General features: G+C 69.7%; 53 protein-coding genes (2 of these 53 only partly in view). 12 read left to right on the top strand and 41 right to left on the bottom strand.

All coding sequences use genetic code 11. The features are described 5' to 3' along the window. From ABYF38_RS08745 to ABYF38_RS08730, 4 genes are all read left to right on the top strand, one after another. On the top strand, positions 1-236 hold the final stretch of the coding sequence (locus tag ABYF38_RS08745; protein WP_371152001.1) for an ACP S-malonyltransferase. 688 nt of this gene lie to the left of the window's left edge; 236 of the gene's 924 nt are visible here — the last part of the coding sequence; its start codon lies beyond the left edge, outside the window; its stop codon occupies positions 234-236. Next, positions 233-1,243: a beta-ketoacyl-ACP synthase 3 gene (locus ABYF38_RS08740; RefSeq protein WP_371152000.1), complete on the top strand. Its 1,011-nt coding sequence runs from the start codon at positions 233-235 to the stop codon at positions 1,241-1,243. Before ABYF38_RS08745 ends, ABYF38_RS08740 begins: the two co-directional genes overlap by 4 nt. 27 nt (positions 1,244-1,270) lie before the next feature. Continuing rightward, on the top strand, positions 1,271-1,519 hold the full coding sequence (locus ABYF38_RS08735) for an acyl carrier protein (RefSeq protein ID WP_371151999.1): 249 nt from the start codon (positions 1,271-1,273) through the stop codon (positions 1,517-1,519). A 124-nt stretch (positions 1,520-1,643) separates the two neighbouring features. Next, positions 1,644-2,858 carry a beta-ketoacyl-[acyl-carrier-protein] synthase family protein gene (locus ABYF38_RS08730; RefSeq protein WP_371151998.1) on the top strand — a complete coding sequence of 405 codons (1,215 nt, stop codon included), beginning with the start codon at positions 1,644-1,646 and terminating at the stop codon, positions 2,856-2,858. Between the two features lie 105 nt (positions 2,859-2,963). Here the strand turns inward: ABYF38_RS08730 and ABYF38_RS08725 are convergent, their stop codons facing one another. The 13 genes from ABYF38_RS08725 to rpsB all read right to left on the bottom strand — a co-directional run bounded on the left by ABYF38_RS08725 (position 2,964) and on the right by rpsB (position 15,685). Beyond that, positions 2,964-3,464, bottom strand: a complete 501-nt coding sequence (locus ABYF38_RS08725; protein ID WP_371151997.1) for a DUF3145 family protein — start codon at positions 3,462-3,464, stop codon at positions 2,964-2,966. Between the two features lie 130 nt (positions 3,465-3,594). Beyond that, positions 3,595-4,092, bottom strand: coding sequence for a peptide deformylase (gene def, locus ABYF38_RS08720; RefSeq protein ID WP_371151996.1), 498 nt, complete (start codon positions 4,090-4,092; stop codon positions 3,595-3,597). Further along, positions 4,092-5,918 (bottom strand): proline--tRNA ligase, encoded by a 1,827-nt coding sequence (locus tag ABYF38_RS08715; protein ID WP_371151995.1) that lies wholly within the window; start codon positions 5,916-5,918, stop codon positions 4,092-4,094. Before ABYF38_RS08715 ends, def begins: the two co-directional genes overlap by 1 nt. Positions 5,919-5,993: 75 nt before the next feature. Further along, a complete protein-coding gene (gene ispG / locus ABYF38_RS08710; RefSeq protein WP_371151994.1) occupies positions 5,994-7,169 on the bottom strand; it encodes a flavodoxin-dependent (E)-4-hydroxy-3-methylbut-2-enyl-diphosphate synthase in 1,176 nt (391 codons plus the stop codon). Between the two features lie 135 nt (positions 7,170-7,304). Then, a complete protein-coding gene (locus ABYF38_RS08705; RefSeq protein WP_371153023.1) occupies positions 7,305-8,588 on the bottom strand; it encodes a M50 family metallopeptidase in 1,284 nt (427 codons plus the stop codon). Positions 8,589-8,629: 41 nt separating this feature from the next. Then, entirely contained in the window at positions 8,630-9,874 is a 1,245-nt protein-coding gene (gene dxr, locus ABYF38_RS08700; protein WP_371151993.1) for a 1-deoxy-D-xylulose-5-phosphate reductoisomerase, read from the bottom strand. Further along, complete coding sequence (locus tag ABYF38_RS08695) at positions 9,867-10,421, bottom strand: DivIVA domain-containing protein (RefSeq protein WP_371151992.1); 555 nt, start codon at positions 10,419-10,421, stop codon at positions 9,867-9,869. Before ABYF38_RS08695 ends, dxr begins: the two co-directional genes overlap by 8 nt. After that, positions 10,418-11,659, bottom strand: coding sequence for a 23S rRNA (adenine(2503)-C(2))-methyltransferase RlmN (rlmN, locus tag ABYF38_RS08690; RefSeq protein WP_371151991.1), 1,242 nt, complete (start codon positions 11,657-11,659; stop codon positions 10,418-10,420). The genes ABYF38_RS08695 and rlmN overlap by 4 nt, the downstream gene beginning before the upstream one ends. Then, entirely contained in the window at positions 11,656-12,582 is a 927-nt protein-coding gene (locus ABYF38_RS08685; protein WP_371151990.1) for a phosphatidate cytidylyltransferase, read from the bottom strand. Before ABYF38_RS08685 ends, rlmN begins: the two co-directional genes overlap by 4 nt. Positions 12,583-12,586: 4 nt before the next feature. Further along, positions 12,587-13,144 carry a ribosome recycling factor gene (gene frr / locus ABYF38_RS08680; RefSeq protein ID WP_371151989.1) on the bottom strand — a complete coding sequence of 186 codons (558 nt, stop codon included), beginning with the start codon at positions 13,142-13,144 and terminating at the stop codon, positions 12,587-12,589. After that, positions 13,141-13,890, bottom strand: a complete 750-nt coding sequence (gene pyrH / locus ABYF38_RS08675) for a UMP kinase (protein ID WP_371151988.1) — start codon at positions 13,888-13,890, stop codon at positions 13,141-13,143. The genes frr and pyrH overlap by 4 nt, the downstream gene beginning before the upstream one ends. Positions 13,891-13,982: 92 nt before the next feature. Continuing rightward, on the bottom strand, positions 13,983-14,822 hold the full coding sequence (gene tsf, locus ABYF38_RS08670; RefSeq protein WP_371151987.1) for a translation elongation factor Ts: 840 nt from the start codon (positions 14,820-14,822) through the stop codon (positions 13,983-13,985). Between the two features lie 17 nt (positions 14,823-14,839). Next, the gene (gene rpsB / locus ABYF38_RS08665) at positions 14,840-15,685 is read right to left on the bottom strand and encodes a 30S ribosomal protein S2 (protein ID WP_371151986.1); all 846 of its coding nucleotides are present in this window, start codon (positions 15,683-15,685) and stop codon (positions 14,840-14,842) included. A 1,132-nt stretch (positions 15,686-16,817) separates the two neighbouring features. On the opposite strand from rpsB, the gene ABYF38_RS08660 reads away from it, so the two are divergent. The 3 genes from ABYF38_RS08660 to ABYF38_RS08650 all read left to right on the top strand — a co-directional run bounded on the left by ABYF38_RS08660 (position 16,818) and on the right by ABYF38_RS08650 (position 19,274). After that, positions 16,818-17,837, top strand: a complete 1,020-nt coding sequence (locus ABYF38_RS08660) for a hypothetical protein (protein WP_371151985.1) — start codon at positions 16,818-16,820, stop codon at positions 17,835-17,837. Between the two features lie 186 nt (positions 17,838-18,023). Then, entirely contained in the window at positions 18,024-18,554 is a 531-nt protein-coding gene (locus tag ABYF38_RS08655) for an Imm61 family immunity protein (RefSeq protein WP_371151984.1), read from the top strand. Between the two features lie 141 nt (positions 18,555-18,695). Then, positions 18,696-19,274 carry a M23 family metallopeptidase gene (locus ABYF38_RS08650; protein ID WP_371151983.1) on the top strand — a complete coding sequence of 193 codons (579 nt, stop codon included), beginning with the start codon at positions 18,696-18,698 and terminating at the stop codon, positions 19,272-19,274. A 123-nt stretch (positions 19,275-19,397) separates the two neighbouring features. Here the strand turns inward: ABYF38_RS08650 and ABYF38_RS08645 are convergent, their stop codons facing one another. The 5 genes from ABYF38_RS08645 to ABYF38_RS08625 form a co-directional block, all read right to left on the bottom strand. After that, a complete protein-coding gene (locus ABYF38_RS08645; protein ID WP_371151982.1) occupies positions 19,398-19,781 on the bottom strand; it encodes a VOC family protein in 384 nt (127 codons plus the stop codon). 122 nt (positions 19,782-19,903) lie between these two features. Next, on the bottom strand, positions 19,904-20,824 hold the full coding sequence (locus ABYF38_RS08640) for a tyrosine recombinase XerC (protein WP_371151981.1): 921 nt from the start codon (positions 20,822-20,824) through the stop codon (positions 19,904-19,906). Between the two features lie 129 nt (positions 20,825-20,953). Continuing rightward, entirely contained in the window at positions 20,954-22,192 is a 1,239-nt protein-coding gene (dprA, locus tag ABYF38_RS08635; RefSeq protein WP_371151980.1) for a DNA-processing protein DprA, read from the bottom strand. After that, positions 22,173-23,765 carry a YifB family Mg chelatase-like AAA ATPase gene (locus ABYF38_RS08630; RefSeq protein ID WP_371151979.1) on the bottom strand — a complete coding sequence of 531 codons (1,593 nt, stop codon included), beginning with the start codon at positions 23,763-23,765 and terminating at the stop codon, positions 22,173-22,175. The genes dprA and ABYF38_RS08630 overlap by 20 nt, the downstream gene beginning before the upstream one ends. Continuing rightward, on the bottom strand, positions 23,765-24,151 hold the full coding sequence (locus ABYF38_RS08625; RefSeq protein ID WP_371151978.1) for a YraN family protein: 387 nt from the start codon (positions 24,149-24,151) through the stop codon (positions 23,765-23,767). The genes ABYF38_RS08630 and ABYF38_RS08625 overlap by 1 nt, the downstream gene beginning before the upstream one ends. A 194-nt stretch (positions 24,152-24,345) precedes the next feature. On the opposite strand from ABYF38_RS08625, the gene ABYF38_RS08620 reads away from it, so the two are divergent. Next, a complete protein-coding gene (locus tag ABYF38_RS08620) occupies positions 24,346-24,993 on the top strand; it encodes a DNA-3-methyladenine glycosylase I (protein ID WP_371151977.1) in 648 nt (215 codons plus the stop codon). Here ABYF38_RS08620 and ABYF38_RS08615 read toward each other — a convergent pair. The 9 genes from ABYF38_RS08615 to ABYF38_RS08575 form a co-directional block, all read right to left on the bottom strand. After that, positions 24,983-25,297: a DUF2469 domain-containing protein gene (locus tag ABYF38_RS08615; RefSeq protein ID WP_371151976.1), complete on the bottom strand. Its 315-nt coding sequence runs from the start codon at positions 25,295-25,297 to the stop codon at positions 24,983-24,985. The two genes, ABYF38_RS08620 and ABYF38_RS08615, sit on opposite strands and share 11 nt — an antisense overlap. A 39-nt stretch (positions 25,298-25,336) precedes the next feature. Then, the gene (locus ABYF38_RS08610) at positions 25,337-26,086 is read right to left on the bottom strand and encodes a ribonuclease HII (RefSeq protein ID WP_371153022.1); all 750 of its coding nucleotides are present in this window, start codon (positions 26,084-26,086) and stop codon (positions 25,337-25,339) included. A 44-nt stretch (positions 26,087-26,130) separates the two neighbouring features. Then, on the bottom strand, positions 26,131-26,898 hold the full coding sequence (gene lepB, locus ABYF38_RS08605) for a signal peptidase I (protein ID WP_371151975.1): 768 nt from the start codon (positions 26,896-26,898) through the stop codon (positions 26,131-26,133). A 67-nt stretch (positions 26,899-26,965) separates the two neighbouring features. Continuing rightward, a complete protein-coding gene (gene rplS / locus ABYF38_RS08600) occupies positions 26,966-27,316 on the bottom strand; it encodes a 50S ribosomal protein L19 (protein ID WP_371151974.1) in 351 nt (116 codons plus the stop codon). A gap of 296 nt (positions 27,317-27,612) precedes the next feature. Beyond that, positions 27,613-29,058 (bottom strand): tRNA (guanosine(37)-N1)-methyltransferase TrmD, encoded by a 1,446-nt coding sequence (gene trmD / locus ABYF38_RS08595; protein ID WP_371151973.1) that lies wholly within the window; start codon positions 29,056-29,058, stop codon positions 27,613-27,615. Position 29,059: 1 nt separating this feature from the next. Then, on the bottom strand, positions 29,060-29,578 hold the full coding sequence (gene rimM / locus ABYF38_RS08590) for a ribosome maturation factor RimM (RefSeq protein ID WP_371151972.1): 519 nt from the start codon (positions 29,576-29,578) through the stop codon (positions 29,060-29,062). A gap of 81 nt (positions 29,579-29,659) precedes the next feature. Further along, entirely contained in the window at positions 29,660-29,899 is a 240-nt protein-coding gene (locus ABYF38_RS08585; protein WP_371151971.1) for an RNA-binding protein, read from the bottom strand. A gap of 1 nt (position 29,900) precedes the next feature. Further along, on the bottom strand, positions 29,901-30,392 hold the full coding sequence (rpsP, locus tag ABYF38_RS08580; protein WP_371151970.1) for a 30S ribosomal protein S16: 492 nt from the start codon (positions 30,390-30,392) through the stop codon (positions 29,901-29,903). 294 nt (positions 30,393-30,686) lie between these two features. Beyond that, entirely contained in the window at positions 30,687-33,032 is a 2,346-nt protein-coding gene (locus ABYF38_RS08575; RefSeq protein WP_371151969.1) for an alpha-amylase family glycosyl hydrolase, read from the bottom strand. 139 nt (positions 33,033-33,171) lie between these two features. Here ABYF38_RS08575 and ABYF38_RS08570 point away from each other — a divergent pair, with 139 nt between their 5' ends. Then, complete coding sequence (locus tag ABYF38_RS08570; RefSeq protein ID WP_371151968.1) at positions 33,172-34,653, top strand: glycoside hydrolase family 32 protein; 1,482 nt, start codon at positions 33,172-33,174, stop codon at positions 34,651-34,653. A gap of 264 nt (positions 34,654-34,917) precedes the next feature. Continuing rightward, entirely contained in the window at positions 34,918-36,921 is a 2,004-nt protein-coding gene (locus tag ABYF38_RS08565; RefSeq protein ID WP_371151967.1) for a PTS beta-glucoside transporter subunit IIBCA, read from the top strand. Positions 36,922-36,992: 71 nt separating this feature from the next. On the opposite strand, the gene ABYF38_RS08560 is transcribed toward ABYF38_RS08565, so the two are convergent. Further along, a complete protein-coding gene (locus ABYF38_RS08560) occupies positions 36,993-38,015 on the bottom strand; it encodes a LacI family DNA-binding transcriptional regulator (protein ID WP_371151966.1) in 1,023 nt (340 codons plus the stop codon). 307 nt (positions 38,016-38,322) lie between these two features. On the opposite strand from ABYF38_RS08560, the gene hemH reads away from it, so the two are divergent. Beyond that, the gene (hemH, locus tag ABYF38_RS08555) at positions 38,323-39,471 is read left to right on the top strand and encodes a ferrochelatase (RefSeq protein WP_371151965.1); all 1,149 of its coding nucleotides are present in this window, start codon (positions 38,323-38,325) and stop codon (positions 39,469-39,471) included. A gap of 88 nt (positions 39,472-39,559) precedes the next feature. Here the strand turns inward: hemH and ffh are convergent, their stop codons facing one another. The 5 genes from ffh to ileS all read right to left on the bottom strand — a co-directional run bounded on the left by ffh (position 39,560) and on the right by ileS (position 49,581). After that, the gene (gene ffh / locus ABYF38_RS08550; RefSeq protein WP_371151964.1) at positions 39,560-41,161 is read right to left on the bottom strand and encodes a signal recognition particle protein; all 1,602 of its coding nucleotides are present in this window, start codon (positions 41,159-41,161) and stop codon (positions 39,560-39,562) included. A gap of 129 nt (positions 41,162-41,290) precedes the next feature. Continuing rightward, positions 41,291-42,460, bottom strand: coding sequence for a signal recognition particle-docking protein FtsY (gene ftsY / locus ABYF38_RS08545; protein WP_371151963.1), 1,170 nt, complete (start codon positions 42,458-42,460; stop codon positions 41,291-41,293). Positions 42,461-44,084: 1,624 nt separating this feature from the next. Further along, entirely contained in the window at positions 44,085-44,528 is a 444-nt protein-coding gene (gene ndk / locus ABYF38_RS08540) for a nucleoside-diphosphate kinase (RefSeq protein WP_371151962.1), read from the bottom strand. A gap of 48 nt (positions 44,529-44,576) precedes the next feature. Continuing rightward, positions 44,577-46,298, bottom strand: a complete 1,722-nt coding sequence (locus tag ABYF38_RS08535) for a bifunctional folylpolyglutamate synthase/dihydrofolate synthase (RefSeq protein ID WP_371151961.1) — start codon at positions 46,296-46,298, stop codon at positions 44,577-44,579. A gap of 16 nt (positions 46,299-46,314) precedes the next feature. After that, positions 46,315-49,581, bottom strand: coding sequence for an isoleucine--tRNA ligase (ileS, locus tag ABYF38_RS08530; RefSeq protein WP_371151960.1), 3,267 nt, complete (start codon positions 49,579-49,581; stop codon positions 46,315-46,317). 305 nt (positions 49,582-49,886) lie between these two features. Between ileS and proC the strand changes: the two genes are divergently transcribed. Further along, positions 49,887-50,714 (top strand): pyrroline-5-carboxylate reductase, encoded by an 828-nt coding sequence (proC, locus tag ABYF38_RS08525; protein WP_371151959.1) that lies wholly within the window; start codon positions 49,887-49,889, stop codon positions 50,712-50,714. Between the two features lie 135 nt (positions 50,715-50,849). On the opposite strand, the gene ABYF38_RS08520 is transcribed toward proC, so the two are convergent. The 8 genes from ABYF38_RS08520 to murC form a co-directional block, all read right to left on the bottom strand. Next, positions 50,850-51,767: an RluA family pseudouridine synthase gene (locus ABYF38_RS08520; protein WP_371151958.1), complete on the bottom strand. Its 918-nt coding sequence runs from the start codon at positions 51,765-51,767 to the stop codon at positions 50,850-50,852. Then, a complete protein-coding gene (locus tag ABYF38_RS08515; RefSeq protein WP_371151957.1) occupies positions 51,764-52,414 on the bottom strand; it encodes a signal peptidase II in 651 nt (216 codons plus the stop codon). The genes ABYF38_RS08520 and ABYF38_RS08515 overlap by 4 nt, the downstream gene beginning before the upstream one ends. A gap of 67 nt (positions 52,415-52,481) precedes the next feature. Next, positions 52,482-53,099, bottom strand: a complete 618-nt coding sequence (locus tag ABYF38_RS08510) for a DivIVA domain-containing protein (protein WP_371151956.1) — start codon at positions 53,097-53,099, stop codon at positions 52,482-52,484. A gap of 133 nt (positions 53,100-53,232) precedes the next feature. Next, positions 53,233-53,628, bottom strand: coding sequence for a cell division protein SepF (sepF, locus tag ABYF38_RS08505; RefSeq protein ID WP_371151955.1), 396 nt, complete (start codon positions 53,626-53,628; stop codon positions 53,233-53,235). Positions 53,629-53,660: 32 nt separating this feature from the next. After that, positions 53,661-54,533: a polyphenol oxidase family protein gene (locus tag ABYF38_RS08500; protein WP_371151954.1), complete on the bottom strand. Its 873-nt coding sequence runs from the start codon at positions 54,531-54,533 to the stop codon at positions 53,661-53,663. Beyond that, entirely contained in the window at positions 54,534-55,844 is a 1,311-nt protein-coding gene (gene ftsZ, locus ABYF38_RS08495) for a cell division protein FtsZ (RefSeq protein WP_371151953.1), read from the bottom strand. A gap of 250 nt (positions 55,845-56,094) precedes the next feature. Further along, positions 56,095-56,934 carry a cell division protein FtsQ/DivIB gene (locus ABYF38_RS08490; RefSeq protein ID WP_371151952.1) on the bottom strand — a complete coding sequence of 280 codons (840 nt, stop codon included), beginning with the start codon at positions 56,932-56,934 and terminating at the stop codon, positions 56,095-56,097. 3 nt (positions 56,935-56,937) lie between these two features. Further along, positions 56,938-57,206: the 3' end of a UDP-N-acetylmuramate--L-alanine ligase gene (murC, locus tag ABYF38_RS08485; protein WP_371151951.1), read on the bottom strand. The gene runs 2,248 nt beyond the window's last position; the window shows 269 of its 2,517 coding nt (coding positions 2,249-2,517); the start codon falls outside the window, past its right edge; it ends in the stop codon at positions 56,938-56,940.

The raw sequence follows: 57,206 nt of genomic DNA, 5'->3' as shown, positions 1-57,206 counted from the left end.
GCGCCACGCTGAGCTGCGGCGCGGACGTGGCTGAGGGCATCGCCCACCAGATCACCTCCACCGTGGACTGGACCGCCTGCTGCCAGCAGATGAGCGCCGCCCAGCCCGAGCTGCTGGTAGAGCTGGCCCCCGCCGGCGTGCTCACCCGCATCGCCAAGCGCGCCGTGCCCGGCGTTCGCGCAGTCGCCGTCAACTCCCCCGCAGACGCCGCCGCCCTCATCGAGGAGAAGAAGTGAAGACCTTTACCGCAAGCGCCGGCTCTCGCATCGCCGGCATCGGCGGGGTGCGCGGCTCGCGCGTGGTCCCCAACGCAGACATCATCGAGCCCATCAACTCCAGCGACGAGTGGATCCAGCAGCGCACCGGCATGGTGACCCGCAAGCGGGCCACCCCGGAGGAGAGCCTGCTGTGGCTGTCCGTGCAGGCCGCCAAGGAGGCGCTGGCCGCCGCCGGCGTCGACGCCAAGGACGTGGACGGGGTCATCCTGGCCACCATCACCCACTTCGAGCAGACCCCCGCCCTGGCCCCGGCCATCGCCGCCGAGCTGGGCTGCGGGCCGGTGCCCGCGTGGGACATCAGCGCGGCCTGCGCCGGCTACTGCTACGGCATCGCCCAGGCCGACGCCCTGGTGCGCGCCGGCACCAACAAGTGCGTGCTGGTGATCGGGGCCGAGCGCCTGTCCGACTTCATCGACCCCACCGACCGCTCCATCTCCTTCCTGCTGGGGGACGGCGCGGGCGCCGCCGTGGTGGTCCCGTCCGACACCGCAGGCATCGCCTCCTCCGTGTGGGGCTCGGAGGGCGACAAGGCCGCCCTGGTAGGCCAGACCAGCAACTGGCTGGACTACGCCGCCAACCCGGACCTGAAGTGCCCTACCCTGGTACAAGAGGGCCCCAGCGTCTTCAAGTGGGCGGCGTTCACGATCTCCGAGGTCGCCAAGCGGGCCATCGAGGCCGCCGGGCTGCGCCCCGAGGACATCGACGTCTTCATCCCGCACCAGGCCAACATGCGCATCATCGAAAAGCAGGCGCAGCGCATCGGCCTGCGAGAAGATTGCATCGTGGCGGACGACATCGTCACGACCGGAAATACCTCCTCCGCCTCCGTACCGCTGGCCACGCAGGCCCTGTACCGGGACGGCAGGATCAAGGGCGGAGAGATCGCCCTGCAAATCGGCTTCGGCGCCGGGCTCGCCTACGCGGCCCAGGTGGTGGAGCTGCCCCGGATTACCCCCGCCGCATAAGCGGCACCCAACAAGAAAGGCGTAGCAATGGCTGCAACCGAGAACGAGATCCTGGCTGGCCTGGCTGAGATCGTCAACGAGGAGACCGGCGTGGATGTCGCCGAGGTGACGCTGGAGAAGTCCTTCTCCGACGACCTGGACGTCGACTCCCTGTCCATGATGACCATCGTCGCCACCGCCGAGGAGCGCTTCGAGGTGCGTATCCCCGACGAGGACGCCACCTCCCTGGTGACCGTCGGCGACGCCGTCAACTACATCCTCAAGGCTCAGGCCTGATTCATTCGGCAGGCCGGTGCTGCGGCGTCGTCCATCACCAAGGGCGGCCCGCGCACCGGCCCCTCAATCTCTCAACTTCCCCTCAAATCGGCGGCACCAATCCGCCCGACCACTTGGAGCGCTCATGACTGTTGTAGTGACCGGCCTGGGAACCACTAACCCGTTGGGTGGCGACGTCGCCTCCACGTGGCAGGCTCTGCTGGAGGGACGCTCGGGCGTGAAGACGCTCGACAACGACTGGGTTGAGCTCTACGAGCTGCCGGTCAACTTCGCCGGCGCCGTCGCGGTGGACCCGGCCGAGGTGCTCTCCCCCAAGGAACTAAACCGCACCGACCTCGTTGCCCGCTACGCCCTCATCTCCGCCAAGGAAGCCTGGTCCGACGCCGGCAGCCCCGAGGTGGACGGCGAACGCCTGGGCGTGGTGATCGGCACCGGCATCGGCGGCGTCCACACCATCCTGTCCGGCTGGGACGCCATCCGCGACCACGGCGCCCGCCGCGTCAAGCCGCTGACCGTGCCCCTGCTGATGGGTAACTCCCCGGCCGCCACCATCTCCGTGGCCTTCGGCGCCAAGGCCGGCGCGCACGCCCCGGTCTCCGCCTGCGCCTCCGGTGCCGAGGCCATCGCCTACGGTGCCCAGATGATCGAGGAGGGCCGCGCCGACGTGGTGATCTGCGGCGGCTCCGAGGCCGCCATCCACCCGCTGCCGCTGGCCGCGTTCGCGCGCATGCGTGCCCTGTCCACCCGCACCGACGACCCGGCCAGCGCCTCGCGCCCCTACGACAAGTCCCGCGACGGCTTCGTGCTGGCCGAGGGCGCCGGTGTGGTGGTGCTGGAGTCCGCAGAGCACGCCGCCAAGCGTGGCGCCCGCGTCCACGCCGTCCTGGCCGGCTGGGGCATGACCGCCGACGCCTTCGACATCGCCCCGCCGGACCCGACCGGTGCCGGCCAGGAGACCGCCATGCGCCTGGCCCTGGGCAAGGCCGGGCTGACCGGCAAGGACGTGGCGCACGTCAACGCCCACGCCACCTCCACCCCGGCGGGCGACATCGTGGAGGCCCACGCGATCGCCCGCGTGGCCCCTAACGCCGCCGTTTCCGCCACCAAGTCCGTCTCCGGCCACCTGCTGGGCGGCGCGGGCGCGTTCGAGACCATCCTGACCGTGCTGGCACTGCGCGAGGGCCTGGCCCCGGCCACCATCAACGTGGAGGACCCGGAGGACGACCTGCGCATTGACCTGGTGCGGGGCGAGCACCGCAAGCTCGGGGACGGCGCCGCGTTGAACAACTCCTTCGGCTTCGGCGGCCACAACGTGGCCCTGGCATTCACTGCAGCCTGAGTCCAAGAAAACACCCGGTGGGGGTGGCGGCAAGCGCGTTACTTGCCGCCACCCCCACCGCTTGTGTTCTCCAATCGCCGTGTTCTCTAGGGGCCGGTCAGCTCGTCATCCGGCCCGGTGAGCCCACTTCACTGGGGCGTCTTCTCCGGCGTAACGATAGGGCTCCAGTTCGACATCCCAGGCCGTGCCCAGGGCGAGGGACAGGGCCCGCTGGACCTCCTGGGGGCTTGCTGCCCCTAGCGCGAGGCGCAGGCGGTTTTCTGGCACCACGGTGTTGCCGTACAGGTCTGTTTGGGCGTGGAAGATTCCCAGCTCTGGGGTGTGAGACCAGCGCCCTCCCACGGAGGCGCCCGTGCAGTCCTCGGTGACCTCGTAGCGGGTTTGGTCCCAGCCGCGCAGCGCGGTGGCGAGGGCGGCCCCGGCGCCGACGCGTCCGACCCAACCGAACTCCCCTCGCACCAGCCCACTGCCGCCTAGGGGCTGGGCGGTCCAGTCCACCCGGACGGAGTACCCGAGCACGTCGGTGAGCGCCCACTGCGCGTGAGAGCACAGGGCGCGCGGGATGGAGTGCACAAAGAACACACCGCATGTGGTCTGCTCGGTCACGATCAGAGCCTTCCTTTTCGGGTACGTCTTCCCCAAGCCGGACCCGTCAGGATGAATGTCGGTGTGTCCCAAATGAAAACACGGGGCCGAGGGGTTGTCTACCCCTCGGCCCCGCCTGACGCTCCTTTGGCTACCAGCCCATGGAGCGGATTGCCTTCATGGCCTTGCGGCGCTCGTTTCCCTTGAGGCGGTCGATGTAGAGCTTGCCGTCCAGGTGGTCGCACTCGTGTTGGAGGCAGCGGGCCATGAGTTCCTCGCCCTCTACCACGACCTCCTTGCCGTCCAGGTCGACGCCGCGCACGCGCGCGTACCAGGCCCGCTCGGTCGGGAAGTGCAGCCCGGGCACGGACAGGCAGCCCTCGTCGCCGTCCTGGTAGTGCTCCTCCATGGAGGCCTCCTCCAGGACCGGGTTGAGCACGTAGCCGATGTCGCCGTAGATGTTCCAGGAGAAGGCGCGCAGGCCCACGCCGATCTGGTTGGCGGCCAGGCCGGCGCGTCCGTCCATGTCCACGGTCTCCAGCAGGTCCTCAACCAGGGACCTGACGCGGGGGTCCTTGACGTCCCGGATCCGCTCACACTCGGTGCGCAGGATCGGGTCTCCGATCACGCGAATCTCCCGGATGGCCATCAGCGGGTCGCCTCCGGCACGCCTGCCTCGGCGCGGGCGGCCTCCACGGCCGCCTTCAGCTCCGCCACGGCGTCGGCCACGGCCACGGCGCGGGCCTCGCCCGTGCGCCGGTTGCGCAGCTCCACCTGGCCGTCGGCCAGGCCGCGCCCGACTACGAGCACGAAGGGCACACCGATCAGCTCGGAGTCGGCGAACTTCACGCCGGCGCTGACCTTGACGCGGTCGTCGTAGAGCACCTCGACGCCCGCGTCGCTGGCCTCGGTCGCGATCTTGGCGGCGGTGGAGAAGATCTCCTCGCCCTTGCCGGTGGCGAGCACTAGGGCCTCGTAGGGGGCGACGTGGATGGGCCAGGCCAGGCCGGACTCGTCGTGGTAGTTCTCCGCCAGGGCGGCCAGGGCGCGGGTGACGCCGATGCCGTAGGAGCCCATGGTGACCACGGTGGCCTTGCCGTTCTGGTCCAGCACGGTCAGGTCCAGGGCCTTGGCGTACTTGCGGCCCAGCTGGAAGATGTGTCCGATCTCGATGCCGCGGGCCAGCTCGAGGGGGCCGGAGCCGTCGGGGGCCATGTCCCCCTCCAGCACCTCGGCGGCCTCGATCACGCCGTCGGCGGTGAAGTCGCGCCCGGCGACCAGGCCGACCACGTGGGTGTCCACCTTGTTGGCGCCGGTGACCCAGCGGGTGCCGTCCACCACGCGCGGGTCCAGCAGGTAGCGCACGGAGCCGGCGGGGTTGCCGTCGGCGTCCACCACGCGGGCCGCAGAGTTGGGGCCCAGCACCTGGGGGCCGATGTAGCCGACCACCAGCTCGGGGTGCTTGGCCAGGTCTGATTCGCTGGCCTGCTCCACCGCGCTGGGGCTCAGGGCCGCCTCCACGCGGGCCAGGTCGATGCCGCGGTCACCGGGGATGCCGACCACGATGACCTCGCGCTCGCCGGCCGGGGAGATCACGGTCAGGGCGATGTTCTTCAGGGTGTCGCTGGCGCTCCAGCCGCCCTCCACGGGCTCGTGCTCGTTGAGGTAGTCCACCAGGTCGCCGATGGAAGCGGCTCCCGGCGTGGGTACCTCGCGGGCCTCGGGCGCGCCGGCCCAGTCCTGGGCGGGCGGGACCACGGTGGTGACGGCCTCCACGTTGGCGGCGTAGCCGCCCGGGGAGCGCACGTAGGTGTCCTCGCCGATCTCGCAGGGGTGCAGGAACTCCTCGGAGCGGGAGCCGCCCATCGCGCCACTCATGGCGGAGACGATCACGTACTCCAGACCCAGGCGGGTGAAGATGGCCTTGTAGGCCTCGCGCTGGGCGTCGTAGGAGGCGTCCAGGCCGGCGTCGTCGATGTCGAAGGAGTAGGCGTCCTTCATGACGAACTCGCGGCCGCGCAGCAGGCCGGCGCGCGGGCGGGCCTCGTCACGGTACTTGGTCTGGATCTGGTAGAGGGTGACCGGCAGGTCCTTGTAGGAGGAGTAGAGGTCCTTGACCAGGAGGGTGAACATCTCCTCGTGGGTGGGGGCCAGCAGGTAGTCGTTCTCGCGGCGGTCCTTGAGGCGGAACAGGTTGGGGCCGTACTCGCTCCAGCGCCCGGTGACCTCGTAGGGCTCGCGCGGCAGCAGGGCCGGGAAGTGCACCTCCTGGGCGCCGGCGCGGCGCATTTCCTGGCGCACGATCTCCTCGATCTTGCCCAGCACGCGCAGGCCCAGCGGGAGCCAGGTGTAGATGCCCGGCGCGGAGCGGCGAATGTAGCCGGCGCGGACCAGCAGCTTGTGGCTGGCCACCTCGGCGTGGGCGGGGTCCTCGCGCAGCGTGCGCAGGAACAGGGAGCTCATCAGGTCGAGCACGGCAAAACCTCTTCGTAGACGATTTGCCCATTTTACTCCGGCGCCACCGCCCGCAGCCGCCCCGGCTGCCTTCCGCTAGCGCGTGAAGGGCGTGACCTCTACCTCGCCCTCGCCGGCCTCCAGCCCCATCTCTTCCGCGATGCGGTTGGCGTGCCGGATCAGGGTTTCGACGATCTGATCCTCCGGCACGGTCTCGATGACCTCTCCGCGCACGAAGATCTGGCCCTTGCCGTTGCCGCTGGCCACGCCCAGGTCGGCCTCGCGGGCCTCGCCCGGCCCGTTGACCACGCAGCCCATGACGGCCACGCGCAGGGGCACGGACATGCCCTTGAGGCCCTCGGTGACCTCCTCTGCCAGCGTGTAGACGTCCACCTGGGCCCGCCCGCAGGAGGGGCAGGAGACGATCTCCAGGGTGCGCGGGCGCAGGTTGAGGGACTCCAGGATCTGGGCGCCCACCTTGACCTCCTCCACGGGCGGGGCGGAGAGGGAGACGCGGATGGTGTCGCCGATTCCCTGGCTGAGCAGGGCGCCGAAGGCGACGGAGGACTTGATGGTGCCCTGGAAGGCCGGTCCGGCCTCGGTAACGCCCAGGTGGAGGGGCCAGTTGCCGGCCTCGGAGAGGAGCTGGTAGGCGCGCACCATGACCACGGGGTCGTTGTGCTTGACGGAGATCTTGAAGTCGTGGAAGCCGTGCTCCTCGAACAGGGAGGCCTCCCACACGGCGGACTCCACCAGCGCCTCGGGGGTGGCCTTGCCGTACTTGGCCAGCAGGCGCTTGTCGAGCGAGCCGGCGTTGACGCCGATGCGGATGGACACGCCGTGGTCGCTGGCGGCCTTGGCGATTTCCTTGACCTGGTCGTCGAACTTGCGGATGTTGCCCGGGTTGACGCGCACCGCACCGCAGCCGGCCTCGATGGCTTGGAAGACGTACTTGGGCTGGAAGTGGATGTCTGCGATGACGGGGATGTTGGACTTGGCCGCGATCACCTTGAGGGCATCGGCGTCCTTGTCGGTGGGGCAGGCCACGCGCACGATGTCGCAGCCGGCGGCAGTGAGTTCTGCGATCTGCTGCAGGGTGGCGCCGATGTCGTGGGTCTTGGTGGTGGTCATCGACTGCACGGAGATGGGCGCTCCCCCACCCACCGCCACCTTGCCGACCATGAGCTGCCGGGTGGGCTTGCGCGGGCTAAGCACCGGGGCGGCTTCCTTGACGGATGGGATACCAAGACTGATTGCACTCACGCCGAGCATTATCCCTTGTTGCCGCCCGTGGTGCTGACCATGGATGGACGACGTTGCCGCCCGCTGCCCCTTTCCGCCGGCCGCACCTTTGATTTGGCGCGTCATTTCAGGGCAGATGGTGGGCGGACGCGGCGGCCTGACCGGTCAGAAGGCGGGCGCGACGACGTCGGCCACCACCAACAAGATCATCAAGCCGACCAGTGCGTAAACCACGACGGTGGTCAGCGGCAGCAGCCTGGCGGTGTCGGTGGGGCCGGCGTATCCGCGCCCGGTGACGCGCCTGAAGGTCTTGCGCGCTCCCTCCCAGAGGGCACCGAGGATGTGGCCGCCGTCCAGCGGCAGGATCGGCAGCAGGTTAAAGACGAACAGGCTCAGGTTCAGGGAGGCCAGCAGGGTGAGGAAGCCGGCCACGCGGGCGGAGGCGTCCACGCCCGCGCCCTCGGCGCTGGCGACCTCGCCGGCGGCCCTGCCGATCCCAACCAGGCCCATCACGCCGCCCGGGTCGCGCTCGGTCAGGCCCAGGGTGGCGCCGGCGGCGTTGGCGATGAACGCCGGCAGGCGCACGATGAGCCCCGCGGTGGCCACGGTGGCCTCGCCGGTGGCGCGCAGGGCGTCGCCCACGGATTGCGGCTCGTAGACCACGGCGGGGCTGACCCCCACGAAGGCGCGTTCTTTCCCGTCGATGCTCACCAGGGCGGGGGTGACGGCCAGCGTGAGCAGCTGCCCGCCCCGCTCCACCTGCACGTTCGCGCTCTGGCCGGCCGGGGAGGCGGCGATGGCGGCCTGCACGCTGGCCCAGTCGGTGACGCTCTGGCCATTCCAGGAGATCACCTTGTCCCCCGCCTGCAGGCCGGCCAGCGCGGCCGGGCCCGCCAGCTCGCCGGACTGGCATTGGGGCGCGGGGCTCTGCCTGGAGGGGGCGCCCTCACCGGGGGCGTAGGAGGCCGGCAGGCAGGCCATGACGTTGCCCAGCTGGGCGGAGTTGTGGGTGGGCATGCCGATGCCCACGAACACCACGATCATCAACACGGCCGCGAGGGCCAGGTTCATGAGCGGCCCGCCCAGCATGACGGCGATCTTGCGCGGGACGCTGAGGTTGTAGAAGGCGCGGTGCTCCTCCCCCGGGGCGATCTCTGCCAGGGACTCGCGGCGAGCCTCGGCCACCGCCGATTCGCCGCCGTCGCGCGCGGGCTTGTCCGGGGTGCGCGCCGGCGGGTACATGCCCACCAGCCGCACGAATCCGCCCAGGGGAATGGCCTTGACCCCGTACTCGGTTCCCCCGATCTGGCGCGAGAACAGGGTGTGCCCGAAGCCCACGAAGTACTGCGGCACCTTGACGCCAAACAGCTTGGCCGGAATCAGGTGACCGAACTCGTGTAGCGCCACCGAGACCAACAGGCCAACGATCAGCAGCACAATTCCCAGCACGTACAAGGCGCTTCCTTCCCACCTCGCCCGCGGGTGCGGGCCTATGCGAGGCTAGTGGAATTTCGCTGCAACCGCTCGCGGGCCGCCGCGCGGGCGTGGCGCTCTACCTCCGTGACGTCCGCCAGGTCGCGCGGCTCACCGGGGTGTTCCCAGGCCTCCAGCACGGCCTGCACCGTGTCCACGATCTCCAGGTAGCCGCACCGCCCGGACAGGAAGGCGTCCACCGCCTCCTCGTTGGCGGCGTTGAACACGGCCGGGTGGGTGGATGAGGCCGCCACCGCCTGGCGCGCCAGGCGCACCGCTGGGAAAGTGACCTCGTCCAGGGGCTCGAAGGTCCAGCTGACCGGGGCGTCCCAAGCACAGGGGGCGGCGGCGCCGGCCCAGCGCTGCGGGGCGGACAGGCCCAGCGCGATGGGCAGGCACATGTCCGGCGGGGAGGCCTGGGCGATCGTGGAGCCGTCCACGAACTCTACGGCCGAGTGGACGACGCTCTGCGGGTGCACCACCGCCGTGATCCGCTCCGGGGCCACGTCGAAGAGCACGTGCGCCTCGATCAGCTCCAGCGCCTTGTTCATCAGGGTGGAGGAGTTGATGGTGACCACCGGCCCCATGTCCCAGGTGGGATGGTTGAGGGCCTGCTGGGCGCTCACGTTAGCCAGCTCGGCGCGGCTCCTGCCGCGAAACGGCCCGCCGCTGGCGGTCAGGATCAGCCTGGCCACCTCGCTACTGCCGTCCACGCTCTGCGCCACCAGGCCGCGCCTGTGCTTGCCTGCGGCCAGGGCCTGCCACATCGCCGAGTGCTCGGAGTCCACCGGGCGGATCTGCCCGGGGCGCCTGGAAGCCCGGCGCACCAGGGCGGCCCCGGCCACCAGGGACTCCTTGTTCGCCAGCGCCAGGTCCGCGCCCGCCTCCAGGGCAGCCAGGGTGGGGCCCAGCCCGATCGAGCCGGACATGCCGTTGAGCACCACCCCGTCCGGGCGGCAGGCGGCAACGTCGGCGGCCGCGTGCGGGCCAACCAGGATCTCGCGCTCAACGCGGGGCAGGCCGGCGGCGTCCTCCGCCGCCTCGATGGCCGCGCGCACCTGCGCCGCACTGCCGGTGGCCACGCCCACAACGCGCGCGCCGGTTGCCGCCGCCTGGCTCGCCAGCAGGCCCAGGTTGTTCCCGCCGGCCGCCAGGGCCTCCACACCAACGTGCGGGGCGCAGCGCGAGAGCACGTCCAGCGCCTGGGTGCCGATCGAACCGGTCGATCCCAGGATGACTACGGGGCCTACCTGCTCACTCAACGCAGAGAAGCACCTCGACGGCGGCGGCCAGGAACGCGTCCACCGGCGCCTCCGCGTAGGCGGCCTCGCCCCGCGCGGAGGTGAAGGCCGCAAAGCGCAGCTCGGAGGAGGTGATCGAGCGGCCCTCGTTAAAGTAGGCGGTGAGCCGGTCGCACAGGGCGTCCACCTCGCTGGCCTTGTAGCCGCGCCCCTTGGCCGGGTGGGCGAAACGCTCGCCCGCCGGGCGCAGCAGGCGCGGGTAGAGGCGCTTGGCGCGCTCGGCCACGTTGTCCAGCCAGGACTGGCGCCCGTGCACCGCGATGTACTCGGCGCGCTCGCGCTGCACGAACGCGCTCTCGATGCGGTCCAGTGCCTCGTCCACCTCGCCCATGTTGTAGCCACCCCGCGTGATCGGGAAGGTGGCGTTTCGAACCGTGCGGGCGGTGAAGGCCCCATCGCCCTCGCTGCCCGCCTCGTATGCCTGCCGGGCACGAGCAAAGAACTCGTCAACCTGGAGCCGGCCGTAGCCGCTGGAAAGCTTGCCCACAGTGGCAAACAGATCGCTCACAAGCGTTCCCTTTCTTGCTGCAACACCTCGGTGGCCAGCTGGCCACACGCACCATCAATGTCGCTGCCGCGCGTATCTCTAATCGTGGTGGCAATGCCCGCGCTGCGCAACGTCTCCACGAATGTTTCCATCACATCGGGCTCGCTGGCGGTCCAGATGGAGCCCGGGGTCGGGTTCAGGGGAATCGGGTTCACGTGCGCCCATCCCCTGCCGCGCGAGAGCAGCTCGTCCGCCAGCAGCTGCGCGCGCCACTGGTGATCGTTCATGTCCTTGATCAGCGCGTACTCGATGGACACGCGCCGCCCCGTGGCCTCGAAGTAGTCGTAGGCCGCGTCCAGCAGCTCCGGCACCTTCCAGCGCGAGTTGATCGGGATCAGGTCGTTGCGCAGGTCGTCGTCCGGGGCGTGCAGGGAGACCGCCAGGCGCACGGGGATGCCCTCCCCCGCCAGTTTGCGGATAGCCGGGACCAGTCCCACCGTGGAGACCGTGATGGAGCGGGCGCTCATCCCGAATCCCTCCGGGACCGGGGCGGTCAGGCGCCGCACCGCCCCGAGCACGGCCTTGTAGTTCGCCAGCGGCTCCCCCATGCCCATGAACACGATGTTGGACAGCCGGGCCGGGCCGGTGGTGAGGTCCCCGTCCCGAGAGGCGGCGGCCGCGATGCGCACCTGCTCCACGATCTCCGCGGTCGAGAGATTGCGGGTCAAACCCATCTGGCCGGTGGCGCAGAACGGGCAGGCCATGCCGCAGCCGGCCTGGGAGGACACGCACAGGGTGGTGCGGTCCCTATAGCCCATCAGCACGCTCTCCACGCGCACCCCGTCGTGCAGGCTCCACAGGTGCTTGAGCGTGGCTCCCTTGTCTGCGGTCAGCACGCGCACCGGCGAGACCAACTGGGGCAGCAGCTCCCCCACCAGCGCCTCGCGCGAGGCGGCCGGCAGGTCAGTCATGTCGGAGGCGGCGGCGGTGAGGTGGCCAAAGTAGTGCCGCGAGATCTGGTCGGCCCGGAACGCGGGCAGTCCCGCCTCCTTCAGCGCACTCTTGCGCTCGGCCAGGCTCAGGTCCGCCAGGTGGCTGGGTGCCTTGCCACGCCTGGGGACGGAGAAGCTCAGCTGCGGGCGCGCACCCGGGTGAGTCGCGCCCTCCGGCGGCTGGTCGGTGGGACGGACCTGCCTCTGCGTGCCTGTGCGGCGGGCGGCGTCCCTAGCGCGGGCGCTGGCGGCAACGTCGGCCATCATCCCCCCAATCCCATCGGTAGTAGCAAGTAAGTAACAGGCGCGGTCAAAAGCAACGAATCCAAGCGGTCCATTATTCCGCCATGACCGGGCAGCGTCGAGGCCATGTCCTTAAGTCCGACGTCCCGCTTGATGAGCGATTCAGCCAGGTCGCCCGTCGTGGCGGCCACCACCCCCAGGATGCCGAGCGCCACCCCCTGCCACCACTGGCCCCCCAGGGCCAGCACGGAAGGCAGGGCCAGGGCGATGGCGAAGGCGAAGGAACCCAGCAGGCCCTCCGTGGACTTCTTGGGGCTGATCGAGGGGGCGAAGGCGTGGCGCCCGAACAGGACACCTACCGCGTAGCCGCCCACGTCGTTGGCCACCGTGATCCCCACGAACACGAGCACGTACCAGATGCCCTGCGGTGGGGAGATGAGCAGGGCCACGAAGCCCGCCATCAGCGGCAGGTAGGCGGCCGCGAAGACCGCCACGGTGGCGTCACGGATCGCGCGCGCGGTGGCGTCGTAGAGCAGGCGCCAGGCCACGCTCACTCCCACCGTGCCCACGAAGGCGGCGAACATCGCCTCCGGCCCCAGGTAGTAGGCCGCCCCCACCGTGGCAAAGGTGCCCAGCCACAGCGGCGGCAGCGGCAGCATCACGCCAACGCGGGCCACGGCCCCGGCCAGCTCCCACAGGCCCAGGCAAATCGCCGAGCTCATCAGCACCAGGAACGCCACCTTGTGGATCCACAGCGTCACGGCGATCAGCGCCACCAGCACCAGGCCCACGCCGATGGCGGCCGGCAGGTTGCGCCCGGCCTTGCGGGTAGCGGGCAGCGGCGGTCGGTTCTGGGTGGGTGGCGGGGCAACCACCCGGTAGAAGCGGTCACGCCACCGGCCTGGCGCGCGCGACGCCAGGCCGGTGGTAGCGGATTGCTTATTCAACGGGTCAGACCGTCAGCAGCTCGGATTCCTTGACCGCCAGGGCCTCGTCGATCTGCTCGATGTGGGCCTTGGTGACCACCTCCAGCTCCTTCTCCGCGCGGGCGCACTCGTCCTCGCCGGCCTCGCCGTCCTTGGCGATGCGGTCCAGCTCCTCCTTGGCCTTGCGGCGGATACCGCGCACGGAGACGCGCGCCTCCTCAGCCTTGGCCTTGGCGAGCTTGACGTACTCGCGGCGGCGCTCCTCGGTCAGGGCCGGCAGCACCACGCGGATCACCTGACCGTCGTCGGTCGGGTTCACGCCCAGGTCGGAGTCGCGGATCGCCTTGACGATCTCGTTCGTCGCGGAGCGGTCGAAGGGAGAGATGAGGACCGTGCGGGCCTCGGGGATGTTGATGGTGGCCAGCTGCTGCAGCGGCGTCGGGGCGCCGTAGTAGTCAACCTCGATGGAGGTAAACATGGCCGCGTTGGCGCGCCCGGTGCGGATGGCCGCGAACTCGGAGCGGGCCACCCCCACTGCCTTGTCCATCTTCTCCTCGGCCTCAAGCATGGCTTCTTCGATCACTGAGCTGCTCCCTTCGCGGTCACTAGAGTTCCAATTGTCTCACCCAAAAGCGCACGGGTGACGTTACCCGGCTCGTTCATCCCGAAAACGCGCATGGACAGGTTGTTCTCCATGCACAGGGAGAAGGCCGCAGCGTCCACGACCTTCAGCCCCTGGGTCAGGGCGTCGCTGTAGCTGAGGTAGTCCAGCTTCTTCGCCTCCGGGTCCACGCGCGGATCGGCCGTGTAGACGCCGTCCACGCCGTTCTTGCCCACCAACAGCTCGGAGCAGCGGGTCTCCAGCGCGCGCTGGGCGCTCACCGTGTCGGTGGAGAAGTAGGGCATGCCCGCGCCTGCACCGAAGATGACCACGCGCCCCTTTTCCATGTGGCGAATGGCGCGCAGCGGGATGTAGGCCTCGGCCACCTGTCCCATCGTGATCGCCGTCTGCACGCGGGTGACCACGCCCGCCTTCTCCAGGAAGTCCTGCAGCGCCAGCGCGTTCATCACGGTACCCAGCATGCCCATGTAGTCGGCGCGGGAGCGCTCCAGGCCCCGCTCCGCCAGCTGGGCGCCACGGAAGAAGTTCCCGCCGCCCACCACGATGGCCACCTGAACGCCCTGACGCACCGCCTCCGCGATCTGCTGGGCCACGTCTGAGACCACATCCGGGTCCAGGCCGATCTTGCCGCCTCCGAACATCTCACCGGAGAGCTTGAGCAGAACCCGACGTACCTTCTTGTCTTCTTGCGCAGCTACTTCAGTCATGGCCTACCTTTCGTCCTACCTACTTTAAGGCCCTGGGGCCGAACATGGCGGTGGCCCCGCCCAAGAAACTGGACGGGGCCACCGAAGGGGAATCAGACACCCACGCGGAAGCGGGCGAAACCGGTCAGCGTGCCGCCGGTCTCCTCCACGACCTTACCCACGGACACCTTCGGGTCCTTGGCGTAGGGCTGGTCCAGCAGCACGATCTCCTTGAAGAAGCCGTTCAGCTTGCCCTCCACGATCTTGGGCAGAGCCGCCTCCGGCTTGCCCTCGGCGCGGGTGGCCTCCTCCAGCACGGAACGCTCGTGCGCAACCTCGTCGGCCGGCACCTCGTCACGGGTGAGGTACTTCGGGGTGTAGGCGGCGATGTGCATCGCCACGTCGCGCGCCACGGTGTTGGCGGCGCCGGTGGAGGCCACCAGCACACCAACCTGCGGGGGCAGGTCCTTGGCGGTCTTGTGCAGGTACAGGGCCACGTCCTCGCCGGCCAGGCGGGCGACGCGACGAACCTGGATCTTCTCACCGATGACGGAGGCGAGCTCGTCCAGCTCGTCCTTCACGGTGCGCTCACCCAGCGGGGCGGCCAGCAGGGCGTCCAGCTCGGCGGCCTCGGCGGCCACGGCGGCGGCCAGCACGGACTCGGCGAAGGAGATGAACTTCTCGTTCTTGGCAACGAAGTCGGTCTCGGAGTTGATCTCGACCAGGTAGCCAACCTTGCCGCCCTCGGCCTCCACCACGTCGGCCACGATCAGGCCGGCGGAGGTGGCGCGGTCCTCGCGCTTGGTCAGGCCCTTCAGGCCCTTAACGCGGATGATCTCGATGGCCTTCTCGGCGTCGCCGTTGGCCTCGTCCAGGGCCTTCTTGACGTCCATCATGCCGGCGCCGGTCTTCTCGCGCAGCGCCTTGATGTCAGCAGCGGTGTAGTTCGCCATTGTTAATGGGTCCTTTCTCAGGCCTGCTCGGCGGCAGGGGCCTCGGTGGCGGCCTCGGGGGCCTCGGTGGCGGCCTCGACAGCCTCGGCGGCCGGGGCGGCAGCGTCGTCCGCACCCAGCAGCTCGCGCTCCCACTCAGCCAGCGGCTCGGCAGCGTCGCCGCCCTTGGCGCCGGAGCGGGCAACCAGGCCCTCAGCGGCGGCGTCGGCGATCACGCGGGTGAGGATGCCGACGGCGCGGATGGCGTCGTCGTTACCGGGGATGCGGTAGTCAACCTCGTCCGGGTCGCAGTTGGTGTCCAGGATGGCCACCACGGGGATGTTGAGCTTGCGAGCCTCAGAGATGGCCAGGTGCTCCTTCTTGGTGTCAACGACCCACAGAGCGGAGGGAACCTTGGCCATGTCACGGATGCCGCCCAGGGTGCGGGACAGCTTCTCGAACTCGCGCTGCATGAGCAGGAGCTCCTTCTTGGTGCGGCCAGAACCGGCCACGTCCTCGAAGTCAACCTGCTCCAGCTCCTTCAGGCGCTGCAGACGCTTGGAGACGGTGGAGAAGTTGGTCAGCATGCCACCCAGCCAGCGCTCGTTGACGTAGGGCATGCCCACGCGCTGAGCCTGCTCGGCAACGGCCTCCTGGGCCTGCTTCTTGGTGCCGACGAACAGGATGGTGCCGCCGTGGGCGACGGTCTGCTTCACAAACTCGTAAGCGGAGTCGATGTCCGCGATGGTCTGCTGCAGGTCGATGATGTAGATGCCGTTGCGCTCGGTGAGGATGAAGCGCTTCATCTTCGGGTTCCAACGGCGGGTCTGGTGACCAAAGTGGACACCGGACTCCAGGAGCTGACGCATGGTCACGACGGCCATTGCACGTCCTTTCGCGGCCACCTTAAGGCAGGAGGCCATTCGGGGGCCCTAGGGCCCGTTAGTGGTTGAGCGGTGCGGAATTGCACCTTCCTGGCGCCTGCGAGCAGCGGCCACCCCGAGGGGACCACACCTCTGCTCCCGGCGTTTTGCCGGTTACCCCGGCGTTCTGCCGGCGTGCGGGCGCGCGAAGTCACCCCGAGGGGTGCAGGCAGAGTCTACAGGTGGGCGTTGCGACGCCTCAATTCCCGCCGCGCCCAGAATCCGCCGGGCCGCTGCGAGATGGCTCACAGGGGTGGCGCGGGGCGCGGGGCGCGGGAGGTTGGGCTGCCCCGGGCGCGCTTGTGCACGGGCCGGCGGCGCGTCGGGCTGTGGATTTCCCTGCGGGGGCGTCCGTGCGCCACGCTCCTGCCTCGAAGCGGGGCCTGCGCGCCAAATCCTGATACTACTTCCTTTATCCGGACAGCCCTCTACACGCCGATGACGGTCGGCCCATCCAGGTAAAACCTCAGTCAAAGTCGTCGAGGTTCAGGTGGGGTCGACGAGTTAGGCAAGGGATCGTCAGTTTTCAAGACCAGCGGGGCGCCCCCCCGTAGTTATGAGCACACCGCCTTCCCCAGCGCTATCATCGCTAGACGCCACGCCACCACTCACCTGTCAATGGCATAGAAGCTCCTATCCCCAGAGCGCTTGCAGACATAGAAACTACTCCGGCAACGGACTATCTTTGCCAGAGTTCCCTAATGACCATGTAGCTCGCTGTGAGCTGACCATCGGAGGCATTTGGTGAGTGTGCGGCCTTCTGATTGGAGTGCTCTGGGGTTGGGTGGTGATCCGACTCCGGGGGATCCGGTGGTGGTGCGCAGCGGGGCGGAGCGGTATCGGGGTATGGCTGATGCGATCAAGCGTTGCGCCGACAACCTGCGGGCGCTGGAAGCTGGGGCAAGCTCGCGGGCCGAGAGTGTCACCGCGCTGCTGGAGCAGCGTGACACCCTGCTAGACGGGATTGGTAGAGCAGAGGGGCGTTATCGCGCGGCTGGGGAGGCGTTGGAGACTTATTCGGCTGCGTTGGACCGGGTGCAGACCGACACGCTGAGTGCTTTGTATGCGGCCAGGCAGGCCAAGTGGGAGCGCGATGAGGCCCGCAATAAAGCGCTACTACCAAGACCGGGCCGACGACTACGCGGGCGCCGACGACGACAGCGGCTATGGGCATGACCAGCAGGTGCGCTACACGCGGCTAGCTAATAGTGCTGGACAGGAGGCGGCGGCCGCACAGGAGCGGATTGATAATCAGGTCCGGGTGGTCCAGGCCGCTGTTGCGGACCGGGATCGAGCCGCGCAGAACGCTATTGACGCCATCCAGCGGGCAACCACCACCGATGGGCTCAATGATGGCTGGTGGGAGAACTGGGGCGCTAAGGTCCTGGGCTGGATCGCCGCCATCGCTGAGTGGGTCGCCGCCATCGCCGGCATCTTGGCTCTGGTGTTGTGCTGGGTTCCGGTACTGGGGCAAGCGCTAGCGGTTATTGCTGGGATCGCTGGGATCGTGGCTGCACTAGCGAACATCGGCCTGGCCTTGGGTGGCGAGAAGACTTGGGGCGAAGCCCTCCTCTCCGTGGGCTTCGCCGCCCTGGGCTGCATCGGTCTAGGCGGACTACGCGGCGCAGTCTCCTCACTCAAGGCCCTGAAGAACTTTGGTGGGGCACTCAAAGCTGCTGGTGGACTGAAGGGCGCGTTCTTAACCTTCGCCAAAAGCGCCATCCCGCCCGGTGCGCGCGATGCGTTGCTGAAGTTCGGGCAGCGCTTACGCATCGCCGCCAACAGGAAGAACCTCTACGTCAGGGGCAAGACCCTCCAACCAGGAACCAAGGGCCGAGACCTCCTAGCATCAAAATCCCCCTACGGACGCCGGTTCGGCAGACGGATCAAGAATCCGGAAGAATGGAATCAACTGTACCGAACAGGCCCCGGAGAGTTCGACTTCAGGTGGACCAATCCGACAGAAGTTGCTGGAAGCAAACAACGACTTACCCCTAAGCAATACATTGAGCGCTACGGAGACATCATAGACCGGGTTGGGAAACCCGACGGAAAATGGTTCGCCGCAGTGAAGGACGGCAGAGTCTTCAGTTTCGAGGCTAGAGGAATCTAGCCTACCCTCCCTGGAAGCAGAGTATAGACAATTCGGACTTGCAAACCTCCCAAGCGGCTTTACCATCGAGGTATCCACAGTGGCACCCAGCCTGGGATACCCAGGCGGAGCGACACAACTCCGCTTCCTGAGGGGGAAAGCAGTATTCACCATGGAACAACTAGTCGACATGAAAGCTATTACGATATGGCCGATTTCAAAGTAAGCAGTACCCTTCACTCATTCATTGAGCAGCTATCTCCCGACGCCGCCATTGCAGAGTTGCCAGATGGCTACAAATTCCGCTACCTAGACCCCACCACCCTCCAATTAATATTTCAAAACGGCGAGTACTGCATTGGTTCATACGAGCGACTAGACCAGCCAGACTTCTACTTTTTTACAACCGACCTAAACCTCGCCGAAAAGTATGTTGCCACATTCATCGGGGCGGACTACCGAAGTAAGAACAATTTGGCAGAGTTTGACTGGATCCGCTGGGGCCAGACCCCAAAACCCGGATACACCATTCAACGCATCGGCGACTCTCTTTACGTCCTGGAGCACGCAAAGCACGGACGGATACCCGCACGATTGAAGTCGTACAGCGAACTCGGCCGGCCAACCAGGTTTTCACACTTCGCCGGAGAACCACTAGAAGATATTATCGCCTCCTATCTTGACCCTCAGGGGCGCCCTCTGTTTGAAGGTGAGTTCCTGGAATACGGCGACAGATAGGTTGCCTCATCTCCGGGAAATTTAAGTAGCGGGCGCGCTTGTTCGAGGGCCGGCGGCGCGTCGTACTGTGGAATTCCCTGCCGGGCGGTCCGTGCGCGACACGCCTGCCTCGAAGCGGGGCCTGCGCGCGAGGGTGGGGGCATGCCCGCCACTACGTCCCACCATTCGGCCTCGCCCCGCGCCCGCCGAGCCGACCGGTCCCGCCGCCTCCTCGCCCTGCTGGCGACCTGCGTGCTGCTGCTGGTGGCCGACGTCCCTGCCGCCCGCTCCGAAGCAGTGCCGCCACAGTTCGAGGCGGCCGGAGCGCGGGCAGCGGTGTCATACCGTCGACCAGTCCCGGGCGCGGTGCTGCGAGCCTTCGAGGTCGGGCCAGATCCGTGGTCGCCGGGGCACCGGGGCGTGGACTTGGCGGCGAGTGCCGGGCAAGAGGTAGCGGCCGCCGGGGCTGGAGTGGTCGCGTTCGCCGGGAAGGTGGCCGGCAAGCCGGTGGTTTCGATCGACCACGCCGACGGGGTGCGTACCACCTACGAGCCCGTGGAGGCCGGCGTGGTGGCGGGGCAGGTGGTGGCGACCGGCCAATTCATTGGGGTGCTGGCCGCCGGGCATCGCGCGGAGATAGACGGCGGGGACGGCCTGCACTGGGGCGCGCGCATCGGACAGCGCTACATAGACCCGATGCGGCTGCTGCGCCCGCCCATCGTGCTAAAGCCCGTCTGGTGATTCGACTGGGCCGGGAAGTTCGCGGCGGCGGGGTTTTCCCGCCGCCTCGGTGGAGCTGGAGGCGCGCACCACGCGGGCCGCACGCCGGCAGGCTTTCCCGGCTCCCGGCGAGGGCGAGAGAGGTCAGACCGTGATCTCGATTTGGTTTCCTTCAACCGCGACCACGCAGCTCTCGTAGTAGCCGTCTCCCGTGGTCCGGGGACCGCTCACGACCTCGTAGCCGTCCGCCTTCAGCCAGGCTGTGAGTTCGTCTACTCGGGCAGCACTGCCCACGGAAAAGGCGATGTGGGCGTAACCGGTTCGGGTCAATGCCTTCTCCGCGTCAACCATGTCTGGCCTGGTCATTACCTCCACCCTCGCCCCATCAGCAAAGCTGAGGAAATAGGAACGAAAGCCAGTGTTCCTGTTGTGGTAGAGCTCGTTGGAGCTGCCATCCAGGTAGGTGACAAAGAAGTCCCGGGCGGCCTCCAGGTCATTCACGTAAAGCGCAACGTGTTCTATTCTCACTTCTCCCCCGCTCGGATCGCCCCGTCCAAACTGCCGCACCCACTTCCTCCAGTGTCCTGGGCGCTCAGTCCATTCTGCGGTCCGGGCGGGCCGCGTGCCCGCGTTTGGGTCGCGGCAGAATCTCAGGCGCGCGGGTGGGCCTGGTTGTAGGCGGCGCGCAGACGCTCCGCGGTGACGTGGGTGTAGCGCTGCGTGGTCTGCAGGGAGGAGTGCCCCAGGATCTCCTGCACGCTGCGCAGGTCCGCTCCCCCGGCCAGCAGCCCGGTGGCGGCCGAGTGGCGCAGGCCGTGCGGACTGATGGCCGCCACCCCGGCGGCGCGGGTGAGCTTGTCTAGGACGCGCCGCACCGTCCTGGGGTCCAACCTGCCCCCGCGCGCACCCAGGAACAGCGCGTCGCGGGCGTCGGCGGAGCTGGGGGCCGCGCTGCGTTTGGCGAGGTGGGCGGCGAGCGCGTCTGCTGCGGGAGCCCCAAAGGGAACCACCCGCTCCTTGCCGCCCTTTCCCATGACGCGAACCGTGCGCTCGTGGAGGGAGAGCGAGGCGAGGTTGAGGGCGCAGAGCTCGGCGACACGCACGCCGGCGCCGTAGAGCAGTTCGCACACGGCCCAGTCGCGCGTGGCGATCGCCTCTCCCCCGGCGGCCAGTTCCTTGGCCGTGTCCAGGAGCGCCTGGGCGGCGCAGTCCGTGAGCACCGTGGGGACGGTGTTGGCGGCCTTGCGGCCACGCAGGCGGGCGGCCGGGTCGGTGGGGGCCAGGCCGGCCCGCACCCGCCACGCGCTGAAGGTGCGCACGGCCGCCACGCGGCGGGCAAGGGTGGCGCGGGAGAGCCCGGCCGCGTCCAGCTCGGCGAGCCATAGCCGCAGCCCGGGCAGGTCTAGGTGGAGCGCTTCGTCCGGCTGGACTCCCAGGCTCTGGTAGAGGGAGCACACGTCGGCCTGGTAAGCCCGCACGGTGTGCGGGGAAAGGGAGCGCGTGGCGGACAGGTGAGCAATAAAGCGGCGCAGTTCCTCGCCGCTGCTCACCGCCTCGCTGCCTGCCGTCATGGCGCCCATCCTATGCAGCAGCAGCCCAGTCCTTGCAGCAGCAGCCCAGTCCTTGCAGTAGCAGCCCAGTCCTTGCAGCAGGCGCCGGCCTATGAGGTGGGCACCAGACCTAGGTAGCAGCCGCCGAGCCTAGGCCCGCGCCCAGCGCGGCGGGTAACCCTCGGCACGCCTGACCTTGCCGAGCATCTCCAGCAACGCCAGGGTTGTCTCCACCTCCGGCGGCCCCAGCCCTGCCCGCCTGGCGATCTGCTCCAGCGTGGAGCTGGCACGCGTCGGCAGCGCGTCGAGCACCGCCCGCCCGGAGGAATCCAGCCCGTCTAGGAGCTGGTCGTTGGGGCTGCCTGCTTCCTCCTCCAGCGCCCACCCGGCATGGGGCAACAACTCCAGTATCTCGGCCGCACTCGTCACCAGCGTGGCCCCGGACCGGATCAGCCGGTGACAGCCCGCCGAAAGCTGCGAGGTCACGTTGCCCGGCACGGCGCCGACGCTGCGCCCGATCTCCGCCGCGTGGGAGGCGGTGTTGGCGGCGCCGGACCGGGCGGCGGCCTCCACCACGACGGTGGCTCCCGCGCAGGCGATGAGGCGGTTGCGCTGCAAGAACCTCACCCGGGAGGGAACCGAGCCCGGCGGCAGTTCGCTCACCACCGCACCGTGGCGAACTATTCGTTCCAGGAGGGCGGTGTTTCCCGCCGGGTAGAGCCGGTCTGGTCCCCCGGCCAGGAAGGCGACTGTGTTGCCGTCAACCGCGAGCGCGCCGGCGTGGGCGCAGGCGTCGATGCCGTAGGCGCCACCGGAGACCACCGCCAGGTCGGGGCGCGTGGTGCACAGTTCTTCCGCCAGTCGCGTTGCCACGCGCTCCCCGTAGGCGGTCGCGGCGCGGGTGCCCACCAGCGCGACGCTAGCGGGGGCGGAGAGTAGTTCGGCCCGGCCGCGCACCCACAGGCCCAGGGGCGCGGCGTGCCCCAGGTCTGCCATGGCCGGCGGGTAGAGCGGGTGTCCCCGGTAGATGAACTGGGCGCCCAGTACGTCTCCTGCGCGCAGATCCCGCCTGACCCAAGCTGCCGGGTCCTGGCCTTCCAGGCGGGTGGTCCATCGTCTGATGGCTCTCTCCCACTGCGCGACGCTGCCCTGCCCGGTCATGGCGAGGGCGTCTTGACCGTTCAGCCCTGCCTGCACCAGTTCAAGGGCCTGGCCGTACGAGGTGGCTTCGATGAGCACGGAGGCGGCGGTGTCTGCTGGCTCGGTGAGCCGCCCCCACACCAACGCCGGTTCCAGCTGGTCGGTGATCCCGGTCTTCCCCGTCTCGCTCCCGGCAGCGCCCTCGCCGCCCCCGGCGCGGGCGCTGCCCTCACGCTGCGACCATTCCATCGTGTCCCCCCATCCTCATGTTGAAGGCGGCAGCCAGGTGGGCCTCCCCCACGCTCGGGCTACCGTCCAGATCTGCGGCTGTCCACGCCACCCGCAGCACCCGATCCACCGCGCGCAGCGAGGCGCCGCTTGACTCCATCCACGCGCGCAACAGGCGGCGGGAGATCGGGCTGAGACCGCCCGCCTCCGACCGCAGGAACGAGCCCGGGATCTGGGAGTTTTGCCGCCAGGGGTGGTCCTTCCACCTGTGCGCGGCCCTGCGCCGGGCCTCGCTGACGCGCGCGGCCACCTGGGCGCTGGGTTCCCCGGCACCGCTGCGCAGGTCCGTGGCGCTGACCGGTTGGACTACGACCTGCATGTCCACCCGGTCCAGCAGTGGTCCGGAGAGCCGGGCGGCGTAGCGTCTGCGTTCCATCGGCTTGCACTGGCAGGTCTGGGTTTCGGATAGGGCGTTTCCGCACGGGCAGGGATTGGCGGCCAGGACCAGTTGGAAGCGCGCCGGGTAGGTGGCGGTCCCGGCGGAGCGGTGCAGGGTGATCTGCCCCGATTCCATCGGCTGGCGCAGGCTGTCCAGCACCCGGGCCGCAAACTCCGGGGCCTCGTCCAGGAAAAGCACCCCGGCGTGGGCGAGGCTGGCTGCACCCGGGCGGGGCATTCCGGAGCCTCCGCCTAGGATCGCCGGCATGGTGGCGCTGTGGTGGGGTGCCTGGTACGGCGGCGTTGTCATGAGGCTGGGCCGGATCAGGGTCCCGGCCAGCGAGTGCAGGGCCGTGACCTCCAGCGCGTCCTTGCGTTCTAGTGGTGGCATGATGCCTGGTAAGCGTTCGGCCAGCATCGTTTTGCCCGCCCCCGGGCTGCCCAGCAGGAACAGGTGGTGCCCGCCGGCTGCGGCGATCTCCAGGGCGCGGCGGGCGTGCGCCTGTCCCACCACGTCGCTGAGATCGGGCTCGCTGCCCCCGACGCCTTGGGGGGATGCCTGCGCGCCCGCCTGCCCACCGGTGGCCCGGTGGTCCCCCGCGTTCCCCTCTGCTGCCGCCGGTCTGCTTGGTCTATTGCCCGGGTGTCCGCCGTAGTGGGTGACGACGTCGGCCAGGTGTTCTACCGCCACCACCTCTACGTCGGGGATCAACTGCGCTTCCTGGGCGTTCGCCGCGGGCACCATCACCTGCCGATAGCCGTGACTGGCGGCCACGCTAACCGCCGGCAGGATGCCTCGAACCGGCAGGAGCCTGCCGTCTAGGCCCAGCTCGCCCAGGTGCACCACGTTGCGGGCCCGCTCCGCTCTCAGTAGCCCCTGGGAGCCGAGCATGGCCACGGCCAACGCCAGGTCGAAAGCGGTGCCGGCCTTCGGCACCCCGGCCGGGGACAGGTTGACGGTGGTGCGCATTTCCTTCCAGCCGACCCGAATGGATGAGATCGCCGCCCGCACCCGCTCCTTGGCCTCCCTCAGTGCGGCATCGGGTAGGCCCACCAGGGTCACGGCGGGAAGTCCCGGCGCCGATTGGGCCTCCACGTCGACCACGTGACCGCCCAGTCCCACCAGGCAGATGGACCGTGTAAACGCGAGCGCCATCAGAGGTCAACTCCCTGGATGTGGTTGACGCGCGCAGGCCCCGTGGGGGCCACCAGTACCTCGACCACGTCGAAGCGCACCAGTGAGTATCGCCAGCCGTACATCGAGAGCCAGGAGCGTCCTAGCGTGCGCATGCGGCGCAGCTTGGAGGGGGTGACCGCCTCGGCGGGCCGTCCGCAGGCATCCGTGGTGCGCGTCTTGACCTCCACGAAAACCACTGCGTCCTCGCGCAGGTCGTGGGCGATGATGTCCAGTTCGCCGCGTTTGCCGTCTCGCCAGTTGCGTCCGAGCAGCCGGAAGCCCTCGGAAACCAGCATCTTGCATGCAATTTCCTCGCCGCGGCGGCCTAGGGCCTGGCGGTGGGAGCCGTCGTTCTCGCTGTTCATGCGCCCCAGGCTCGCCTGGGCGTGGGGTGGTCCGCCAACGCCGGTGCGCACGGTGAGCCCAGCGGGGTTATCCACACCTTGGCCGCCCGCGTGCTGTCCCCAAGTAGCCGGCTGCGGGGCGACAAGCGCACTGCGCGCATCGTCCTTGCCTAGCCGTGTCGTTAGGCGCAAGCTGGAGCGGAGGGAGGAACACGATGAGATACAGCAACCAGGAACCAGGAGTGGAAGGCCCACCGGAACAGGAGCCGAGCGTGATCATCGGGGCAGACGGCCTGGCCCGGCCAGCCTGGGCCGCCCGGGATCCGCTGCTGCGCGACTACTACGACACCGAGTGGGGCGATCCGGTTCGGGATGAGCGCGGCGTCTTTGAGCGCCTGAGCCTAGAGCTCTTTCAGGCCGGCTTGTCCTGGCGCACGATCCTGGCCAAGCGCGCCGCCTTTAGGAGCGCCTTTGCGAACTTCGAGCCGGAGGCCGTGGCGGCTTTTACGGACGACGACGTCGCCCGCCTGCTTCAGAACGCGGCCATTGTGCGCAACCGCGCCAAGATTGAGGCGGTGATCCACAACGCGCGGGCCACCGTGGCACTGCGCGAGACCGGGAGCGACCTATCCGACCTGGTGTGGGCTTTTACGGGAGAGTCATTCCCTGACCTGGTGCGCAGCGAACTGGTGCCCAGCCAGTCGCCCGGTTCGCGCGCCTTGGCGCAGGCCCTGCGGGAGGCGGGCTTCAAACGGGTTGGCCCGATCATGTGCTTCGCGTTGATGGAGGCCATCGGGATCGTGGACACCCACCTGGTGGGGACGCACAAGCATAAGCGCGTCGGGGCAAGGGTCAGAGGGTGACGTCGGGGACCTCGAAGTCGGCCGGCGCCAGGCGCTCCACGTTGACGTCCTTGAAGGTGACCACCTGGACGGAGTCGACGAAGCGGGAGGTGCGGTAGGTGTCCCACACCCAGGCGTCGCGCAGCGAGAGCTCGAAGTAGACCTCGCCGCCGGCGCTGTGGGCCTTCACCTCGACCTCCTTGGCCAGGTAGAAGCGCCGCTCGGTTTCAACCACGTAGTTGAACATCGGCAGGACGTCGCGGTACTCCTTGTAGAGGGCCAGCTCCAGGCGGTCTTCGTACTCTTCCAGGTCTTCCATGCTCACAGGCCCAATTGTGCCCTACGCCCGTGCAAAGCTGGCGGTTCAGTCCGTTCCCGGCAGGTTCCAGCTGCGGCGATGCTGCTCACTCAACCCGTGCGCCGCGATGCCCCGGTAGTGCACTGCGGCACCGTATCCCTTGTTGGAGGCCCACCCATACCCGGGGTCTGCCAGGCCCGCCATGTAGGCGTCGCGCCGCACCTTGGCCAGCACCGAGGCGGCCGCGATGACGCTGACGCGCGCGTCGCCCTTCACCAGCGTTTGGACCGGACCGTCGTAGGCCAACGCCGCACTGCCCGGCCCGTACATGCCGCGCTCCCCCGGGCCCAGCCCACCGGGCGCCGTTGCGTGCGCGCCACCGATCTGGGGCGTCGGCACCGCCGCATCGAAGCTGAACAGGTCCGCCTGCGGCTCGCTGAGCCAGTCGTGGCTGCCGTCCAGCAGCACGAAGCTGGGCGCGTAGCCCTGGGCGCTGACGGCGTGGAGGGCGCGCCGGCCCGCCAGGCGCAGCGCTGCCACGATGCCGATCTGGTCGATCTCGGCGGCGCTTGCCGCACCGACTGCGCTGGCCGCCACCCACCGGGCGGCCGGGTCCACCAGCGCCTCGCGGCGCTTGGCGGTGAGCAACTTGGAGTCGGTCAGGCCCGCCGGGGGCTGGCCGGTCTCCGGCCCCACCACGCAGACTCCCACGCACACGGGCCCCGCGATCGCGCCACGGCCGACTTCGTCCATGCCTGCCACCAGCCCGAAGCTCTCCACTAGGGGCAGCTCGATGTCCCGGCTACACGGCGGGATGCACTGCGCCGCGCGCCTCACTGGCCGCTCCTGCGCCGCACGGCTCACTGGCCCGTGTCGAGCTGGGCCGGCGGCGGCACGTGGTCAAAGTTGCCCGGGTTGGAGTGCCAGGCCATGCGGCTGATCGGCAGGAAGGTGGCGTAGACGATTCCCTCCACGTCGGTCAGCGGCACCGCGCCCTGCGTGGGGCTGTCCATGTGGGCGCGCGAATCGCCGGAGCGCGGCCGGTTGTCTCCCATGACCCACATGTGTCCGGGGGGCACCACCACGGAGAACTCGATGTCGGAGGGGGCGATGCCTGCGTCCAGGTAGGGTTCGTCAATCTCGACGCCGTTGACCTGGAGCTTGCCGTTGACGCTGCAGCAGGAGACGTGGTCCCCTCCCAGCGCGATTACCCGCTTGGCGAGGTGTTCGTCGCTCTCCGGGATCAGGCCCACGCCGGCGAAGAACCTGGTGAGCCAGTCGCGGGGGGCGGTGGTTCCACCCAGCCAGTTCTGGGAGTCCTTGAAGATCACGATGTCGCCGCGCCGCACGTCCTCGGGGTCGATGTTGAAGCGGCGCGCCATCACGCGGTCCCCGGGCTCGATGGTGGAGATCATGGAGCCGGTGGGGATCTGGAAGGTCTGAGAGATGAAGGTCTTCATGGTGACGGCAACCACCAGGGTCACCACGATGAGGAACACGGCCTCGCGTGCCACCACGTAGAGAGTCCTGGCAGCCTTGGCCGTCTTTACGTCCAGTGGCGCGGACTTCTTGGACCTCGCGGCGTGCCGAGCCTCGGCACGCACAGCGGGTTTGTTCTTCTCAGTCATCACGGCAAAGTCTAGAAGCAAAGTGGGGGTGCGGCCTCTCGCGCCACACCCCCACCTCGTCTCAAGGTCACGCGTTGTCGCGCTTCTCCTTGATCTTGGCGGCCTTGCCGTGCAGACCACGCAGGTAGTACAGCTTGGCGCGGCGCACCAGACCGCGGGTGACAACCTCGATGCGGTCGATGGAGGGGGTGTGCACCGGGAAGGTGCGCTCCACGCCGCAGCCGAAGGAGACCTTGCGGATGGTGAAGGTCTCAGAAACGCCGGCGCCGGAGCGGGCGATGACGACACCCTGGAACACCTGGATACGGGAGCGGTTACCCTCGACCACCTTGACGTGGACCTTCAGGGTGTCACCCGGACGGAAAGCGGGCAGGTCGCTGCGCATCTGCGCAGCACCGATCTCGTTGAGAATGTTCATTGTTCACTCTTCCGCGCGCGCCTCTGGTCCCGTGCGGCCTTGTCTAGTTTTTCGGCAGCCTGCCCCACGTGCTCGCCAGCTCCCCAGGGGCAGAGCGTGGCTGTGTGCAGACCGGGTAGCAATTCTGCCACACCGGCCCCGCCGCCCAAAGCGCGCCGCCGCGTGGTTCCCGCCACGCACGACGTTCCACCCGCCCCTTTGCCGATCCGCCCGCCCGGTGCACAGGCGGCGCAAGCGCACCACCCGGCTGCGCGCCGCCCGGCCTGCAAAACGCCCGTCGGCCCACCGCCGGGCCGTTAATCGGACGGTTGTTGGTCGCCCCCGCGGCCCAGCGGGCAGGCCATGACGACGTCCCGGCAGGCGTGCGCGCCCACCATGAACTCCCGCTTGCCCACCTTCTTAAAGCCGTGGCGCTTGTAGGCGCGCTGGGCGCGCTTGTTGCCCTCGTGGGTGCCCAGCCACAGGGCGTCGGCGCCCTGGGCGCGCGCGTGCTCCAGGCAGTGCGCGATCAAGGCGGAGGCCAGGCCGGAGCCAATCAGCTCGCCTGCCACGTAGCACTTGTAGAACTCGGCGGGCCGAGCGTAGCCGGCCCGCTTGAGCGCACCGGGCTGGCGCTCCCCGAGGGGGTGAGCGGCCCCGTCCGGCCCGAGCAGCACCACGGCGTAACCCAACAGCGGCCCCTGGCCGGCCTCGACGCCGCTGTCCTCTCCCCCGCTGCCGACCGGCGTGGCAACCACCGTGTATGCGCCCGGGGCGCCAAGCAGTTGCGCAAACGCCTGTTCGGTCAGGCGCGTGGAGATGTGCTCGCGGATCTCTGCCTCCGGCAGGAAGGCGGGGCAGGCGAGCGGGAAGGTCTGCGCGGCAAGGGCGGCCAGCGCTGCAGCGTCGTCCATCACGGCGGGGCGCAGCACGAATCGCATCGGCTGGCCGCCCGCCGGCACGCACCAGCCGACGGCCGCAAGGGCGGCCTTGTCGTCGCCGTTCAGCCGGTCGGAATCCAATCGCGCCAGCATGTCGGGGCGGCGCTGGGCGGTGCGCTGCAGGGCCTGGTCGCGCCTCCAACGTTCGATCCGGCCGTGGTCGCCGCTGAGCAGGACGGCCGGCACGTCGATCCCTCGCCACTCAAGCGGACGGGTGAAGACGGGGTATTCCAGCAGGCCGGCCTCGCCGTGGGACTCCTCCACCAGGGAGGCGGGGTTGCCCACCACGCCGGGAAGCAGGCGCACCACGGCCTCGATGAGGGCGAGCGCGGCCACCTCGCCGCCGTTGAGCACGTAGTCGCCGATCGAATACTCGACCACCTCGTGGGTGGTGGCGTAGTGCTGCGGCACGCGCGAGTCGATGCCCTCGTAGCGGCCGCACGCGATCACCAGCTGGTCGGCGCGCGCCAGGTCCGCCACCATCGCCTGGGTGAGCGGCCGCCCGGCCGGGGTGGGCACGGCCAGTACGCGCCGCTGCGTGCCGGTCTGGACGGACGACGTTCCGCCCGCCGCCCCGTCCTCGCCGCCGGTGGGCAGGCCGAGCACCCCGTCCAGGCACTTGCCCCACACGTCGGGGCGCATGACCATGCCTGCGCCGCCCCCGACCGGGGTGTCGTCGACCGTGCGGTGCCGGTCGGTGGTGACCTCGCGCAGGTCGTGCACCGCCAGGGTCACCAGCCCGCTCGCGGCGGCCTTGCCGACCAGGGAGAGCTGCAGGGCGTCCAGGTAGGCGGGGAAGATGGAGACGACGTCGATGCGCACCTTAGAGCGCCTCCCCCAGGCCGGGGAACATGCCGCCTGGCGGGTCCAGCACCACGCGAGCGCCGACCAGGTCCACCTCGCGGGCGATGGCGGAGACGAACGGGACCAGCACCTCGCCGCCCGCCGCCTTCACCACCAGTAGGTCCTGCGCGGCGCCCGGCAGCAGGTCCTTCACCACGCCCAGCTCGCGTCCGTCCACGTGCTCCACGCGCAGGCCACGCAGCTGGTGGGGATAGTAGGCGTCGTCCTCCGCGTCCTCCTCGGCGTCGGCGTCCACCAGCAGGCGCACCCCGCGCAGGGCCTCCGCAGCGGTGCGGTCCGCGATCTCGACGAAGCGCGCGTACACCTTTTCCCCGTCGCGGCGCACCCGCTCCACGGTCAGCTCCGCCAGGGGCCCGCCCTCCGTGGGCAGCACCGTGCCAGGGGCCAGGCGCTGGGCAGGGTTGTCGGTGCGCACGTCGAGGCGCACCTCCCCGCGCAGGCCGTGCGCGGAGCCGATGACGGCAACGGTGAGAAGCATGTTTCTCCTATGTATGGACGGGGGTGGGCGCGAAAACGGCCCGCCACCCTTTAAGGGTAGCGGGCCGTCTGTGGCCGGCTCTTAGCGGCGGTCCGTGTCGATCACGTCGACGCGAACCGGCCCCTGGGTGGCCAGCGCGGAAATGACGGTGCGCAGGGCGCGGGCGGTGCGGCCGGAGCGGCCGATCACGCGGCCCAGGTCGCTCTGGGCTACCCGCACCTCGAGCAGTTCACCGCGACGCAGGTTCTTGGAGGTGACCCGGACCTCGTCCGGGTTGTCCACGATTCCGCGCACCAGGTGCTCGAGGGCGTCCGCTAGCACGTCAGGCTTCCTCGCCCGCGCTCTCGGCGGCCTCGGTGGCCTCCTCAGCGGCGGACTCGGCGGCCTCGGCCTCAGCGGCCTCGGCAGCGGCGGCAGCCTCGGCCTCAGCCTTAGCGGCGGAGGCAGCAGCCTTGACCTTCTCGGCGGCGGCGTCGGCGGCCTTGATGGCGTCAGCCTTGGCGGCGGCCAGCGCCTCGGCACCGGCCTTGACCTTCAGGCGACCCTCGGCGCCCGGCAGGCCCTTGAACTTCTGCCAGTCACCGGTGATCTGGAGCAGGTTGCGCACCTGGTCGGTGGGCTGGGCGCCCACGCCGAGCCAGTACTGCGCACGCTCGGAGGTGATCTCGATGAAGGACGGCTCCTCCATCGGGTTGTACTTGCCGATCTCCTCGATCACGCGGCCGTCGCGACGCTTGCGGGCGTCAACGACAACGACACGGTAGAACGGCGAACGGATCTTGCCCATTCGCTTGAGACGAATCTTCACTGCCACAGTGGTGGAACTCCTGAATCAATTGGGGTGGAGGCGCGCCTCGGCTCGGTGGGTTACAAGCGTTGGGGGCTTCCTGGACACGACTCGGCAGGGAGAGAGGGGCCCTACCAGCCGGGTACAGCGCTCAATCATGCCAGAAAGCGGCGGCTTTTCCCAGCATTGCAGCGCCGCGCCGGTGTGGAACGTCCCACTTTGGGCCGCGCCGACGGCGCCAGGCGACAAAAGGCCGGCCGGGATGCACGGGGCCGGGGCGACGGCGCGGGCGGGGCGCTGGCCCCGCCCCCGCCGCCCGGCTCAGGCCTGTTCCTGGTGCAGCACCTGGATGGCCCAGGTGCCCACCCAGACCTCCTGGCCCACCAGTGGGCCGGTGCCCTCTTCCCAGAAGTTGCCCTCTTCCTCGGCCTCCGCAGACGTGTCGACCAGCTTGCGCCACACCTGGCCCTCCGCCGCCTGCGGCACGCGGAAATTGATGGGGAAGTCGGCCATGTTGACCATCAGCCAGAAGTCGTCGCCCGGGGTGTTGATGTGGATGGCCACGGCCCGGTCGCCCTCGTGCACCCCGGCCAGCATCTCCGGGGAGTGGAAGACGTAAGACACGTCCTTGTCGTCGGGTCGCAGGTCGCCGTAGTGCTGCGCGCACAACGCGTCGTGGCGGCTGCGCAGCGCACCCAGGAAGGTGGTGAAGTCCAGCAGGGCGTTGCGGTTCGGCTCCCCACCAAACTGCCCCAGGTTGTCGTGGTACTGCCCCACCGGCTCCCCGTCGGGGCCGATAGCCTCCACCGGCACCCGCTGCGGGGCACTGCTGGCGGCGGCGGCGTAGTTGTTCCACATGGCGATGCTGCTCAGAGCCCAGGGGTTGTTGTTTCCGTTCTGGGTGCGCCCAAACTCGTCGCCCGCCACGATCATCGGCACGCCACGGGAGAAGAACAGGGTCACCAGGAAGTTGCGCAGCCGCTGGCGGCGCAGCGCCTGGTCGCCGCCGCTGTCCCAGCTGAGGTTGTCGTCGCTGCCCCCGTCGCTGGGGCCAAACGGCCAGGGCTGGTCGTTTTGCTTGGCCGGGTAGCTGACCAGGTCGGCCAGGGTGAAGCCGTCGTGTGCCACCACGAAGTTGACGGTACGCTGGGGCCCGCCGTTGTCCGCGAAGTGGTGGTAGTCGCCGTTGACCATCTCCAGGAAGGCGCCGGTGTTGCCGTCGCCCTTGAGGAAGCGGCGCACCGTGTCGCGGTAGCGCCCGTTCCACTCCCCCCAGCCGCGCGGGAAGTTGCCGACCTCGTAACCCCACAGGTCCCACGCCTCGGCGATGACCTCGATGTTCTCCGCCTTCGCGAAGGCGGCGATCTCCACCAGCAGCTCGTGGTCGCTGAAGAAGCGCTTCTGGTTGCCCCAGTCCTCCTGGTGGGCGTCCGCCGGCCTGCGGCCCAGCACCGTGGCCAGGTCGAAGCGGAAACCGTCCACCCCCATCTCGCGGGTCCAGTAGGCCAGGGAGTCCAGCACCAGCCGGTGCGCGGCCGGGCTGGAGTAGTTGAGCTGGTTGGAGGTACCGGTGGCGCCGTCCACGATCGCGTGGGAGGCGGTCTGCACGTAGTACTCGCCGGCGGCGAAGCCACCCAGGGAGGTGAAACCGGTGGTGGTGGGGTCCCCGTTCCAGTTGCCGCCCTCTGCGGTGTGGTTGTAGACCACGTCCAGGTAGACCTCGATGCCCTCGCGGTGGAAGGCGGTCACCATTTCCCGGAACTCGCGGGTGGGGCCGCCAAAGCTTTTGTCTGCGGCGTATCGCCTGGAGGGCGAGAAGAAGCTGAGGGTCATGTACCCCCAGGAGTTGGTGTGCCCATCGCGCCCGGACTCGGAGACGTTGGTCTCGTGAACCGGCAGGAGCTCCAGCGCGGTGATGCCCAGCGCCTTCAGGTAGGGGGCCAGCATCGCCGCACCCTTGTAGGTGCCCACGTACTCGGGGGGCACGTTTTGCAGCTGCGCAAACCCGCCCGCGCCGCCCAGCAGGTCGCCCAGGCGCGCCACGGAGGGGTGGCCCACCAGCTGGGAGATCGAGGACTCGTAGATGACGGCCTTGCCCGCAGGCAGGGAGGGCTTTTGCCAGTCGCGCTTCTCCGCAGGCAGCAGCACTGACTTCGGGGCGATCCGCGCGGTGTCCGCCTCCCGGCGGGGGCGCCCGAGATAGTCCTCGCCCCCGGTGCCGAACGCGCCGCCGTCCAGGCCGTCTAGCAGGACGCAGTCGGAGTACATCGTGTGGGTGACCTCGCGCCCGTAGGGGTCAAAGAGCACCTTGTTCGGGTTGAACCGGTTGCCGAACGCGTCGAAGTCGCTCAGGAAGCCCGCCTCGCTGCCGGGCCGCCACTGCGGGTCGTAGGGCCAGTTGCCGCCCCAGGTACGGTAGCCGTAGAGGACGCCGGGCTCCACGCCACCCACCTCGGCGCGCCATACGCCGTCGGGACCCTGCGCGGGCAGGCAGGTGAAGTGGGCGTCTTGCCCGGTGTGCTCTTGGTAGAACTCGAGCTGCACCCTGCTCGCCTTGGGCGCGTAGACCGCGAAGGTGGCGCCCGTGGGCGTCAGGTGCCCGCCGAGGGGCCATTCGGCCCGCTCCCAAGCACTCTCGTTAAGCGGCACGTAGGACGGGAAGGTCATGCCTTCCATCCTGACACGTTTACATAAGCGAGCCCAGGGACCTACGAGCCATTGGGGATGCATTTGGGCCGGTCCAGCAACTGAGCGCGCTCACCCAAGAGCATGTCAAACGATTGCTAGTGATGCTAGTCTCACATTCGTGACTGAAGAACTGCTGCACACCGCCCGTTCCGCGGCCGCCAACTCCCAAGCCCTCAACGACCCCGACTTCCCGCTGTTTCACCTTGCCCCGCCGGTGGGCAGACTCAACGACCCCAACGGCCTGATCGAGGTGGAGGGCACCTACCACGCCTTCTTCCAATACACGCCCACGCACCCGCAAAAGCTGGTCTTCTGGGGGCACGCCACCTCCACGGACCTGACCAGCTGGGAGCACCACGACCCGGCCATCGCGCCGGACTCCCGCTTCGACATGCACGGCGCCTACTCCGGCACCGCTATCGCCACGCCCCAGGGCGTCGAGCTCTGGTACACCGGTAACTACAAGGACCCGGACACCGGGCAGCGCGAGGCCACTCAGTGCCTGGTGACCACTCCGGACCTGACCCACTTCACCAAGGAAGCCACGCCCGTCATTCCCGCCCCACCCGAGGGCTACACGGCGCACTTCCGCGACCCGCAGGTGTGGCAGGACCACGACTCTTCCTACCGGATGCTCATTGGCGCCCAGCGCGCCGACGGCACCGGTGCGGCGGTGCTCTACCGCTCGCTGGACCTGCGCCAGTGGGAGCTGGAGGGAGAGATCTCCTTCCCGCACGCCGGCGGGGCGTTCGACTCCTTCGGCTACATGTGGGAGTGCCCCAACCTGGTCAAGCTGGTGGATCAGGAGACCGGCGCCCTGCGTGACGTGCTCCTGTTCTGCCCCCAGGGCATCCGCCCGCAGGCGCCCGGCTTTGAGAACGTCTTCGCCTGCGTTTACCTGGTCGGCGAGCTGGTGGGCACGCAGTTTGTGGGCTGCGACGGCACGTTCACGGAGCTGGATCGCGGCTTTGAGTTCTACGCGCCGCAGGTCTTTGCCCGCTCCCTTAGCCAGCTGCCCACCGGCGATTCTCCCGCCCCGGCCGTCCTGCTCGGCTGGGCGGGCAACGCCGGCGAGGACGACCAGCCCTCCATCGCCAGTGGCGGTTGGGTGCACTGCATGACCAGCCCGCGGGAACTGGTTTTGCGTGGCGGACGCCTGTACCAGCGCCCCTTCCTGCCGGGCCTGCCCTTGCGGGCCGCCGATTGGGGCGGGACGACGCTGCAGCCCGGCGCCCCCTTCTCCGTGCCGGAGTTGGCCGATTCCCGCTCCTGGCGCCTGCGCCTGGAGGTGGGCGCCAGCGCGCCGTGGCGGATTCACCTGGGCGGCGAGCAAGGGGTCAGCCTGCGCTTCGACGGGGCCACCCTGGTGGCGGACAGGTCCTCCTCCCGCTACCCGGCCGGCTCGCCGCGCACCGTCGAGCTTGCCGCCGCCCCGCACGCGGTGGAGGTGATCCACGACCGCTCCATCACGGAGGTGTTCGTGGACGATGGGCGCACGGTCTTCACCCTGCGCTCCTTCCTGGACGCCACCCCCGGCGTGCGGGTCGACTGCGAGGGCGACCTCGCAGTGCGGGCCGCACAGGTGTCCAGAGCGGACTAGGAGCCTGCGGCCCTCCCGAGCGGGGAGGGCCGCCGCTCTCCGCCCCACCAAAACCGGGCGTCCGCCGGGCAAAAGGCGGCTTCGGCGCGGGGCGGCCGGGCGGGAAAAGCGGCCGGCGGGCAGCGTCGGCCAACTTAGAAAAAATCCGGACCAAAAACCCCTTGTGTGTCAAACGTTTGACACCTAACATGACAAACGATTGCTATACCAGTTCGGCAGGTCTCCCCCTCCCCGCCGAACCGCTAGAAAGGACCAGGGACGGCAATGGATCACGCTCAAGTAGCAAAAGACGTAGTCAAAGCCCTAGGCGGCCCGGACAACATCTCCGCAGCCGCACACTGCGCCACCCGCCTGCGCCTCGTCATGAAGGACGCACAAAAGGTGAACCAAGCCGCCCTGGACGCCCACCCGGACATCAAGGGCACCTTCACCGCCGGCGGCATGCTGCAGCTCATCGTCGGTCCCGGCGACGTTGACATCGTCTTCCGCCACATGGTTACCGACCACGGCGTCCACGAGGTCACCAAGGACCAGGCCAAGGAGGAGGCCGACAAGGGCGGCAACCTCTTCACGCGCTTCATCAAGATGATCGCGGACATCTTCGTCCCGATCCTGCCCGCCCTGGTGGCAGGCGGTCTGATGATGGCCATCAACAACGTCCTCACCGCAGAGGGCCTGTTCGGCGCCGGCTCCCCCGCCCTCACGGAGCGCTGGCCCTTCCTGGCCGACTACGCCAACCTCATCAACATGGTCTCCTCCGCCGCATTCGCGGCCCTGCCCGTCCTGGTCGGCTTCTCCGCCGCCAAGCGCTTCGGAGGAAACGTCTACCTCGGTGCCGCCATCGGTGCGGCCATGATCTCCACCCAGCTCCTCAACGCCTGGAACACCGGCGCCGCGATCGCCGGAGACGCCGAGGTCAACTACTGGCACCTCTTCGGCATGGACGTCGCTCAGATCGGCTACCAGGCCCAGGTCATCCCCACCCTCGTGGTCACGTGGGTGATGTGCCTGATCGAAAAGCGCCTGCACAAGTGGCTCTCCGGCACCGCCGACTTCCTGCTCACCCCGCTCATCACGCTCCTGCTCACCGGCTTCCTGGCCTTCGTCGCCATCGGCCCGATCACCCGCGAGCTGGCCGGCTTCATCACCAACGGCGTGGCCTGGGGCTACGACAACCTGGGCCTCTTCGGCGGCCTCCTGTTCGGTCTGATCTACTCCCCGATCGTCGTGACCGGCCTGCACCAGTCCTTCCCGGCCATCGAGATCCCGCTGATCGCCGACATCGCCAACACCGGCGGTTCCTTCATCTTCCCGATCGCCTCCATGGCCAACGTGGCCCAGGGTGCCGCCGCCCTGGCGATCTTCTTCCGCACCCGCGACGCCAAGATGAAGGGCATCGCCGGCGCCGGTGGTACCTCCGCCGTCTTCGGCATCACCGAGCCCGCCATCTTCGGTGTGAACCTGCGCCTGCGCTGGCCGTTCTTCATCGGCATGGGCGCCGCCGCGGTCGGTTCCGCCCTCGTGGCCCTGCTGGACGTGCGCAGCCAGGCCCTCGGCGCCGCCGGCTTCGTCGGCTTCGTCTCCGTGGTCCCCGAGGACATTCCGGCCTACCTGGCCCTCGAGGTGCTGGTGTTCGTCCTGGCCTTCGGCGTCACCTTCCTCTACGCCGCCACTCGCGGCAAGGCGGACATGGCCGAGCGCCACGTGGTCCCGGACTCCCCCGCCCCGGCCGCCGACTCCACCGGGCACGACGCTGCCGCCGGCCCCGCCTTCTCTGCGGCCGCCCTCAGCGACATGCACGTGACCGCCCCGCTGGCCGGCGCCGTCGTCCCGCTTGACCAGGTCAAGGACCAGACCTTCGCCAAGGGCGTCCTTGGCCCAGGCATCGCCATCGAGCCCGCCGGTGGCGTGGTGGTGGCGCCGTTCGACGGCGAGGTAAAGGTGGCCTTCCCCACCGGCCACGCCTACGGCCTGAAGTCCGCCTCCGGCGTGGAGGTACTGATCCACATCGGCATGGACACCGTCAGCCTGAACGGCAAGGGCTTCACCCCGCGGGTGAGCAAGGGCGACCTGGTGCGGCGCGGTGACGTGCTCGCCGAGGTGGACTGGGCGGCTATCCAGGCCGCCGGCCTGGAGACCATCACGCCCGTGGTCATCTCCAACGCGGCCCGCTTCGAGTCGGTCAGCCCGCTGGCGACCGCAGGCCAGAACCTGGAACTGGGCGCTGACCTGCTCGCGGTGACCGCCAAGGCCAAGGTGAAGGCCTGAGCTAGACCGCACGGCGGTGGGGGCGGGTGTCAATGACACCCGCCCCCACCGCTCTTTGGGAAAGCCGCGCCCTATGCGGTCCAGCCGCGCACCAGGGTGACCGGCAGCTCGATCGCGGGAAGGGTCACCTTCGTGGAGTTTGCCCGCTTGTCCGCGCGCGTCCTGATCTGCTCCAGCAGGATCTCCACCGCCGACTGCGCGATCGCCTGCAGCGGCTGGGCCACGGTGGTCAGGCCCGGCAGGGCGCGGCGCAGCGCGGTGGTGCCGTCAAAGCCAACCACCTTCAGCTCGCCCGGCACCTCTATGCCGCGCAGGCGCGCCCACTCCAGCACCTCGGCCGCAGCCAGGTCATCGGTGGCGAACACGGCGTCCACCTGCCCCCGCACCGAGTCCAGCTGGGCGTTCACCGCCGCCTGGCGCTGCCCGGCCGGGGTGTGGAAGTCGACCGTGAGGACCACCGGCTCCACGCCCGCCTCCGCCAGCACCGCCCGGTAGCCGCGCTCGCGCAGGTTGTGCTTGCCGGAGCGGGAGGTCAGCAGCGCCGGGCGCTTGGCGCCGGACTCCAGCAGCAGGGCGGTGGCCTGGCGTCCCCCGGATTCGTTGTCGCACCGGACGTTGGGCACGTGCGGCGCCAGCTGGCGGTCGATGGTCACCAGCGGCATCCGGATGGTGCCGTACTCCTCCAGGTGCTCGTTGTGGGCACCGGAGATGAGGCCGTCCACGCGGTTGCCCACCAGCAGGTTCAGGTAGCTGCGCTCGCGCTCCGCGTTGCCGAGCGAGTTGCATATGAGGATACGGTAGCCGTGCTCGGCCAGGGCGTTTTCGATGTGCACCGCCAGCTCCCCAAAGAACGGCAGGGCCACCGACGGCACGATCAGCCCGATGGTCTGCGTGGCCTTGCCGTGCAGCGCCCGGGCCACCTGGTTGGGGCGGTAGCCCAGCTTCTCGATGGCGGCGGCCACCTTCTCCTTGGTCTCCTTAGAGAGGTAGCCTCGGTTGTTGAGCACGCGGGACACGGTGGTCAGGGCCACGCCGGCCTCCGCCGCCACGTCGGCAAGGGTGGGTTCGCGGTGCGCGGGCTTGACCTTCTTCACGCTGGCTCCGGCCTTTCTTCCTGGGGCGAGTCGATGTAGCAATCGTTTTGCAGTTCTGGGCCGATTTTCCCACACCGACGCGCGGGATAGCGTGCACCGATTTTCGCCACGCCCTGCGACTAAATTGGGTTTTGCTGTCAGCGGGTAATGACGACCCGTAATCACCCGCGCACCCGGGGGCCGGAGCCCCTTTTCGCTCTCGTTGCGCGGATTGCGCCGCGCTCGCAGGCGACGCGGACCACCACCGCCTCCCCAGGCGCGCCGATCGGCGCCCACCCCGGCGGGCCGATGGGTAGTGTGCACATTCGTGACAGATTCTCTTGCGACGTCAGAAACGCGCCACGTTCACCCGCACAACACTGCCGTGCCCGCCAAGGCCCCCGCAGTGGTGCTGGTCAACTTGGGCACCCCGGCCGAGCCCACCCCGGCGGCCGTGCGCACATTCCTACGCAAGTTCCTCTCCGACCGCCGCGTCATCGAGATGAACCCCCTCCTGTGGCGCCCGATTCTGTCCATCATCCTGGCGGTGCGCCCACTGTCAGTGGCGGCCAAGTACAAGGCGATCTGGCTGGAACAGGGCTCCCCCCTGATGCACTACAGCGTCCAGCAGGCCAAGCGCCTCCAGGAGGAGCTGGGGCAGGACGCCACCGTGCGGGTGGCGATGCGCTACAGCGAGCCCACCCTGCCCAAGGTGCTCGACGAGCTCTACGCCGCCGGGCACCGCCGCGTGCTGGTCATCCCCGCCTACCCGCAGTACACCGCCACCTGCGGGGCCACCGTCATGGACGAGGCCGCCCGCTGGCTGCTCACCACGCGCGACCACGTGGAGCTGCGCACCGTGCGCTCCTTCCCCACCGCCCCCGCCTACGTGGAGGCCCTGGCCGCCTCCCTGGAGCGGCACTGGCGTGAGGCCGGGCGCCCCGACTTCGAGGCCGGCGAGCGCGTGATCGCCTCCTTCCACTCCATCCCCGCCGCCATGCACAACGCCGGCGACCCCTACCGCAGCGAATGCGAGGCAACCTCCGCGGCCCTGGCCGAGCGCCTGGGCATCCCGGCCGGCGGTCTGGTGACCACCTACCAGAGCGTCTTCGGCCGGGCGGAATGGATCGGCCCGGCCACCATCGACACGGTGGAGGCCCTGGGCAAGGAGCACTGCCCGCGCGTGGACGTGATCTGCCCCGGCTTCGTGGCCGACTGCCTGGAGACGCTAGAGGAGATCGACCAGCTCAACCGCGAGACCTTCGAGCAGGCCGGCGGCGGCGCCTTCCACTACGTGCGCTGGGGCAACGATTCGGCCGGCTGCGTGGCCGCGTTTGCCGAGCAGGCCCGCTCCGCCCTGTCGGGCTGGACCCCCACCGCACCCGCGCCGCTGCAGAGGGACGACGCTGCCGTGGCGGCCGCCCCCGACTCTGCGCCGGTCCCCGCCGCGAGCAACCTGGCGCACATGCTCTCCTAAGGGGCGCGCCTGCCCCGGCGAAAGAGCGGTGGCGCCTGCCTTGCCGGCAGGCGCCACCGCTTCTCTTTGCGTCCCGATACGGCCCTTGTTACCGGCCCAGGAATCGCTGCAGGTCCTCGGGCAGGTTGTTCCAGTCCTGCTGGGCGCCCTGCCCCTGGCCGCCCAGGCCGAACGCGAAGCCACCCTGCGGCGCCTGCTCCGCCTGCGCCGCCAGGCCCTCGCGGGCCGCACGCTCCTGCATCGCACGCTTGGCCGGGTTGCCGCTGCGGCCCTTCTTGCCGCCGGAGCCCTGCTTCTTCTTGGGGGCCTGGCGGGCGCCGGCGCGCTTGCCCATCCCCGGCAGCTTGCCCATACCGGGCATGCCGCCGCCCGCCATGGCCTCCGGGCTCATCCCGCCCGCGCCCATGGCCTGCATCATCTTCTTGGCCTGCTCGAAGCGCTCCACCAGCTGCTTGACCTCGTTGACCGTGGTACCCGAACCCCGGGCGATGCGGCTGCGGCGCGAGCCGTTGAGTAGGCTCAGGTCCGCGCGCTCGGCCGGGGTCATGGAGCGCACGATCGCCTCCACCCGGTCCACCTCGCGGTCGTCGAAGTTGGCCAGCTGGTCACGCACCTGGCCCATGCCGGGCAGCATGCCCAGTAGCTTCTTCATCGAGCCCAGCTTGCGGATCTGCTGCAGCTGGCGCAGGAAGTCGTCCAGGGTGAACTGGCCCTTGAGCAGCTTCTCCGCGTCGGCCTGCGCCTCCTCCTGGTCGATCTTGGCCTCGGCCTGCTCGATCAGGGTGAGGATGTCACCCATGTCCAGGATGCGCCCGGCCATGCGGTCGGCGTGGAAGCGCTCGAAGTCATCCAGGCCCTCACCGGTGGAGGCGAACAGCACCGGCGCTCCGGTAACGCCACGCACGGACAGGGCCGCACCACCGCGCGCGTCGCCGTCCAGCTTGGAAAGCACCACGCCGGTAAAGCCCACGCCGTCACGGAAGGCGGTGGCGGTGTTCACCGCGTCCTGACCGATCATGGCGTCCAGGACGAACAGGATCTCCTGCGGCTGCACGGCGTCGCGGATGCGCCGCGCCTGCTCCATCATCTCCTCGTCCACGCCCAGTCGGCCCGCAGTGTCAACGATCACCACGTCGTTGCCGTTGACCCACGCCTGGTTCAGACCAGAGCGGGCCACCGAGACCGGGTCGCCCACGCCGTTGCCGGGCTCAGGGGCCCACACCTCCACCCCGGCGCGCTCACCGACGATCTGGAGCTGGTTGACCGCGTTGGGGCGCTGCAGGTCGGCGGCGATCAGCAGCGGGCTGCGCCCCTGGCCCACCAACCACTTGCCGAGCTTTCCGGCCAGGGTGGTCTTACCGGCACCCTGCAGACCGGCCAGCATGATGATGGCCGGACGCCCGTCCAGGTTCAGGTCGCGGGACTCGCCGCCCAGGATCTCCACGAGCTCCTCGTGGACGATCTTGACCACCTGCTGGCCGGGCTTGAGCGCCTTGGATCGGGTGGCCTCCATGGCGCGCTCGCGCACCCGGGCGGTGAAGTCACGCACCACCGGCAGGGCGACGTCGGCCTCCAGCAGGGCGCGGCGAATATCGGCAACGGTCTCGTCGATGTCCCGCTCGGACAGGCGTCCCTTGCCGCGCAGGCTGCGGAAGGTGGCTGAAAGGCGATCGGAGAAGTTGTCGAACACGTCGTTTCCCTTGCGATTTGACGGGGCCAGGTGGCCTAACTGCTCAAGTTTAGCTTGGTCGCCTCGCCGGGCAACAAAAGCGCGAGCGCCGCCCGGCAAGCCGGGCGGCGCTCGCAGCTAGGGCAGGACTCAGGCCCCCACGATCGCGTCCACGAACGCCTCCGGGTCGAAGGGGGCGAAGTCGTCCGGCCCCTCCCCCAGGCCCACGTACTTCACGGGCACTCCCAGCGCGCGCTGCACGCTGACCACGATGCCGCCCTTGGCCGAGCCGTCCAGCTTGGTCAGCACGATGCCGGTCACCCCGGCCACCTCGCCGAATACCTGGGCCTGGCGCATGCCGTTCTGCCCCGTGGTGGCGTCCAGCACCAGCAGCACCTCACGCACCGGGGCCTGGCGGGACATGACGCGCTTAACCTTGCCCAGCTCGTCCATCAGGCCCGCCTTGTTCTGCAGGCGGCCCGCCGTGTCCACGATCACCACGTCCACGCCGTCCTCGGTGCCCTTCTTCACTGCCTCGAACGCGACCGAGGCCGGGTCCGCGCCGTCGCGCTCCGCCGTGACGATCTCCACCCCGGCGCGGCTGGCCCAAGTCTCCAACTGCTGGGAGGCGGCCGCACGGAACGTGTCCGCAGCGCCCAGCAGCACGGTCTTGCCCTCCGCCACCAGCACGCGGGCCAGCTTGCCGATCGTGGTGGTCTTGCCGGTGCCGTTCACGCCCACCACCAGCACCGAGGCCGGGTGACGCTGGCCGTCCTCGGCCACGTGCGGCTCAAGGTGCAAGGTGCGGTCCATCTGCGGGGCCACCAGCTCCAGCAGCTCGGCGCGCAGCGCGGCGCGCACGGCGGCGGACTCCACCAGACCGTCCACCTGCACGCGGCGGCGCAGGCGCTCCAGCAGCTCGCCGGTGGCCTCCACCCCCACGTCGGCGGTGAGCAGGGCCTCCTCCAGCTCCACCCAGTCGGACTCGGAGAGCTTGCCGCGAGAGATCACGGACAGCAGGGCGCGCCCCAGCGACCCAGAGCCGGCCAGGCGCTCGCGCAGGCGGCGCAAGCGCCCGCCCACGGACTCGGGGGCCTCGCGCTCCACCTGCGCCGGGGCGGCGGCCACGCTCTCACCGGGCTGCGCCTGGGCGGCGCCGGCGGCAACGTCGTCCCCGGCTGGCGCGGTCACCAAATCGGGCCGCGCCTGCGGGGCGGGCGGGGCCTGCTTGGCCTTGTTCACGCGGACCAGCAAGAAGGCGACAACCGCCGCAACCGCCAGGCCACCAACTACTAGGGCGATGATCATTTCCGAGGTCATGCCCACCATTTTGCCACCCCGCCCCGCGCCCGCCCGGAAGTACGGCTCGCTGCCTAACTGGCCATGCTGGGCCCCGCCCCGCGCCCGCCCGGCCGAAGGTGGTTCCCATCCGCCCAATGGGAACACCGGCTCTTCACGCGTGAGGGCGTAGGACACCGGATCGGTTCGACGCCGGCCGGGCGGCGCCGTGGAAGCGCAGGCCGGCGGTGGAGGCAGGTGACGGCGTGGGCCGATGGCGCCGGATTACCCCCGAGCGTACAAGAGTGCGGTCGGGGTACATCCGACCGACCGGTGCCACGCCCCCAAGCGGTCACACGTACCCCGTTGCCACATTTGCGAGCTTGGGGGCCAGAGATAGACACAGCCGCCGCGCTAAAAGACGCTCGCACCCCGTGGCAGCCGCCATGCTTGGCCGCCCGTGGTCGCTTGGCTTGGCCGCCCGGCCTTGCCGCCCGAGGTGGCCGACGCTCCACCCAGCACCCGGAATCCGCGCCGGCCCTCCCCTGACCGTCCCTCCCCTGACCGACCCCGAGCGTACAAGAGTGCGGTCGGGGTACATCCGACCGACCGGTGCCACGGCACCAAGCGGTCACACGTACCCCATCGCAGCATTTGCGAGCTCGGGGGCCAGAGATAGGCGCAGCCGCCACGCTAAAAGACGCTCGCGCCCCGTGGCAGCCGCCCCCGAGCGCACAAGAGTGCGGTCGGGGTACATCCGACCGACCGGTGCTCCTCGTTGGCGGCGGAGTGCGCAAGCAATTGTGGGGATAGTGCACCTCTCGTAGGGTTCGTGCACCAGTCGTGGGATTAGTGAACCAGTCGTAGGCTTACCCGGTCGGGTAACCCCTCAATAGGTGCACCAAAAGCTCCAGAGGTGCACCAAAGGCTCAATAGGTCGCGTAACCCCACAATCGTTTGCGCAACTAGCTCCGGCACAACCAGCTCGGGCGCGGCCCCCGCCGTGGCCCGGGCCGCGCCATCAGTTCAGTGCGCTGCTCCCCCGCCTGGGCCGGGCGGGCGCAGCCAGCGCGATAGAGCACCCGGTCCCCAAGTGCCCGCCCCCTGACCCGCGCCCGGTCCGCCCCAACCATGCCCACCGACAGGCTGCGGGCGACCTCCACCGGTGGGTCCTTGCGCAAACGGCTGAGCCTTTGTTGCAGTGTTCCAGCCGTTGTTGCTCCTCCTGGGCCTTTGTGCGACCTACTGAGGCGTTATTCGGCCCCATAGCGCTACAAGAGGTGCAACAAAGCCGCGACCGGTGCAACAACGACTCAACGGGAACAACAAAGGCTCAATCGCTTGCGCACCGGCCGCCGGGGTCAAGTGCGTCCCGGCCCCCAGCCCGCCTTGGCCCGGCACCACGGCACCCGCGTCTCCTGTGCCCCGCGGCCTGGAGCGAGGCCGCCTGACCCGCAGGCGCGCCCCTGACCCGCCGGCTCGCCCCTCAACCCGCCGGCTCGCCCCTCAACCCGCCGGCTCGCACCTCACCCGCCGGCGCGCCCTTCAACCCGCTGCCGCACCGCCAGCCGGGCAGGCCCGGAAGAACGAAAGGGGCGCGGGGCCGAGCCAACCGGCTCCGCCCCGCGCCCCCGCGCCCCGCGCCCAGGCCTGTTTCGGCCCGCGCTCAGTGCTCGAAGTCGGGGAACCAGATCGCGATCTCGCGGTGGGCGGACTCGAAGGAGTCGGAGGCGTGCACCACGTTGCGGATCGGGCCGCCACCCCAGTCGCGGCCAAAGTCACCTCGGATGGAACCGGGCGCGGCCAGCGTGGGGTTGGTGGCCCCGATCATGTTGCGCACGCCCTCCAGGACGCGGTTGCCCTCCACCACGACGGCCACCATCGGGCCCGAGGCCATGTACTCCACCAGCGGCGCAAAGAAGTGCTTGGCCTTGTGCTCCACGTAGTGGCGCGCCAGGGTCTCCTCGGTGGCGTGCACGATCGACAGGGCCGCCAGGCGGTAGCCCTTGACCTCGAAGCGGCGCAGGATCTCACCGGTCAGGCCGCGCTCGTAGGCGTCGGGCTTGATCAGCACCAGCGTGTACTCGGCGGGGGTGTCTTGCGCGGTCATTGGTCCTCCTTGATCGTTACCGGGGACAACGATACTAGGAACAAAGACCTAGAAGGAGTGCTTTCCCATCACTTCGCGGGCGTGGGCGGCCAGCAGCACCGAGCCGACCACCAGCACGCCCGTGTCCACCGCCGGCCCCTGGTCGCTCTCCGCCAGCGCGGCCGCGGTGTCGATGGCTGCCGCCAGGTCCTCCTGCAGGTGAACCCGCTGCGGCCCGAACACCTCACCGGCCAGCTCCGCCAGCTCGGTGGCGTCCATGGCGCGCGGGCCCTCCATGGAGGTGATGACGATCTCCGCCAGTAGCGGCTCCAGCTCCGCCAGCATCGCCTCGGCGTGCTTGTCCGCCATGCAGGCGAACACGCCCACCAGGGTGGAGAAGCCGAAGGCCTCTTCCACGGCCAGGCGCACCGCAGCCACGCCGTGCGGGTTGTGGGCGGCGTCCACCAGCACCGTCGGGCTGGAGCGCACCACCTCCAGGCGGCCCGGGGAGGTGACGGACATGAAGCCGTGCTCCACGGTGAGCGGCGGCAGCGCCCCGCCCCCGAACAGCGCTTCCACGGCGGTGAGCGCAGCGGCGGCGTTCAGCCCCTGGTATTCGCCGTGCAGCGGCAGGTGTACGCCCTCGTAGCGGGCCGCCGGGGTGGACAGGGTGAGCATCTGCCCGCCCACGGCCAGTTCGCGGTCGCCGTAGTCGAAGTCGGCGCCAAAGCGGCGCACTAGCACGCCCTGCTGGGCGGCGGCCTCCAGCAGGAAGTCCTCCACGTCCTCTTCCTGCGGGCCCAGCACCAGCGTGGCACCCGGGCGCAGGATGCCGGCCTTCTCCGCCGCGATGGAGAGCAGGTCAGTGCCCAGGAAGGCGTCGTGGTCCTGCGCGATCGGGGTGATTACCTGCACGGCGGAGTCGATGACGTTGGTGGCGTCCCACCGGCCGCCCATGCCGACCTCCACCACGGCCACCTCCACGCCGCAGTTGGCGAAGGCGGTGAAGGCGAGCACGGTGAAGACCTCGAAGAAGCTCATGCGCACTCCGCCGGCGGCCGCCGACTCCGCATCGACCATCTCCACGATCGGCCCCACCGAGTCCCAGGCCTCCAGGAACTCCTCGCGGCCCAGCGGTTCCAGGCCAATCATCATGCGCTCGCGCACGGTGTGCAGGTGCGGGGAGGTGAAGGTGGCAACGCTCATGCCGCGTTCGCGCAGTAGCGCGGAGATCATGCGGGCGGTGGAGGTCTTGCCGTTAGTGCCGGTCACGTGGACCGTCTGGTAGGCCAGTTGCGGGTCGCCCAGCAGCTGGCAGGCGCGGGCCACCCGCTCCAGCGAGGGCTGCACTTTGTGCTCGGGGGCGCGCGTGAGGATGGCGCGGTAGATCTCCTCGATGCGGGCGTCGAGCTCCACGCGGTGCGCGGCCGCCGCCAGCTCCATCTCGTGCCGGTTGCTGCCCTTCTTGGCCGACGCTGCCCCGCCTGCCGCCTCGCGAACTAGGCCGCCTTCTTCGCCCGCCGCTTGGGCGTCGTCGTCCCACGAATCCAACTCTGCGGTGTCGCTGAGCACGCCGTCCCACAGGTCGGCGTCGTCCCCCAGGAGGGAGGAGCGCACCAGCGCGGCCAGGGCGGCGGCGCGCTCCTCCTCCTGTGCCTCGAGGTCCGCCTGCGCCTGGGCGACGGCCAGTTCCTCCTCGCTCGGCTCGGCGGCCGCCGCGAAGTAGGCGGCCATGTCAGCCGGGTAGGTGGGCTGGGCGTCCGGCTGGGCGGACTCGGGGTGGGGCTTCACGAAAGCGGCCTCCTGTTCAGAGCTTGGTGACGGTGATGGACTGCGCCTCACCCTCGGTGACGTTCAGCTCCAGCGCCAGGCACTCGGAGGAGAGCATGTCGCGGTGGGCCTGGGCGGCGGCCAGCTCCTCGGCCGGCAGCGTGATGTCCAGGCGGATTCGGTCGGCCACGTGCAGGCCGGCGGCCTTGCGGGCGTCCTGGATGGCGCGCACCAGGTCGCGGGCCATGCCCTCCGCGCGCAGGTCGGAGTCCAGCGTGGTGTCCAGCAGCACGAACGCGCCGGAACCCAGCGCCGTGGCGGCGCGGCCCTCCGGGGCGTCGATCGAGGTGGTCAGCGTGAACTCGGCGCCCTCGAGGGTGATGTGGGCGCCGCCGTCGTGCACGCCGGGGAAGGCAACGCGCACCTCGCCGTCGGCGTCCTCCTCGAGCTCCCAGGCGCCGCCGCGCACCGCGGCGAACAGCTGGCTGGTCAGCTTGCGCTTGTCCGCCCCGAGCTCGCGCGGGTTGACGGTGACGTTGGTGCTCACCGACAGGCCCGAGCCCTCGATGGAGCGCACCTTGACCTCGCGCACGTTGACCTCGCCGGCGATCAGCTGGGCGAAGGGGGCCAGCTGGTCCGGGTTGGCGGCAAACACCTCCAGCAGGCGCAGCGGCTGGCGCACGCGCACGCCCTCGGCCTTGCGCAGGGACAGGGCGGCGGAGACCACGTCGCGCACCTCGTCCATCGCGGCCACCAGGGCAGGGGCCGCGAAGGCCTGGCCCAGCTCCGGCCAGTCGGTCAGGTGCACCGAGCGGTTGCCGGTCAGGCCCCGGTAGACCTCCTCGGCCACCAGCGGGGCCAGGGGCGCCATCACGCGGGTGAGGGTCTCCAGGCAGGTGTAGAGCGTGTCGAAGGCCGCCAGGTCTTCCTCCCAGAAGCGCTGACGGGACGTGCGCACGTACCAGTTGGTCAGTACGTCGATGTAGGCCTCGATGCTCTGGGCCGCCCCGGCGATGTCGTAGGCGTCCAGCTGCGCGCCGGCCGTGTTGGCCAGGTCGCGGGTGCGGGCCAGCACGTAGCGGTCGGCGCGGGAGAGCTCGGCGCCGCTGGAGGCCACCAGCTTGCCGTCCACCTCGCGCACGCCGTCGCTCAGGTAGCCCTCGCCCTTGGCCACGGTGCCCGCGTACAGGCTGTAGAAGTACCAGGTGTTCCACACCGGCAGCAGCACGCGGCGTACCGAGTCGCGGATCGCCTCCTCGGTGACGATCAGGTTGCCGCCCCGCAGGATTGAGGACGACATGAGGAACCAGCGCATAGCGTCGGCGCCATCACGGTCGAATACCTCATTCACATCCGGGTAGTTGCGCAGTGACTTGCTCATCTTGCGGCCGTCGTCGCCCAACACGATGCCGTGGGAGACACAGTTGAGGAACGATGGCCGGTCAAATAGTGCCGTGGCCAGCACGTGCAGCGTGTAGAACCAGCCGCGGGTCTGCCCGATGTACTCGACGATGAAGTCACCCGGGTAGTGGTGCTCAAACCAGTCCTGGTTCTCGAACGGGTAGTGCACCTGGGCAAAGGGCATGGAGCCGGACTCGAACCAGCAGTCCAAAACGTCGGGGATGCGGCGCATCATGGACTTGCCGGTCGGGTCGTCCGGGTTCGGGCGTACCAGCGTGTCGATGAACGGACGGTGCAGGTCCTTCACCTCCACCCCGAAGTCCGCTTCCAGCTGGGCGATGGAGCCGTAGACGTCCACGCGCGGGTAGGCGGGGTCGTCGCTCACCCACACCGGGATGGGCGCGCCCCAGAACCGGTTACGGGAGATGGACCAGTCGCGGGCATTTTCCAGCCACTTACCGAACTGGCCGTCGCGCAGGTGGCTAGGCACCCACTCGATCTCCTGGTTCAGCTCCACCATGCGGTCGCGGATCTTGGTCACGGCCACGAACCAAGAGCTCACGGCGCGGTAGATCAGCGGCTGACGGCAGCGCCAGCAGTGCGGGTAGGAGTGCACGTAGGAGGCCTGGCGCACCAGCACCGCGCGCTCCTGCTCATCGCGGCGAGCCAGCGGGCCGGTGCCGTCGCGCAGGTCGCGGATGATGGTCTTGTTGGCCTCGAAGATCTGCTGGCCGGCGTAGTCGGACACCTCGGCGGTGAAGCGGCCGGCGTCGTCCACGGGGATCACCGGGGCGATTCCGGCCGCCTGGCAGGCCAACATGTCGTCCTCACCGAAGGCCGGGGCGATGTGCACCAGACCGGTGCCATCTGAGGTGGTCACGAAGTCGGCAGCGATGATCTGCCACGCGTTCGGACCGGGCGCATTGCCTTCCGAGCGGGCCTTGGCGTTGTCGAAGTAGTCGAAGATGGGCACGTAGCGGCGGCCCACCAGGTCTGCGCCCAGAAGGCGCTCAACGACCTCGGGCTCCTCCCCCAGCTCGCGAGCGTAGGAGCCCACCAGCGCCTCGGCCAGGATGACCCGCTCTCCCGCCAGCGCACCCTCGGCGGGACGCACCACCACGTACTCGATCTCCGGTCCCACCGCCACAGCCAAGTTGGAGGGCAGGGTCCACGGCGTCGTCGTCCAGATCAACGCCAATTCGCCGGTTTCCAGGCGCAAACCGACCGTGACGGTGTTGTCCTGGCGGTCCTGGTAGACGTCGTCGTCCATCTTCAGCTCGTGGTTGGACAGCGGCGTCTGGTCGTTCCAGCAGTAGGGCAGCACGCGGTGGCCCTCGTAGGCCAGGCCCTTGTCGTAGAGCTCCTTGAAGGCCCAGATCACGGACTCCATGTAGGGCAGGTCCAGGGTGCGGTAGCCGCCGGGGAAGTCCACCCAGCGGGCCTGGCGGGTCACGTAGGCCTCCCACTCGCCCGTGTAGCGCAGCACGGAGGAGCGGCAGGCGTCGTTGAAGGCCGCGATGCCGATGCCGCACTCGCCCTCGATCTGGCTCTTGTCCTCAATGCCCAGGATGCGCTCGGCCTCGATCTCGGCGGGCAGGCCGTGGGTGTCCCAACCGAAGCGGCGCTCCACGCGGCGCCCGCGCTGCGTCTGGAAGCGGGCCACGAGGTCCTTGGCGTAGCCGGTCAGCAGGTGCCCGTAGTGGGGCAGGCCGTTGGCGAAGGGCGGGCCGTCGTAGAAGATGAACTCGTTGGAGCCGTTCTCTCCCGCCTCGCGCGCCTCCACGCTGGCCTCGAAGGTGGAGTCCTGCTTCCAGTACTCCAGCACATCGCGCTCGATGGCCGGGAAGGAGGGGGAAACCTCAACGTTCCCCGATCGGTGCAGGGGGTAGTGGCCGTGCTTCATGCGCGCGCTCCTCGATCGGCGGGGCGGCGGGGGCGGTTGCTCCCACCGGTGGTGCGAGGACGACGCCGGGCGCCGCGGTACCACCTCGCTTGCCGCCTTGCGGGGCGGCCGCTTCATCGAGGGCGATGACGGGCCCAACCCGTCCGGTTCTAGTAAGGCCGCCGGCGGTGGCCCGTTCTTCCGGATGCTCCCCGGTGATGGCCGGATCGACGCGAAGCCAAGTTTAGGCCGGTGGCGGCGGCGGGCTCAAACGCTCGGCGCGTGACTTTGCCCGCCTGGGGGCCTTCACACGCTACCTTTGGCCCATGCGGATTGGATTCATTGGCTGTGGCGCCATGGGTGGGGCTATTGCGCGTGGCGCGGTGGCGGCTGGCTTGGTGGATGGCGGCCAGATGCTGCTCTACGACTCCTATCTTCCTAGCGCCGAGGCGTTGGCAGGCGAGCTTGGTGCCCAGGTGGCGTCCGGTGCCGCCGATGTGGCGGGCGAGGCCGACCTGCTGGTGCTGGCGGTCAAACCGAACGTGATTGAGGCCGTGTTGGCCGACGTTGCCTCCCACCTGGACCAGACCTTGGTTGTCTCCATCGCGGCCGGGATTCCGCTGGCCCGGCTCGAGGCGGCCAGCCGCGCCGGCGGCAGCGGGGAGGTCGCCCGGGTGGTGCGGGCGATGCCGAACCTGGCGGCCTCGGTGGGCCAGGCGATGACGGGACTGGCCCTGGGCACGCGCGTGAGCGAGCCGGAAGCCGAGCCGGTGCGCGCGCTGTTCGAGGCCGTGGGGCGGGTGTCGATGGTGCCCGAGTCCCTGTTCTCCCCGTTCGTGGCGATGGCCGGCTCCTCCCCCGCCTTCGCCTTGGAGTACGCCGATTCCCTGGCGCGCGCCGGGGTGGCTGCGGGGCTCACTAAGCGCGCCGCCCTCGAGTACGCCGCCCAGGCGATGAGGGGGGCGGCCGAGCTGCTCCTTTCCGAGCTGGACAAGCAGGGCGGGCGCAGCGCAGCGGACCTGATCGACGCGGTCTGCTCCCCCGGCGGCACCACGGTGGCGGGCATGATGGCCCTGGACGGGGCCGGGTTTAGGGCGGCCACGGAGGCGGCCGTGGCCGCCACCATCGCCCGCGACCGCGAGCTGGCGGGCTAGGAAAGCGACTCGGGCCCGACCGCCGGGCCCGGCGCGTTGGCGGGGCACCCGCAAGAGCGGGGCCGAAGCGGCGCGAAAGCCGGGGCCCGGGGCGTGCATCCACACGCCCCGGGCCCCGCCTTCGCTTTGGGAAGCCTACGGGTGTCTCATCATGTCCAGGGCTCGCTCCAGGTCCGCCGGGTAGGGGCTTTCGAAGGTCACCCACTCGCCGGTGCGCGGGTGGGCGAAGCCCAGCCGCACCGCGTGGAGCCACTGGCGCTCCAGCCCGAGGCGGGCGGCCAGCACGGGGTCGGAGCCGTACATCGGGTCTCCCACGCAGGGGTGTCCCACGGCGGCCATGTGGACGCGGATCTGGTGGGTGCGCCCGGTCTCCAGGTGCACCTCCACCAGGCAGGCGTGCGGCATGGCTTCCAGCGTCTCGTAGTGCGTGACGGATTCGCGCCCGCCCGCCACCACGGCCATCTTGAAGTCGCGCCCGGGGTGGCGCCCGATGGGCGCCTCGATGGTGCCCACGCTCGGGTCCAGCCTCCCCTGCACTAGGGCGTGGTAGACCTTGTCCACCGTGCGGTTGCGAAAGGCCCGCTTGAGCATCGTGTAGGCCAGCTCGCTCTTGGCCACCGCCATCAGCCCGGAGGTGCCCACGTCGAGGCGGTGGACGATCCCCTGCCGCTCGGGCACCCCGGAGGTGGAGATGCGGTAGCCGGCGGCGGCCAGGGCGCCGAGCACGGTGGGACCGTCCCAGCCCATCGAGGCGTGCGCGGCCACCCCCACGGGCTTGTCCACCACCACGAAGTCCTCGCAGTCGTAGACGATGTCCATCCCTACCGGCGTGGGCACCACGCCGCTGGGCTCGGGGTCCGGCACGTCCACGTCGATCCACGGCACGGCCGGCAGCGGGTCCGACTTGCCCAGGGCCACCCCGCCGGCGCGGATGCCGCCGCTCGCGGCGATGTCGGCCACCTTGGAGCGGGACATGCCCAGCATGCGCGAGAGCGCGGTGTCCACCCGTTCCCCCACCAGGGCGTCGGGCACCGGGAAGGAGCGTTCGGTCACTGCCGCCCCTCCTCGCTGGCTGCCTCCGGCGCGCCCGCCTCGGCCTTTGCCACCTCGTAGGCGTCCGTCTCGTCGGCATCGGCCTCCGCAGCGTCCTCGGCGTCCGCCTCGGCGTCGGCAACGGCCGGGCCGGCGGTAGCTGCGTCTGGCTCGGCGGCGGCGTCGGCCACCTCCCACGGCTCGATGCCGCGCAGGGAGAGGTAGGCGAGCGCCAGGGCGGCCCCCACCAGCGCGATGTCAGCCACGTTGCCGATGAACCAGTTGCCGTAGGCGATGAAGTCCACCACGTGCCCGTGCAGGAAGCCAGGGGCGCGGAACATGCGGTCGATCAGGTTGCCCACCGCGCCGCCAAGGAACACGCCCACCGTGACCGCCCACCGCACGCTGGTCATCCTGGGGGCCAACCGGATGATGACGGCCACGGTCAGCAGCGCCAACACGCCGAAAACCCAGGTGGCGCCCTCCCCGAAGGAGAAGGAGGCACCCGGGTTGTAGTGCAGTTCCAGGCCCAGCCACTGGCCCAGCAGCGCCTGGCGCTCGCGCCCGGTCAAAGCGGCGATGGCCCACACCTTGGTGGCCTGGTCCAGAGCAACGACCCCCAGGCCGGCTGCGGTTAGGGAAGCAAGCGCGGTGCGGTTGCTCGGCATAAGTCTCCTCCATACCAGGCGGGGCGGTGACGGTCACCCGTCACCGCCCCGCCGGCGTTAACTAGCTTCAGTCCAGAGTCGGGCGGTCCAGGCTCGTGTTGACCACGTTCTCGACCAGGGACTCCAGGTAGGTGCGCAGGCGCTGGCGGTACTCCGCCTCGTACTCGCGCAGCTCGTCGATCTTGCGCTCCAGCAGGGAGCGGTCCTGCTCGAGGCGGGCCAGGGTGCGGGAGTGCTGGTCCTCGGCCTCGCGGACGATGCGCTCGGCCTCGGTGCGGGCCTCGGCGACCAGGCGGTCACCCTCGGCGCGGCCGTTGGCGACGTACTCGTCGTGCAGGCGCTGGGCCAGCAGCAGCATGCTGGTGGCGGACTCGGGCTCGCTGACGGCCGGGGCGGCGGCAACGGGCTCGGGCACCACGGGGGCGGGCTCGGGCTCGACAACGGGCTCCACCGGGGCCTCGACCACGGGGGCCGCGACGGCCTCGCCACCCTGGGAGAGCTCGGCGATGCGACGCTCGGCGGCGGCGAGCTTCTCGCGCAGTTCCTCGTTCTCGGCGTTGAGCTCGCGCAGGGTCTCCGCGACCTCGTCCAGGAAGTCGTCAACCTCGTCCTGGTCGTAGCCCTCACGGAACTTGGTCGCAAGGAAACGCTTGTGCAGCACGTCATCCGTAGTGAGCAGCGCCATTCAAGTCACCTCTCGATAGGCGGGTGCACCTGGCGGCGCCCCTCTTGTCCTCTTTGAAACAGAGCCAAAGTTCTGCTTCAGCTCCCTCACCCTAGCACGCGTGTCCGCGCAGGCCACGCGAAAAAGGGGCTATTTAGTCTGACAACTTAGCGACGGTCACGTGTTCCGGCACCAGCAGGTAGACATCCTGGGTGACCATGGAGAAGCTGCCGCTGCAGCCGGCCACGACGCCGCAGGCGAAGTCGTAGACGCGGGTGCGCTCGACCTCGGAGGCGCCCGAAATGTCCAGGATGACGGGGACGCCGGAGACGAGTTCGGGCACGAACTTGCCGCACTCCTCGATGTTGCGGGGGCGGCACGTGGTCATGCGGGTCTCGACCGCTACGGGGGCGGGGTGCAGCGGGGTCACCTCCGCGTAGGTCTCTTCCTCGTCCCCGTAGTAGTAATCAGACTCGAATGCCTCGGTTTCAGGAATCTCTTCCTCCGCAGGCTGGGCGGCGAAGAACCGTCCGAACATTCCGTTTGCCATGTCTGCTCCTTGTGGGCGCCGTTGGGTCCACGCTAACTATCGGCGGGGATTTTTCCGTGGTTTTGCGCGGCGTGTTGCGCAATGACGATGAGGGCTTGCCTGCCGGTGGGGCCGCTGCGTCGGTAGGAGTAGTAGTTGGCGTCCTCCTGGGTGCACTGCCGGCTCTGGTAGGCGATCTCTACCCCGGCGCGCTCCAGTTCGCGTCTCACGCCGGCGGCGAGGTCGAGGGCGGGCGTGCCCCAGCGGCTGGTGGTGACCAGGTGGGGATGGGTGGGTTCGACCTGCCGGGCCAGTTCGGGGCCGACCTCGTAGCAGGCGGCGCAGATGTGGGCGCCGATGACTGCCTGGAGGCGGGCGCCGGGGCTTAGCTTTTGGCGGGCGGCGCTGATGGCGTTGGCGACCACCCCGACCAGGAGCCCCGCCCTGCCGGCGTGCACCGCCACGGCCACGCTGCCGTCGGTGGCGAGCAGGGCGAGTGGTACGCAGTCGGCCACCACCACGGCGGGGCAGAGGCCGGCCTGGGTGCTTAGCAGCGCGTCTGCGGTGGGGATGGGGGCCGACGTTGCCGCCGTCCGCCCGGTGCCCGCGCCCGCGCTGCGTCCCGCCGCCTCGCCGGGGGCCTCGGGGCTGGGCCCGTCCCCGGCAGCGTCGGCGCAGATGGCGGAGTGGATCTGGTTCATCCAGACCGCGCGGCAGCCGGGTGGGAGTAGGCCTGCCAGGAGGGCGCGGTTGGCGGCCACGGCGCCGGGGTCGTCGCCCACGTGGTCGCCCATGTTGGCCCCACCGCCACCTCGGGGGCTGGCCCAGGTCCCGCCTGATACTCCCCCGTTGGCGTTGGTCAGGACGACGCTGCCGCCGGGCAGGTCCACGTGGACCCACCCGGCGGCAGTACTGTTAGCGATCAATCAGGACTCGACCGTGCGCAGGAACTTCGGCGGGGTCAGGTTGGTCGCGTTGCTGCGCCCGTCCTCGTCGTAGATCCGGGGCATCTCCAGGCCCTGCTGGCCGCGGGCTGCCGGGGTGGAGGGCACGAAGGTCGGCATCGCGTTGCCGTCCAGGGCGCCCACCATGACGGCGTCCTCGTCGTCCTCGATCGTGGGCGGCAGCACCGGGGCGCGGTGCGCGGCGCGGGTGGAGGCGGTCGCCACGGTGGGGGGAACCACGGGCTCGGGGGCCGGGGTGGGCAGGGTGCCGGTCTGGCGGGCGGCCGCCACCATGGCGTCGGCCGGGCGGTAGACCTTGCTGTCGGCGGGGGCGCTCTCCTCGCCGCTGACGTTGTCGAAGCCCGCCGCGATGACGGTCACGCGCATCTCGTCGCCCAGGGAGTCGTCCAGGGCCATACCGGTGATGATGTTGGCCTCGGGGTGGACGGCCTCGGCAACCAGGTCTGCGGCCTCGGACATCTCGTTCATGCCCATGGAGGCACCCGCCTGGCAGTAGACCAGCACGCCGTGGGCGCCGTTGATGGTGGCCTCGATCAGCGGGGAGCTGATGGCCGCCTCGGCGGCGGTGAGGGCGCGGCCCGGCCCGGAGGCGGTGCCGATGCCCATGATGGCGGTGCCGGCGTCCTTCATGACGGACTTGACGTCCGCGAAGTCCACGTTGATCACGCCGGGGGTGGTGATGAGGTCGGTGATGCCCTGCACGCCCATCTGCAGCACCTGGTCGGCGGTACGGAAGGCGTCCAGCATGGAGATGTCAGGGTCGTTGATGTCCAGCAGGCGGTCGTTGGGGATCACGATGATGGTGTCCACCTCGGCGCGCAGCGCCTCCACGCCGGCCTCGGCCTGCTTGGCGCGGCGGCGGCCCTCGAAGCGGAAGGGGCGGGTGACGACGCCGACGGTGAGCGCGCCCAGGGAGCGGGCGATGCGGGCCACGACGGGCGCACCGCCGGTGCCGGTGCCGCCGCCCTCGCCGGCGGTAACGAAGACCATGTCCGCGCCGCGCAAGGCCTCGGCGATGTCCTCCTCGTGGTCCTCCGCGGCGCGCTTGCCGACGCTCGGGTCGGCGCCGGCGCCCAGGCCACGGGTGATCTCGCGGCCGATCTCCAGCTTCACGTCGGCGTCGCACATCAGGAGAGCCTGAGCGTCAGTGTTGATGGCGATGAATTCAACGCCCCGCACGTCGGCCTCGATCATGCGGTTGACGGCATTGACGCCACCACCGCCGATGCCGACGACCTTGATGACGGCCAGGTAGTTCTGCGGTGAAGCCATGACGACGTCCCTCCCCTTTGGAAAACCTTAACCCTCAACGTGAGGGTTATAGTTATGTCATTTCCTGCTAGGGAAATGAAACCGTGTCGCGGCCCCAAAAACGGTTGCGACACGCGGAAACCACACCGGTGTGATTTGAGTGGGCCGCACGCCACGCCTCAGGGCGCCCCACGCGCCCTCCGTTCAGGGCACCGAAGGCCGCCGGCACGCGCGCCGAGCGCCCCTCGCCGGCGTGGAGGGCCGGCGCCCGCTAGTTCAGCGTCGTGGGCCGATCCGGGTTGGAGACGTCGTACTGCTTGGCGGGGGTATCAAGCAGCAGCGAGAGCACCCGGCCCTTCAGCTCCGGTTCGCTCTGGTCCCCCCACAGCACGGTGGCGTCCCCGTTCAGCGTCAACACCACCTGCCCGGCCGCGCTGACCTCGCACTTGGCCAGCTTCTCCTTCACGTTCTGCGGCAGGGCGCGGCTCACCACCGCCCCGGTCCGCGCTTGCACGCCCCGCTCCCCGCCGTCGGCCAGGTGCACCACCGGCAGGCCGCCCGCATCCCCGGCCACCTTCAGGCTCGCCCCGGCGGGGGTGAAGAGCTCGAAGGTGCCATCAGCAAGCGGCACGGCAATCGCGGGGGCCACCGTGGTCACCGCCACGTCGATCCCCTGGGGGGCGTTCTTGCGCACCCGCGCGTCCTCGACCGTGGGCAGCTGCTCCACCGCAGCCTCCACATCGCCCGTGCTGAGCAGAAGCAGCGGTCGACCCACGAACGGTTCGATCGCCGCGCGCACCTCGGCCTCCACGGCCGGGGTGGCCCCGTCGATCAGTACGGCGTCCGCGCGCAGCTTGTAGAACGGGGAGAGCACGCCCAGCCCGACCACCGCGCCCACCAGCACCACGGGCACGCCCCACAGGGCCAGCTTGCGGGTGACCTGCTTGCGGCGCGCGCTCTTGCGCTCCTCGATGCGCATGGTCAGGTCGGCCGGCCCGGGAGAGGTCTCCTCCCACTGGCCGCTGCGGCTCAGGCGCCGCGCCACGTCGGCGCTTGCCTCCGCCTGCCCGGGCCGCTCCAACTGCCCGGTGCGCGTCTCCTCCTGGTCCATTGCCTAGCGCTCCCGCAGGGCGGCCAGCACGTCATCGGCCTGCTCGGTGATGCTGCCCGCGCCCACGGTGAGCAGCAGGTCCCCGTCCTTCGCCCACTGGGCCAGCTCGCGCGCGCCCTGAACGCGGTCGGCAACGTACACCAGCGCCGGATCGTGCCCGGTGATAGTGCGCCCGTCCACCCCCGGCACCGGGTCCTCGCGGGCCGCGTAGACGTCGGTGACGATCGCCCGGTCGGCCAGCGCCAGCGCCCGGGCGAACTGCTCGGCGAAGT

The organism is Buchananella sp. 14KM1171, assembly GCF_041380365.1.
In the GTDB taxonomy this organism is placed as follows: Bacteria; Actinomycetota; Actinomycetes; order Actinomycetales; family Actinomycetaceae; genus Buchananella; species Buchananella felis.
This window is presented reverse-complemented; position numbering and strand designations above follow the sequence as displayed.

Excerpts from the sequence above, each read along its gene's own strand:
- ABYF38_RS08735 (WP_371151999.1), top strand. The coding sequence starts at position 1,271 with ATGGCTGCAACCGAGAACGAGATCCTGGCTGGCCTGGCTGAGATCGTC.
- ABYF38_RS08730 (WP_371151998.1), top strand. The coding sequence starts at position 1,644 with ATGACTGTTGTAGTGACCGGCCTGGGAACCACTAACCCGTTGGGTGGC.
- def (WP_371151996.1), bottom strand. The coding sequence starts at position 4,092 with ATGGCCATCCGGGAGATTCGCGTGATCGGAGACCCGATCCTGCGCACC.
- ispG (WP_371151994.1), bottom strand. The coding sequence starts at position 7,169 with ATGCTCGGCGTGAGTGCAATCAGTCTTGGTATCCCATCCGTCAAGGAA.
- rlmN (WP_371151991.1), bottom strand. The coding sequence starts at position 11,659 with ATGATGGCCGACGTTGCCGCCAGCGCCCGCGCTAGGGACGCCGCCCGC.
- pyrH (WP_371151988.1), bottom strand. The coding sequence starts at position 13,890 with ATGACTGAAGTAGCTGCGCAAGAAGACAAGAAGGTACGTCGGGTTCTG.
- tsf (WP_371151987.1), bottom strand. The coding sequence starts at position 14,822 with ATGGCGAACTACACCGCTGCTGACATCAAGGCGCTGCGCGAGAAGACC.
- rpsB (WP_371151986.1), bottom strand. The coding sequence starts at position 15,685 with ATGGCCGTCGTGACCATGCGTCAGCTCCTGGAGTCCGGTGTCCACTTT.
- ABYF38_RS08660 (WP_371151985.1), top strand. The coding sequence starts at position 16,818 with ATGAGGCCCGCAATAAAGCGCTACTACCAAGACCGGGCCGACGACTAC.
- ABYF38_RS08655 (WP_371151984.1), top strand. The coding sequence starts at position 18,024 with ATGGCCGATTTCAAAGTAAGCAGTACCCTTCACTCATTCATTGAGCAG.
- ABYF38_RS08650 (WP_371151983.1), top strand. The coding sequence starts at position 18,696 with ATGCCCGCCACTACGTCCCACCATTCGGCCTCGCCCCGCGCCCGCCGA.
- ABYF38_RS08640 (WP_371151981.1), bottom strand. The coding sequence starts at position 20,824 with ATGACGGCAGGCAGCGAGGCGGTGAGCAGCGGCGAGGAACTGCGCCGC.
- dprA (WP_371151980.1), bottom strand. The coding sequence starts at position 22,192 with ATGGAATGGTCGCAGCGTGAGGGCAGCGCCCGCGCCGGGGGCGGCGAG.
- ABYF38_RS08630 (WP_371151979.1), bottom strand. The coding sequence starts at position 23,765 with ATGGCGCTCGCGTTTACACGGTCCATCTGCCTGGTGGGACTGGGCGGT.
- ABYF38_RS08625 (WP_371151978.1), bottom strand. The coding sequence starts at position 24,151 with ATGAACAGCGAGAACGACGGCTCCCACCGCCAGGCCCTAGGCCGCCGC.
- ABYF38_RS08620 (WP_371151977.1), top strand. The coding sequence starts at position 24,346 with ATGAGATACAGCAACCAGGAACCAGGAGTGGAAGGCCCACCGGAACAG.
- lepB (WP_371151975.1), bottom strand. The coding sequence starts at position 26,898 with ATGACTGAGAAGAACAAACCCGCTGTGCGTGCCGAGGCTCGGCACGCC.
- rplS (WP_371151974.1), bottom strand. The coding sequence starts at position 27,316 with ATGAACATTCTCAACGAGATCGGTGCTGCGCAGATGCGCAGCGACCTG.
- rimM (WP_371151972.1), bottom strand. The coding sequence starts at position 29,578 with ATGCTTCTCACCGTTGCCGTCATCGGCTCCGCGCACGGCCTGCGCGGG.
- ABYF38_RS08575 (WP_371151969.1), bottom strand. The coding sequence starts at position 33,032 with ATGACCTTCCCGTCCTACGTGCCGCTTAACGAGAGTGCTTGGGAGCGG.
- ABYF38_RS08565 (WP_371151967.1), top strand. The coding sequence starts at position 34,918 with ATGGATCACGCTCAAGTAGCAAAAGACGTAGTCAAAGCCCTAGGCGGC.
- ftsY (WP_371151963.1), bottom strand. The coding sequence starts at position 42,460 with ATGACCTCGGAAATGATCATCGCCCTAGTAGTTGGTGGCCTGGCGGTT.
- ndk (WP_371151962.1), bottom strand. The coding sequence starts at position 44,528 with ATGACCGCGCAAGACACCCCCGCCGAGTACACGCTGGTGCTGATCAAG.
- ileS (WP_371151960.1), bottom strand. The coding sequence starts at position 49,581 with ATGAAGCACGGCCACTACCCCCTGCACCGATCGGGGAACGTTGAGGTT.
- proC (WP_371151959.1), top strand. The coding sequence starts at position 49,887 with ATGCGGATTGGATTCATTGGCTGTGGCGCCATGGGTGGGGCTATTGCG.
- ABYF38_RS08515 (WP_371151957.1), bottom strand. The coding sequence starts at position 52,414 with ATGCCGAGCAACCGCACCGCGCTTGCTTCCCTAACCGCAGCCGGCCTG.
- ABYF38_RS08510 (WP_371151956.1), bottom strand. The coding sequence starts at position 53,099 with ATGGCGCTGCTCACTACGGATGACGTGCTGCACAAGCGTTTCCTTGCG.
- sepF (WP_371151955.1), bottom strand. The coding sequence starts at position 53,628 with ATGGCAAACGGAATGTTCGGACGGTTCTTCGCCGCCCAGCCTGCGGAG.
- ftsZ (WP_371151953.1), bottom strand. The coding sequence starts at position 55,844 with ATGGCTTCACCGCAGAACTACCTGGCCGTCATCAAGGTCGTCGGCATC.
- ABYF38_RS08490 (WP_371151952.1), bottom strand. The coding sequence starts at position 56,934 with ATGGACCAGGAGGAGACGCGCACCGGGCAGTTGGAGCGGCCCGGGCAG.